This is a genomic window from Haloleucobacter ellipsoideus, from assembly GCF_052491725.1.
On the sequence record NZ_JBQWAR010000021.1, the window covers coordinates 286,417 to 343,461 of the forward strand.

General features: G+C 62.7%; 50 protein-coding genes (2 of these 50 cut by a window edge). 29 read left to right on the forward strand and 21 right to left on the reverse strand.

The genetic code is table 11. The features are described 5' to 3' along the window. Positions 1-1,409 carry the 5' portion of a DUF3141 domain-containing protein gene (locus ACT6QG_RS15745; protein ID WP_444978534.1) on the reverse strand. It extends 820 nt beyond the left edge of the window, so 1,409 of the gene's 2,229 nt are visible here — the first part of the coding sequence; the start codon lies at positions 1,407-1,409; its stop codon lies beyond the left edge, outside the window. Between the two features lie 218 nt (positions 1,410-1,627). Here ACT6QG_RS15745 and ACT6QG_RS15750 point away from each other — a divergent pair, with 218 nt between their 5' ends. From ACT6QG_RS15750 to ACT6QG_RS15765, 4 genes are all read left to right on the forward strand, one after another. After that, a complete protein-coding gene (locus ACT6QG_RS15750) occupies positions 1,628-1,954 on the forward strand; it encodes a metal-sensing transcriptional repressor (RefSeq protein ID WP_444978535.1) in 327 nt (108 codons plus the stop codon). A 26-nt stretch (positions 1,955-1,980) separates the two neighbouring features. Then, entirely contained in the window at positions 1,981-3,093 is a 1,113-nt protein-coding gene (locus ACT6QG_RS15755) for an S-(hydroxymethyl)glutathione dehydrogenase/class III alcohol dehydrogenase (RefSeq protein ID WP_444978536.1), read from the forward strand. An 8-nt stretch (positions 3,094-3,101) separates the two neighbouring features. Then, positions 3,102-3,959: an S-formylglutathione hydrolase gene (gene fghA, locus ACT6QG_RS15760; protein ID WP_444978537.1), complete on the forward strand. Its 858-nt coding sequence runs from the start codon at positions 3,102-3,104 to the stop codon at positions 3,957-3,959. A gap of 208 nt (positions 3,960-4,167) precedes the next feature. Next, on the forward strand, positions 4,168-5,166 hold the full coding sequence (locus ACT6QG_RS15765; protein WP_444978538.1) for an Lnb N-terminal periplasmic domain-containing protein: 999 nt from the start codon (positions 4,168-4,170) through the stop codon (positions 5,164-5,166). On the opposite strand, the gene ACT6QG_RS15770 is transcribed toward ACT6QG_RS15765, so the two are convergent. Continuing rightward, the gene (locus ACT6QG_RS15770; protein WP_444978539.1) at positions 5,167-6,201 is read right to left on the reverse strand and encodes an AI-2E family transporter; all 1,035 of its coding nucleotides are present in this window, start codon (positions 6,199-6,201) and stop codon (positions 5,167-5,169) included. It lies immediately after the preceding gene. Between the two features lie 164 nt (positions 6,202-6,365). Between ACT6QG_RS15770 and ACT6QG_RS15775 the strand changes: the two genes are divergently transcribed. Then, positions 6,366-7,502 carry an alpha/beta hydrolase gene (locus ACT6QG_RS15775; RefSeq protein WP_444978540.1) on the forward strand — a complete coding sequence of 379 codons (1,137 nt, stop codon included), beginning with the start codon at positions 6,366-6,368 and terminating at the stop codon, positions 7,500-7,502. 54 nt (positions 7,503-7,556) lie between these two features. Here the strand turns inward: ACT6QG_RS15775 and ACT6QG_RS15780 are convergent, their stop codons facing one another. Then, the gene (locus ACT6QG_RS15780) at positions 7,557-8,480 is read right to left on the reverse strand and encodes a LysR family transcriptional regulator (protein WP_444978541.1); all 924 of its coding nucleotides are present in this window, start codon (positions 8,478-8,480) and stop codon (positions 7,557-7,559) included. Between the two features lie 118 nt (positions 8,481-8,598). Here ACT6QG_RS15780 and ACT6QG_RS15785 point away from each other — a divergent pair, with 118 nt between their 5' ends. The 5 genes from ACT6QG_RS15785 to ACT6QG_RS15805 all read left to right on the forward strand — a co-directional run bounded on the left by ACT6QG_RS15785 (position 8,599) and on the right by ACT6QG_RS15805 (position 14,396). Next, positions 8,599-9,945, forward strand: a complete 1,347-nt coding sequence (locus ACT6QG_RS15785) for an NAD(P)H-dependent oxidoreductase (RefSeq protein WP_444978542.1) — start codon at positions 8,599-8,601, stop codon at positions 9,943-9,945. 79 nt (positions 9,946-10,024) lie between these two features. Next, entirely contained in the window at positions 10,025-10,657 is a 633-nt protein-coding gene (locus ACT6QG_RS15790) for a cupin domain-containing protein (RefSeq protein ID WP_444978543.1), read from the forward strand. Between the two features lie 154 nt (positions 10,658-10,811). Beyond that, the gene (locus ACT6QG_RS15795; RefSeq protein WP_444978544.1) at positions 10,812-11,894 is read left to right on the forward strand and encodes a 2-keto-3-deoxygluconate permease; all 1,083 of its coding nucleotides are present in this window, start codon (positions 10,812-10,814) and stop codon (positions 11,892-11,894) included. An 88-nt stretch (positions 11,895-11,982) separates the two neighbouring features. Beyond that, positions 11,983-13,443 (forward strand): aldehyde dehydrogenase, encoded by a 1,461-nt coding sequence (aldA, locus tag ACT6QG_RS15800; protein WP_444978545.1) that lies wholly within the window; start codon positions 11,983-11,985, stop codon positions 13,441-13,443. 191 nt (positions 13,444-13,634) lie between these two features. Next, the gene (locus ACT6QG_RS15805; protein WP_444978546.1) at positions 13,635-14,396 is read left to right on the forward strand and encodes a hydroxypyruvate isomerase family protein; all 762 of its coding nucleotides are present in this window, start codon (positions 13,635-13,637) and stop codon (positions 14,394-14,396) included. 65 nt (positions 14,397-14,461) lie between these two features. On the opposite strand, the gene ACT6QG_RS15810 is transcribed toward ACT6QG_RS15805, so the two are convergent. Both ACT6QG_RS15810 and ACT6QG_RS15815 read right to left on the reverse strand, forming a co-directional pair. Further along, positions 14,462-15,355, reverse strand: coding sequence for a hydroxymethylglutaryl-CoA lyase (locus tag ACT6QG_RS15810; protein ID WP_444978547.1), 894 nt, complete (start codon positions 15,353-15,355; stop codon positions 14,462-14,464). Next, positions 15,356-16,741, reverse strand: coding sequence for an aminotransferase-like domain-containing protein (locus ACT6QG_RS15815; RefSeq protein WP_444978548.1), 1,386 nt, complete (start codon positions 16,739-16,741; stop codon positions 15,356-15,358). Between the two features lie 96 nt (positions 16,742-16,837). Between ACT6QG_RS15815 and ACT6QG_RS15820 the strand changes: the two genes are divergently transcribed. The 3 genes from ACT6QG_RS15820 to ACT6QG_RS15830 all read left to right on the forward strand — a co-directional run bounded on the left by ACT6QG_RS15820 (position 16,838) and on the right by ACT6QG_RS15830 (position 20,183). After that, positions 16,838-18,166: a hydroxymethylglutaryl-CoA reductase, degradative gene (locus ACT6QG_RS15820; RefSeq protein ID WP_444978596.1), complete on the forward strand. Its 1,329-nt coding sequence runs from the start codon at positions 16,838-16,840 to the stop codon at positions 18,164-18,166. Positions 18,167-18,349: 183 nt separating this feature from the next. Continuing rightward, positions 18,350-18,799 carry a hypothetical protein gene (locus tag ACT6QG_RS15825; RefSeq protein WP_444978549.1) on the forward strand — a complete coding sequence of 150 codons (450 nt, stop codon included), beginning with the start codon at positions 18,350-18,352 and terminating at the stop codon, positions 18,797-18,799. Position 18,800: 1 nt separating this feature from the next. Then, complete coding sequence (locus ACT6QG_RS15830; RefSeq protein ID WP_444978550.1) at positions 18,801-20,183, forward strand: tripartite tricarboxylate transporter permease; 1,383 nt, start codon at positions 18,801-18,803, stop codon at positions 20,181-20,183. 123 nt (positions 20,184-20,306) lie between these two features. Here the strand turns inward: ACT6QG_RS15830 and ACT6QG_RS15835 are convergent, their stop codons facing one another. The 4 genes from ACT6QG_RS15835 to ACT6QG_RS15850 all read right to left on the reverse strand — a co-directional run bounded on the left by ACT6QG_RS15835 (position 20,307) and on the right by ACT6QG_RS15850 (position 24,535). Continuing rightward, complete coding sequence (locus tag ACT6QG_RS15835) at positions 20,307-22,394, reverse strand: c-type cytochrome (RefSeq protein WP_444978551.1); 2,088 nt, start codon at positions 22,392-22,394, stop codon at positions 20,307-20,309. 207 nt (positions 22,395-22,601) lie between these two features. Continuing rightward, entirely contained in the window at positions 22,602-23,099 is a 498-nt protein-coding gene (locus ACT6QG_RS15840) for a thioredoxin family protein (protein ID WP_444978552.1), read from the reverse strand. Continuing rightward, positions 23,096-23,821: a L,D-transpeptidase gene (locus tag ACT6QG_RS15845; RefSeq protein WP_444978553.1), complete on the reverse strand. Its 726-nt coding sequence runs from the start codon at positions 23,819-23,821 to the stop codon at positions 23,096-23,098. Before ACT6QG_RS15845 ends, ACT6QG_RS15840 begins: the two co-directional genes overlap by 4 nt. Positions 23,822-23,917: 96 nt before the next feature. Then, positions 23,918-24,535, reverse strand: a complete 618-nt coding sequence (locus ACT6QG_RS15850; protein WP_444978554.1) for a DsbA family protein — start codon at positions 24,533-24,535, stop codon at positions 23,918-23,920. A gap of 143 nt (positions 24,536-24,678) precedes the next feature. Here ACT6QG_RS15850 and ACT6QG_RS15855 point away from each other — a divergent pair, with 143 nt between their 5' ends. Next, on the forward strand, positions 24,679-25,344 hold the full coding sequence (locus ACT6QG_RS15855; protein ID WP_444978555.1) for a response regulator: 666 nt from the start codon (positions 24,679-24,681) through the stop codon (positions 25,342-25,344). Then, entirely contained in the window at positions 25,341-26,687 is a 1,347-nt protein-coding gene (locus ACT6QG_RS15860) for an ATP-binding protein (RefSeq protein WP_444978556.1), read from the forward strand. The genes ACT6QG_RS15855 and ACT6QG_RS15860 overlap by 4 nt, the downstream gene beginning before the upstream one ends. 75 nt (positions 26,688-26,762) lie before the next feature. Here ACT6QG_RS15860 and ACT6QG_RS15865 read toward each other — a convergent pair whose 3' ends face one another. From ACT6QG_RS15865 to qhpG, 3 genes are all read right to left on the reverse strand, one after another. Further along, positions 26,763-27,404 carry a CatB-related O-acetyltransferase gene (locus ACT6QG_RS15865; RefSeq protein ID WP_444978557.1) on the reverse strand — a complete coding sequence of 214 codons (642 nt, stop codon included), beginning with the start codon at positions 27,402-27,404 and terminating at the stop codon, positions 26,763-26,765. A 329-nt stretch (positions 27,405-27,733) separates the two neighbouring features. Beyond that, positions 27,734-28,576, reverse strand: coding sequence for a TorF family putative porin (locus ACT6QG_RS15870; protein ID WP_444978558.1), 843 nt, complete (start codon positions 28,574-28,576; stop codon positions 27,734-27,736). Positions 28,577-28,651: 75 nt separating this feature from the next. Continuing rightward, a complete protein-coding gene (qhpG, locus tag ACT6QG_RS15875; RefSeq protein ID WP_444978559.1) occupies positions 28,652-29,950 on the reverse strand; it encodes a flavin-dependent monooxygenase QhpG in 1,299 nt (432 codons plus the stop codon). 236 nt (positions 29,951-30,186) lie between these two features. On the opposite strand from qhpG, the gene peaA reads away from it, so the two are divergent. The 6 genes from peaA (at position 30,187) to ACT6QG_RS15905 (ending at position 37,150) form a co-directional block, all read left to right on the forward strand. Beyond that, on the forward strand, positions 30,187-31,731 hold the full coding sequence (peaA, locus tag ACT6QG_RS15880; RefSeq protein ID WP_444978560.1) for a quinohemoprotein amine dehydrogenase subunit alpha: 1,545 nt from the start codon (positions 30,187-30,189) through the stop codon (positions 31,729-31,731). An 8-nt stretch (positions 31,732-31,739) separates the two neighbouring features. Next, positions 31,740-33,173, forward strand: coding sequence for a quinohemoprotein amine dehydrogenase maturation protein (gene peaB / locus ACT6QG_RS15885; RefSeq protein ID WP_444978561.1), 1,434 nt, complete (start codon positions 31,740-31,742; stop codon positions 33,171-33,173). Continuing rightward, positions 33,170-33,496, forward strand: a complete 327-nt coding sequence (qhpC, locus tag ACT6QG_RS15890) for a quinohemoprotein amine dehydrogenase subunit gamma (protein ID WP_444978562.1) — start codon at positions 33,170-33,172, stop codon at positions 33,494-33,496. The genes peaB and qhpC overlap by 4 nt, the downstream gene beginning before the upstream one ends. 5 nt (positions 33,497-33,501) lie before the next feature. Next, complete coding sequence (gene peaD, locus ACT6QG_RS15895) at positions 33,502-34,596, forward strand: quinohemoprotein amine dehydrogenase subunit beta (protein WP_444978563.1); 1,095 nt, start codon at positions 33,502-33,504, stop codon at positions 34,594-34,596. 31 nt (positions 34,597-34,627) lie between these two features. Next, the gene (qhpE, locus tag ACT6QG_RS15900; protein WP_444978564.1) at positions 34,628-35,317 is read left to right on the forward strand and encodes a subtilisin-like serine protease QhpE; all 690 of its coding nucleotides are present in this window, start codon (positions 34,628-34,630) and stop codon (positions 35,315-35,317) included. Positions 35,318-35,380: 63 nt separating this feature from the next. After that, entirely contained in the window at positions 35,381-37,150 is a 1,770-nt protein-coding gene (locus tag ACT6QG_RS15905) for an ABC transporter ATP-binding protein (RefSeq protein WP_444978565.1), read from the forward strand. On the opposite strand, the gene qhpR is transcribed toward ACT6QG_RS15905, so the two are convergent. Together qhpR and ACT6QG_RS15915 are read right to left on the reverse strand one after the other, a co-directional pair. Continuing rightward, positions 37,045-38,043, reverse strand: coding sequence for an AraC-like transcriptional regulator QhpR (qhpR, locus tag ACT6QG_RS15910; RefSeq protein WP_444978566.1), 999 nt, complete (start codon positions 38,041-38,043; stop codon positions 37,045-37,047). The genes ACT6QG_RS15905 and qhpR overlap by 106 nt on opposite strands. A gap of 59 nt (positions 38,044-38,102) precedes the next feature. After that, the gene (locus ACT6QG_RS15915; protein ID WP_444978567.1) at positions 38,103-38,579 is read right to left on the reverse strand and encodes a hypothetical protein; all 477 of its coding nucleotides are present in this window, start codon (positions 38,577-38,579) and stop codon (positions 38,103-38,105) included. Between the two features lie 27 nt (positions 38,580-38,606). On the opposite strand from ACT6QG_RS15915, the gene ACT6QG_RS15920 reads away from it, so the two are divergent. The 7 genes from ACT6QG_RS15920 to ACT6QG_RS15950 all read left to right on the forward strand — a co-directional run bounded on the left by ACT6QG_RS15920 (position 38,607) and on the right by ACT6QG_RS15950 (position 47,208). After that, positions 38,607-40,010, forward strand: a complete 1,404-nt coding sequence (locus tag ACT6QG_RS15920) for an aldehyde dehydrogenase family protein (RefSeq protein WP_444978568.1) — start codon at positions 38,607-38,609, stop codon at positions 40,008-40,010. Positions 40,011-40,481: 471 nt separating this feature from the next. Further along, a complete protein-coding gene (locus tag ACT6QG_RS15925) occupies positions 40,482-41,228 on the forward strand; it encodes an IclR family transcriptional regulator (RefSeq protein WP_444978569.1) in 747 nt (248 codons plus the stop codon). A 125-nt stretch (positions 41,229-41,353) separates the two neighbouring features. Beyond that, positions 41,354-42,184, forward strand: a complete 831-nt coding sequence (locus tag ACT6QG_RS15930) for a VOC family protein (RefSeq protein ID WP_444978570.1) — start codon at positions 41,354-41,356, stop codon at positions 42,182-42,184. Positions 42,185-42,312: 128 nt separating this feature from the next. Then, positions 42,313-43,179: a fumarylacetoacetate hydrolase family protein gene (locus ACT6QG_RS15935; protein WP_444978571.1), complete on the forward strand. Its 867-nt coding sequence runs from the start codon at positions 42,313-42,315 to the stop codon at positions 43,177-43,179. 53 nt (positions 43,180-43,232) lie between these two features. Beyond that, on the forward strand, positions 43,233-44,912 hold the full coding sequence (locus tag ACT6QG_RS15940) for a bifunctional 3-(3-hydroxy-phenyl)propionate/3-hydroxycinnamic acid hydroxylase (protein ID WP_444978572.1): 1,680 nt from the start codon (positions 43,233-43,235) through the stop codon (positions 44,910-44,912). Positions 44,913-44,937: 25 nt separating this feature from the next. Then, a complete protein-coding gene (locus tag ACT6QG_RS15945; RefSeq protein WP_444978573.1) occupies positions 44,938-46,311 on the forward strand; it encodes an MFS transporter in 1,374 nt (457 codons plus the stop codon). A 138-nt stretch (positions 46,312-46,449) separates the two neighbouring features. Next, a complete protein-coding gene (locus tag ACT6QG_RS15950; RefSeq protein ID WP_444978574.1) occupies positions 46,450-47,208 on the forward strand; it encodes a class II aldolase/adducin family protein in 759 nt (252 codons plus the stop codon). 85 nt (positions 47,209-47,293) lie between these two features. Here the strand turns inward: ACT6QG_RS15950 and ACT6QG_RS15955 are convergent, their stop codons facing one another. Then, a complete protein-coding gene (locus ACT6QG_RS15955) occupies positions 47,294-47,845 on the reverse strand; it encodes a TetR/AcrR family transcriptional regulator (RefSeq protein ID WP_444978575.1) in 552 nt (183 codons plus the stop codon). 102 nt (positions 47,846-47,947) lie between these two features. Here ACT6QG_RS15955 and ACT6QG_RS15960 point away from each other — a divergent pair, with 102 nt between their 5' ends. After that, positions 47,948-49,465 carry an MFS transporter gene (locus ACT6QG_RS15960; protein ID WP_444978576.1) on the forward strand — a complete coding sequence of 506 codons (1,518 nt, stop codon included), beginning with the start codon at positions 47,948-47,950 and terminating at the stop codon, positions 49,463-49,465. 405 nt (positions 49,466-49,870) lie between these two features. Here ACT6QG_RS15960 and ACT6QG_RS15965 read toward each other — a convergent pair whose 3' ends face one another. The 6 genes in view from ACT6QG_RS15965 to ACT6QG_RS15990 are tightly spaced (at most 13 nt apart) and all read right to left on the reverse strand, a layout consistent with a single transcriptional unit that may run on beyond the window. After that, positions 49,871-53,011 (reverse strand): type I restriction endonuclease subunit R, encoded by a 3,141-nt coding sequence (locus tag ACT6QG_RS15965; protein ID WP_444978577.1) that lies wholly within the window; start codon positions 53,009-53,011, stop codon positions 49,871-49,873. Further along, a complete protein-coding gene (locus tag ACT6QG_RS15970; RefSeq protein WP_444978578.1) occupies positions 53,011-53,748 on the reverse strand; it encodes an abortive infection family protein in 738 nt (245 codons plus the stop codon). Before ACT6QG_RS15970 ends, ACT6QG_RS15965 begins: the two co-directional genes overlap by 1 nt. 13 nt (positions 53,749-53,761) lie before the next feature. Beyond that, positions 53,762-54,523, reverse strand: coding sequence for a DUF1829 domain-containing protein (locus tag ACT6QG_RS15975; protein ID WP_444978579.1), 762 nt, complete (start codon positions 54,521-54,523; stop codon positions 53,762-53,764). Further along, positions 54,520-54,966 (reverse strand): DUF6978 family protein, encoded by a 447-nt coding sequence (locus ACT6QG_RS15980; RefSeq protein WP_444978580.1) that lies wholly within the window; start codon positions 54,964-54,966, stop codon positions 54,520-54,522. The genes ACT6QG_RS15975 and ACT6QG_RS15980 overlap by 4 nt, the downstream gene beginning before the upstream one ends. Continuing rightward, complete coding sequence (locus ACT6QG_RS15985; RefSeq protein ID WP_444978581.1) at positions 54,963-56,237, reverse strand: restriction endonuclease subunit S; 1,275 nt, start codon at positions 56,235-56,237, stop codon at positions 54,963-54,965. The genes ACT6QG_RS15980 and ACT6QG_RS15985 overlap by 4 nt, the downstream gene beginning before the upstream one ends. Beyond that, positions 56,237-57,045 carry the 3' end of a class I SAM-dependent DNA methyltransferase gene (locus tag ACT6QG_RS15990; protein WP_444978582.1) on the reverse strand. It continues 1,009 nt past the right edge of the window, so the window shows 809 of its 1,818 coding nt (coding positions 1,010-1,818); the start codon falls outside the window, past its right edge; its stop codon occupies positions 56,237-56,239. The genes ACT6QG_RS15985 and ACT6QG_RS15990 overlap by 1 nt, the downstream gene beginning before the upstream one ends.

The window sequence follows — 57,045 nt, forward strand, 5'->3', positions numbered from 1 at the left end:
TAGAGACCCAGATTGATGTCCGAGATGCGGGCGAGGGTGGCGAACCGTCGGTCGCTTTCCTCGTCGGGCTGGACGATCTTGCGGACATCATCAAGGTCGCGCCGCTCGATGGCCATGGTGTAGTCCTGCCCGCCGGCCGTGCAGTCATCCCCTTCCGGCTCGCTGATCACGGCCTGGTAGAGCCCGGCCGGCATCAGGTTGATGAGCTCGATATTGCTGGCGAACTTGCGGTGCTCCTTGCGCCCGACAGAGCCGGAAACAAAGATGCCCAGATGGCCGATGCTCTCATGCATCGCATAGACGATGGTCTGGTTGTGGCCCAGCACATCGTCATCGTTCTCATACAGGTCGGTGATCCAGCCCAGGGCCTGCGGGGGCGGGGTGATATTGTCACCCATGGAGCAGAACACCACGATGGGCGAACGGATATTGCGCAGGTCCAGACGAATGCCGTCGGATGTGACCAGCTCGGCCGAAGAGAGCTTGTTGCCGACAAACAGGTTGTCGACAATATACTGCATCTCCACATCATTTAGCAGCACATGGCCGCCCCAGTATTTCTCGAATCCGAGATAGCGCTCCGCCTCCGTGTCGATATTGGAATAGAGGTGGTAGTTCTTCTTCCAGAAGGTGTTGGCCGGGTCGAGATTCTCGAAGTTCTGCACGAGGGATGCGCCATCGAAATGGCCGTGGCCCAGATCCCCGGCCAGCGCGGTCATCCAGCTTCCGCCGAGCATGCCGCCGCTGTAGCGCATGGGGTTCTTGCCCTTCCAGCCCGCCCAGTAGGAAAGCGGCGCACCGGCGACAATGATGGGGCCGAACAGTTCCGGACGCATGGCCGCCGTCATCAGGATCTGCCAGCCGGCCTGGCAGTTTCCGATCACCGCCGGCTTGCCGCAGTCCGGGTGCAGGGAGATCACCTTTTCCAGAAAGGCGGCTTCCGCCCGCATCACGTCCTCAACCGTCTGCCCGGGTACGGGATAGGGGCCAAAACCGATGAAATAGCAGGGGTGCCCGGCCTGCAGCGCCGCGCCAATCTCGCTGTCCGGCTTGAAGCCGCCAATGCCGGGGCCATGCCCGGCGCGCGGATCGACAATCACGAAGGGGCGCTTTGTCGGGTCGGTGGGAATGTCATCGGGGGCGGGAATGCGCACCAGCCCGTAATTCACCGGCCGCGGCAGGTCCAGGCCCAGCATGATGGGGGTGGCGGGAAAGTTCAGCACATTGGGTACGGTCTCGGCCATATGGGCGCGATACTGGTCCCCCCGCTGGCGCCGGACATCGGCATAGAGAATGCCACGCTGCCAGGCATCCGTGAGATAGGCGGATGCGGCGGTGGTCATCCCGCCGAAGTCCTGCAAGGATTTCTCGATCAGTCTGGAAGTTGGCGCGGGCGTGATCTGTGGCATGGTGAGGGAACTCCCTGTCTCTTCCGCAGTCCGTTCCGGCCCATGATAGCAGAAGGGCCGGCACAAGCGGAGCCATGATGAGAACTATAGAATAGCTCTGCTTTGTGCCGTGAGGATGGCAGGATTTGACGACGGTTCCGCAAAATATCCTTGCCATACTCCCGTGCAGTATATAGTCACAGGGCAGGCAAGATACTCTCCCCCAGTATGGTTGAAGGATGCCCCACAGTCCTGAGGAAAAGAAGAAGGTGCTCACCCGCCTCAAGCGCATTCGCGGGCAGGCGGAGGCGCTGGAGCGCGCTGTTGATGCGGGGACGGAATGCGGGGCGCTGCTTCAGCAGATCGCGGCATTGCGCGGGGCAGCCAACGGGCTGATGGCGGATGTGCTGGAAAGCCATCTGCGGGAGACATTCATCCAGACCGGAGCCGCACCCCAGGCCGCATCTCAGGCCGGGCCCGCCGCACCGGAACAGGGGATAGCCCCATTCGATGCGCATGAGGAGATCGAGCAGATCATGCGCATCATCCGCACCTATCTGAAATAATCGTTCCGTACAGAAGGACACAGGCCATGAAGTCGCGCGCAGCCGTTGCATGGGAGGCCAACAAGCCGCTCACCATCGAAACCGTGGAAATCGGCGGCCCCAAGGCTGGCGAAGTGCTGGTGGAAATCATGGCCACCGGCGTGTGCCATACCGATGCTTACACTCTTTCCGGCCTTGATTCCGAAGGCAAGTTCCCCGCCATTCTCGGCCATGAGGGCGCGGGCATCGTGCGTGAGGTGGGCGCGGGCGTCACCACCTTGAGGCCCGGCGACCATGTGATTCCGCTCTATACGCCCGAGTGCCGCCAGTGCAAGACCTGCCTGTCGCAGCGCTCCAATCTGTGTACCTCCATCCGCGCCACGCAGGGGCAGGGCCTGATGCCGGATGGCACCTCGCGCTTCTCCTGTGATGGTGGCGAGGTCTTCCATTATATGGGCTGCTCCACCTTCTCCAACTTCACCGTGCTGCCGGAGATCGCGCTCGCCAAGGTGCGCGAGGACGCCCCCTTCGACAAGATCTGCTATATCGGCTGCGGCGTCACCACCGGCGTTGGCGCGGTGATCTACACCGCCAAGGTGTGGCCGGGCGCGAATGTGGTGGTGTTCGGCCTCGGTGGCATCGGCCTCAATGTCATTCAGGCCGCCCGCATGGTGGGTGCGGACAAGATCATCGGCGTGGACATCAACCCGTCCAAGGTCGAGATCGCCAGGAAGTTCGGCATGACCCACTTCATCAATCCGCGCGAAGTGGGTGCGGACAAGGTGGTGGCGGCGGTGGTGGATGCCACAGATGGCGGCGCGGACTTCACCTTCGACTGCACCGGCAATGTGGATGTGATGCGGCAGGCGCTGGAATCCTGCCATCGCGGCTGGGGCACCTCTGTGGTCATCGGCGTTGCGCCGGCCGGTGCGGAGATTGCCACCCGGCCGTTCCAGCTCGTCACCGGGCGCGTGTGGAAGGGCTCGGCTTTCGGCGGCGCGCGCGGGCGCACCGATGTGCCGAAGATTGTCGACTGGTACATGGAGGGCAAGATCAACATTGATGATCTCATCACCCACATCATGCCGCTGGAAGAGATCAACACCGCGTTTGACCTGATGCACGAAGGTTCGTCCATCCGCTCCGTCGTGAAGTTCTGAGGCAGGACATGAGCATTGCTTCTTCCGAACTGGAAACGGTCTCCACCTCACTGGCCCATGGCGGCATTCAGGGCGTGTATCGTCACCTCTCGCGCGAGACCGGCACGCCGATGACGTTCGCCGTATTCGTGCCCCCGCACGATACCGGCGATCAGCTGCCCGTGCTGTGGTATCTCTCCGGCCTCACCTGCACCCATGCCAATTGCATGGACAAGGGCGAGTATCGCCGCATGGCGACCGAGCTTGGCCTCATCATCGTGCTGCCCGATACCTCCCCGCGCGGCGAGCATGTGCCGGATGAGAAGGAGAACTGGCAGTTCGGTTCCGGCGCCGGCTTCTATCTGGATGCCACGCAGGAGCCATTCGCCGCGCACTACCGCATGTACAGCTATGTGACGGAGGAGCTGCCGGAGATCATCGCCGCGCATTTCCCGGCGGATATGGAGCGGCAGGGCATTTTCGGCCATTCCATGGGCGGGCACGGGGCGCTCACCATCGCGCTGAAGAACCCGGAGCGCTTCCGCTCCGTCTCGGCCTTCGCGCCCATCGTGAAGCCTTCGGTGGCGGACTGGTCGCGCCCGGCGCTGGAGAAGTTTCTTGGGCGCGATGAGGCGGCATGGCGGGACTATGATGCCTGCCTGCTGATCGAGGATGGCGCGCGCGTGCCGGCCATTCTCATCGATCAGGGCAATGCCGATCCTTTCCTCAAGACCGGCCTGATGCCGCAGCATCTGGTGGAGGCGTGCGCGGGAACGGACATCGCGCTGGAGCTGCGCATGCGCCCCGGCTATGACCATTCCTACAATTTCATCTCCACCTTCATGGATGACCATCTGCTCTGGCATGCGGCCAAACTGGCCGGCTGAGGGGCATGACATGTGAACAGATGAAGCGCCGGCCCCCTGTGGCCGGCGTTTTCATGTGAATGGAGAGGCTTTGCCGCGCCCTGTTCTGTGCTGCCGCCATATTGTGAACGGACCGGTCTGCTCCTGAGAGGTTCAGGAGATCCGGCATGGCCCGTGCGGCCTGCGCCGGCTTGCCTCCTGAACGGCGGAACCGGAAGTGAGGCGCACCATGATGGATTCCAGGCAGGTCTCGGGTCGTTCTGCGCGGTTCCGGCGCCGGGCCGGGCTCTGCCTGCTGGTGCTGGTTGTGGTGGCCGGCACGGGCTGGACCATGGCGGCGCTGTGGTTTCAGGCCCCGCAGGCGCTGCGCATGGTGCTGATGGCCTGTGCGGTGGTGACCGGGGCGGGTCTCATCTGGCTCGCCAGCCGCCGGCCGGCGCGGGCATGGGCCGGGGTGCTGGTGGCCGGCGTGGCGGTGGGGCTGTGGTGGAGTTCGATCCTGCCCCGGAATGATCGCGACTGGGCGCCGGATGTGGCGCATATCGTGACCGGGCGCGTGGAGGGGAACGCGCTCACGCTCTACAATGTGCGTGACTTCGAGTGGCGCGGCGAGAATGATTTCACCCCGCGCTGGCAGACACGGCGCTATGATCTGGACCAGCTCAATTCGGTGGATCTGTTCAGCTCGGTCTGGGCCAGCCCGGCCATTGCCCATACGCTGATCGGCTTTGGTTTCGCCAATGGCGAGCGCATCGTCTTCTCCATCGAGATCCGCAAGGAAAAGGGCGAGGCATTTTCGGAAATTGGCGGCTTCTTTAAGGAGTTCGAGCTCGCGCTCATCGCCTCGGATGAGAATGACATCATCCGCCTGCGCACCGATGCGCGGGGGGAAACCGTCTCGCTCTTTCCCCTGAAGGTGACGCCGGAACAGGCGCGCCATCTGTTGCTGAGCTATGTGGCGCTGGGCAACCGGCTGGCGGAACAGCCGGAATTCTACCAGACTCTGACCTCGAACTGCACCACCATCATCTATCAGCTCGCCCGTCTGGCTCATCCTGGAATACCGTTTGACTGGCGCATTCTCCTCTCCGGCTATCTGCCGGATTATCTGCATGAGCATGGCATGCTGAAGGATGGCGGCCCGCTGGACGAGATCCGGCGGCAGGCTGTCATCGCCCCGCAGAATGGCCGCGCGGAACCCTATTCCGCGGCCATTCGCGCGCCCTGATCACTCTTTCCCCTCCCGCGCCATTTTGCCGGAGAAGATGTCCGCGATGAAGCGGGAGGAGGGGTGGTGCGCGCAGAAGGTGAGGGCGGCAATCAGGATCGGCACGCCGATGAAGGCGCCGGCAATGCCCCACAGAAAGGCGAAGAAGAACACCGCGAACAACACCAGAAACGGCGAGGTGGAGAGCGCCGCCCCGGCAATGCGCGGCTCCACATAACTGCCGGTGAGGAACTGGATGACATTGAGGCTGATGAAGATGAACAGCGCCATCTGCCATGAGCCGAGCTGGGCCAGGGCGAACAGGGTGGGCAGCAAGGTGGCCATGAATGGCCCGATAAAGGGAATATAGTTCAGCGCAAAGGCCAGCGCCCCCCAGGCCAGCGCCAGTTCCAGCCCGGCGGCAAGGGTGAAAAGCCAGACGATGAACCCGGTGGCGATGCTCATCAAAGTGCGCACCACCATGTATTTCTGGAACTTGCGGGCAATATCGGCGATCGCGGCCAGGAGGAAGGCGCCAAGGCCGGCCCGCTTGTCCGTGCTCCGGCTCAGGCGCTGCAACTGGCTCTCCACCGTGGGCACTTCCAGCAGGCCCAGCAGCACATAGACGAAGGTGAAGATGAGGAAGCTGGTGAGGCCCTGAAGGCGGCTGGTGATATCCTGAAACACCCGCAGCATGGAGCGCACATTCACATGCTCGGCAACCACGGCGCCCAGCACGAAGCCATGCCCTTCCAGCCAGATGCCAGCCTGCTCATACATGTCCTGAAAGCGGCTGGCATTGGCGAACACCCACTGGCCCACCCGACCCAGCCCCCAGATGATGAGATAGGTGAGCGCACTCACCACCACCAGCGTGATGACGAGGGTGGAGAGCGTGGCCAGCATGGGGGAGATGCGCCGTTCCAGCCGGCTCTGGAGCGGCCAGACGACGGCGATGATGAACAGGGCGAAAGCCACCGGCGCAAAGATGTTCTGCGCCAGCGCCAGCGCAAGGCCGAGCGCGACGGCTGCTATCAGGCCCACAAGCACCTTCATGATGATCTCCGCCCGAATGTGTCCGCGTGCCGGTTTTGCCATTCAATCCATGGCAAAAATGCTCTAGAACCTTCTTCAGGTCCACGGGGATGATGCGGCAGGTGGCCATGGCGTGGGGGCATAACCTTTTTGCATGGCGCGGGCCGGCTTTCCGGCGCACGCGCATGGTGTTGGCCGGGCCTGTTCCCTTCAGGGCGTGGATGGGTGTGCTGCTGGGGCTGGCGCTGGCCGCCTGCGCGCAGCGCGAGGGTGTGCTGCTCCCGGTTGATATCGATGCGCCCGCCGGCTCCAGGGTGGACATGCTGGTGGCCACCCCCCGTGCGCCCAGTGATGCGCCGGGCGTGGTCTTTTCCGGGGAGCGCAGCACCTCGCTCTCCCTCGCCAATGTCGTGGTGTCCGTGCCGCCCAACCGGCAGGTGGGCACCATTCAGTGGCCGCGCCACATCCCTCCGGACCCGACGCGCGAATTCGCCGTGACCCGGGTGGACCCGCTGACCAAGGCCGGGGCCGCGAAATGGTACAACACCCAGCCGGCGAACCGTCGGCGTGTGCTGGTTTTCGTGCATGGCTTCAACACCCGCTTCGATGCCTCCGTCTTCCGCTTTGCCCAGTTCATTCATGATACGGATGCGAATCTGGTGCCGGTCCTGTTCTCCTGGCCTTCGCGCGGGCGGGTGAGCGAATATATCTATGACCGCGAAAGCACGAATTTCTCCCGCGCCGATCTTGCCACCGTGCTCGAAGAGGCCGCGCGCAGCCGCCATGTGGATGAGGTTGTGGTGCTGGCCCACTCCATGGGGGCATGGCTGACCATGGAGGCGCTGCGCGATCTGGCGTTGCGCAACGGGCGCGTTCCGGCCAAGATTTCCAGCGTCATCCTGGCCTCCCCCGATCTGGATGTGGATGTGTTCGAGCGGCAGATGGAAGAGCTGGGGCCCAAGCGCCCGTATGTCGCGATTTTCGTGGATCGCCATGACAAGGCGCTGGGGCTCTCCAGCCGGCTTGCCGGGCGCGTCACCCGCGTCGGGGCGATGGACATGAGCGATCCGGCCTATCAGGAGCGTCTCGGGCAGGGGTCGAATATCGTGGTGCTGGACCTGACCGCCCTGAAAGGGGGCGATGCCCTGCAGCACAGCCATTTTGCCACCACGCCCCAAGTGGTGCAGCTGTTCGGGCAGAAGATGATGGATGGCCAGCGCATGGATGAAAACACCGAAGGGCTGGACCGGGCGACCCATACCATGCGCCTCGTGGCCAGCACCCCGATCGAGCTGTTCGTGGGCGGCGTGACCGGGCAGTGACGAGATGCGTGAAGGGCGCCCTCAGGCCCGTGTGGCAGCTGGGCCCTTCCGCCACTAGGGCGATGAGGGGCGGAACACCTTCCGGTGGGCTTCGGCCTGCGCGATGATGAAGTCCTTCATCCGCTCCGTGCGCTGGCGATAGCGCGGATTTTCATGGGTCACCAGCCAGTAGGAGCGCAGGAAGCTGATCTCCTGCGGCAGCATGCGCACCAGATGCGGGTGCTGTGCCGTTATGAAACAGGGCAGCAGGGCGATGCCCACCTGATGGCAGATCGCATCGACCTGGGTCAGAATGTTCGAGATCTGGAGATCCGCATCGCGGTGCGGCAGATAGTGGCGCAGATAGTCATGCGCCGGTGTGGGCAGCATGTCGGGAATATAGCCGACGACGAAATGCTGGTCGATTTCGGAAACCGTGCGCACTTCATCATGGTTTTCCAGATAGGCGCGGCTGCAATAGAGCCCATATTCATATTCGCACAGCTTGCGCGAGATCAGCGGGCCCTGTCTGGGCCGCTCCATCATGATGGCAATATCGGCCTCCCGCTTGGTGAGGCTCAGTATGGAAGGGTTGGCGACCAGCTCGACCTTCACATCCATCATGTCTTCCGGCAGCAGATGGAGGCGCCGGACAAAGAAGCTGGAAGAAAATCCCTCCGGCATGGTCAGGCGGATGGGGCCGGAAAGACTGTTTACTTCCTCTGATGCTTCGGACTGGATGCGGATGACCGCGCTTTCCATCATCTGGACTTCACGCGCCAGCCGTTCTCCCGCCTCGGTGATCTTGTATCCGGAAGGGGAGCGATAGAACAGGGGCATCTGCAATGTGGCTTCCAGCGCCGTGATGCGGCGGCTGAGGGTGGAGTGATCCAGCCCCAGACGTCGCGCGGCCACGGTCAGCCGACCGATCCGGGCCACGGCCAGAAAGGCTTTCAGGTCATCCCAGTCGAGTTCGGGTATATGGGAATTTGCGCACATGCGCTTTGTGTGCATGCGAATTTACAACAAGGCAAGGGGGTTTGTAGCGTGAGCTCCAGCCTGATGACCCGTTGAGAAGTCAGTCGGGCCAAGGGAACGGAAACTCCTGGAGCAGCCAATGTCCATGTTTGAGAAACTCCGCGCGCGTGAAGCGGATGGTAACCCGGTGCGTGTCGGCATCATCGGCGCCGGCAAGTTCGGGTCGATGTATCTGTCCCAGGCCAATCGCACTCCGGGTGTGCATCTCGTCGGCGTATCGGACCTCAATCCGGCGGGTGCCAGAGAGTCCCTGCGGCGCGTGGGCTGGGCGGATGAAAAATTTGCCGCAACCTCCTTCGAGGAGGCGCACAGGAGCGGCGGCACATGCATCACCGACAATGCCGCCGACATGATCGCCAGCCCCTTCATCGATATCGTGATCGACGCCACGGGCCATCCCGCGGCGGGTGTGCGCCATGTGCTTCTGGCCTGCGCGCACAAGAAGCACATCATCATGGTGAATGTGGAGGCGGATGTTCTGGCCGGCCCCCTGCTGGCCCGCAAGGCGGCGGAAGCCGGGATCATCTATTCCATGGCGGCGGGCGACCAGCCCTCGCTCATCGCGGAACTGTGCGACTGGGCGCGCTGCAGCGGCTTCAATGTGGTGTGCGCCGGAAAGGGCACGAAATATCTGCCGATCTACCACAAGTCCACGCCCGATACCGTATGGGGCCATTATGGCTTCACGCCGGAGCAGGTTGCCGGGGGCGATTTCAACCCGAAGATGTTCAACTCCTTCCTAGATGGCACGAAGTCCGCGCTGGAGATGGCGGCTGTGGCCAATGGCTGTGACCTGCTGCCCCCCGATGATGGCCTGCTGTTCCCGGCCTGCGGGGTGGATGACCTGCAGACCATTCTGCGCCCGGAGGAATATGGCGGCATTCTCAAGCGCCGCGGCACCGTCGAGGTGGTTTCCTCGATCGAGCGCGATGGTCGCCCGGTCTTCCGGGACCTGCGCTGGGGTGTCTATGTGGTGATCGAGGGCGAGACCCAGTATGTGCGCGACTGCTTCAAGCAGTATGGCCTTCTCACCGATTCCACCGGCCGCTTCGCCGCCACCTACAAGCCCTATCACCTCATCGGCCTTGAGCTTGGCGTTTCGGTCGCCTCCATCGCCACCCGCCAGGAGCCGACAGGCCGCACCCGGGGCTGGAGCGCGGATGTGGTGGCCGTGGCCAAGCGCGCCCTTTCTGCCGGGGAAATGCTGGATGGCGAAGGCGGTTACACCGTCTATGGCAAGGTCATTCCGGCCGCCACCTCCTCGCGTCTCGATGCCGTTCCGATCGGCCTTGCCCATGGCATGAAGCTCAAGCGCGCCATCCCGGACGGGCAGGTCGTGTGCTGGTCCGATGTCGAATATGACGCCGGCGACGAGACCATCAAGCTGCGCAAGGAGATGGAAAGGCAGTTCCTCATCTCCGCCTGAGCCGTGCGGCCCCGGCAGCGGGCGCACCCGTCGAATGCAAGAGATATGACCCAAAGCGGTCTGACCCGAGAGAACTGACATGGCACATGACAACGCATCCAAGATCCTTGGTGTGAAACTCGACAATGGAACGCGCGTGACGCATGGAGCCGGCGCAAACGTGAAGCAGCCGCTGGAAGGCTTCCCGGTCACCATGCATGAACTCTATACAGGCCATGATGATGGCGACACCCTCTCCTTCGAGGGACAGTTCGGCTTCATCGAGTTTCATCCCGATTGTCGCCTTCCCCGGCATGTTCACATGATCCGGGATGAACAGAGCGCTGAACTGCGCATGCTGCCGGAGCGTATTCTTGTGCTCAACGGTGTGGGCATCACCGAGCTGTGCGGCGAATATTTCGTGGTGCCGGCAGGAAGCCTCGTGGATATTCCGCCCGGCGTGCCGCACACCTGGAATGCCTGCCCGGCGGGCATCAGGCTCCCCGATGGCACGGTTTCGGATGGCCATTTCACGATGGTCTACAACTATTCCGAAGAAACAAGCTTCTTCGCGACAGAGCAGACCGAGCTTCTGACCGGCCCGGAGCAGTATATTCCCTACAAGGGAGACCTGCAGAACATCCGCTTTCCGGTGATGACCCGCGAGGAGGTGGTCTCCCGCGCGCGCTATGTCTGGAACAAGGACCTGCGCAACGATCTCGAACTGGCGTGATAGGGGCGGATAGCCGCCTGTATTGAAGGAAGAACATGGCCCGGCAGGCTGCATGCACGGGCCAGTCAAGGGCATGCGCCAGACAAGGGCGCATGCCCCACAAAAGGACCGGAAACAGGTCCGCGGCAGCACCAATCCATATCGGGAGGCAAAGGTGACGGAAACACCAAAGGAGAACCGCGGCATCATCGCGGGTATTGGCCGCATACTGGGCAAGATTCCCGGTGCGCTCATGATTGTTCCGCTTTTTCTTGGCGCCACAATCAATACATTCTGCCCTGAAGTGCTGAATGTCGGCAGCTTCAGCTCCGCGCTGTTCCGGGATGGAACCGGCGCTTTGCTTGGCCTGTTCTTTTTCTGCATGGGTGCGCAGATCGATTTCAGGCAGACATCGGCAACCGTGCAGAAGGGTGTCGCCATTCTGCTTGGAAAAGCCTTTATCGGTGGCGCCATCGGCCTGATGGTGGCCTTCTACATGCCGGGCGGCACATTGTGGGGCCTGACGCCGCTGGCGATCATCGCGGGCATGACGAACTCGAACTCAGCGCTTTATGTGGCCCTGACAAAGCAGTTCGGCAATGCATCGGACCGGGGCGCGGTTTCGGTCATCTCGCTCAATGACGGGCCGTTCATCACCCTGCTCATTCTGGGCACGGCGGGCCTTGCCGCCTTCCCCATGGAGATGCTGATCGGCTGCCTGATGCCGCTCATCATCGGCTTCCTCGTCGGCAACAGCTCTCCCGAGGCGCGCAGGTTCCTGGCTCCAGGTGAGGCGCTCCTCATTCCGTTCCTGGGCTTCGTCGTCGGTCGCGGCATTGATTTCTCCATGCTGCTCCAGGCCGGCATGCAGGGGGTTCTGCTGGGGGTGGCCACGGTCATCTGCTCGGGCGTGTTCGCCATGCTGTTCCTGCATGCCATGCATGTCATCACCCGCCGCCCGAAGGCCACGCGCAACCTGATCTCCGGGGCTGCCGAGTCCACCGTCGCCGGTAATGCCGTCGCCACACCCGCCGCCGTTGCCCTGCTGGATCCCAGCTACCGGGCCATCGAGGCGATCTCGACATCACAGGTGGCGGCTGCGACCATCACCACGGCTCTTCTGGTCCCGTTTCTGGTGATGGCCGTTTCGCGCTGGCAGTATTCGCGCGGCATTTCGCCGGAGGCGGAAGAACACTGGATCAATACAGGCAGTGTCGAGGGCGCACCCGAGCCGCGCCTGAACGAGCAGCCCGCCTGATTGCGCGTTGCGGGAGCGCGGTGCCGAGACACACGCTCCCGCACATCCATATTCTCTGGCCGCATCATGGCCATGGAAGGAATGAGACATGACGACAAACCCCTTCATCAGCCTCGACCGCAGCTATCGCAATTATATTGATGGCAGTTTTGCCGAAGGATCATCGGGCCGGATCGATGTGATCAACCCCGCCACGGGTGATGTCATCGCCCGCGTGCCCGAGACTGACGCCAGCGAGGTGGACCGGGCCGTTGCGGCGGCCCGCCGGGCGCAGGATGGATGGGAGCGTCTGCCCGCCATCACGCGCGCCGGCTATCTGCGCCAGATCTCGGCGAAAGTGCGCGAGCACCGTCTCGCCCTGGCGGATGTCATCGTCAAGGAACAGGGCAAGGTGCCCGCCCTTGCGCAGGTGGAGGTCGATTTCACCGCCGACTATATCGACTATATGGCCGAATGGGCCCGCCGGATCGAGGGCGAGGTGCTGACCTCGGACCGGCCCAACGAGACCATGCTGCTGCTGCGCAAGCCGGTGGGTGTGGTGGCGGGCATCCTGCCGTGGAACTTCCCCTTCTTCCTCATCGCCCGCAAGATGGCGCCGGCGCTGGTGACAGGCAACAGCATCGTCATCAAGCCCAGCGAGGAAACGCCGATCAACGCCTATATCTTCGCCGAACTGGTGGCGCAGACGGACCTTCCCAAGGGTGTGTTCAACCTCATCGGCGGATATGGACGCACGGCGGGCGAGGCGCTGGTGGCGCATCCCGGCGTTGATCTCATCACCTTCACCGGCTCGGTCGGCACCGGCTCCCACATCATGCAGGTGGCGGGGCGCAACCTCACCCGCGTCAATCTGGAGCTGGGCGGCAAGGCCCCGGCCATCGTGCTGAAGGATGCGGATCTGGATCTGGCCGCCACAGCCATCTTCAATTCGCGGGTCATCAATACCGGGCAGGTGTGCAACTGCGCCGAGCGTGTTTATGTGGCGCGCGAGGTGCATGACGAGCTCGTGGGCAAGCTGAAGGTGCTCTTCGAATCCACCCGCTATGGCGACCCGTCGGTGGACGAGGATCTGGACATGGGCCCGCTCGTCAATGCGGCCGGGCTCCAGAAGGTGGCCGAGGCGGTGGATCTGGCCCGCAAGCAGGGGGCAACTGTTGTCACCGGCGGCAAGGTCGCCGACCGGGGAACCGGGTTCCATTATGAGCCGACCCTGATCTGCGGCGCCACGGCGGACATGGACATCATGCGCCGCGAGACCTTCGGCCCGGTTCTGCCGGTGCAGAAGGTGGAGAGCCTGGAAGAGGCCATCGCCCTGGCCAATGATTCAGACTATGGCCTCACCTCTTCCATCTATACGCGGGACCTGAACTCGGCACTGAAGGCCGCCCGCGAACTGAAATTCGGCGAAACCTATATCAATCGCGAGAATTTCGAGGCGATGCAGGGCTTCCATGCCGGCCGCCGCAAGTCCGGCATCGGCGGGGCGGATGGCAAGCACGGCCTGTATGAGTTTACCGAAACCCACGTCGTCTACATCAAGGGTGAATGAAGCATTCGCCCCTGGCCGGGCACAGGTCTCCCTCCCTCCCCCTCCTGTGCCCGGCTCCTTTCCTGATGTCCTGCATGACGCATGAGGGCAGAGGCCGCGTGTTCGGCACCGCGTGTCCGCCCGCGCTTTCGCCCTTCCGGGGCAGTTGCCCGGCGTCATATGCTGCGAGCGATCGAATGTGAGGATGCCTCATGCAGTTTTCCGCCAATCTCGGCTTCTTGTGGAATGACCTGCCCTTGCCGGATGCGATCCGCGCCGCACGCAAGGCCGGGTTCGATGCGGTGGAATGCCATTGGCCCTATGCGGTTCCGGCAGCGGAAACCGCGGCGGCGCTGGCTGAAACGGGCCTGAGAATGCTGGGCCTGAACACCCGGCGCGGCGGCCCGGAAGACAATGGCCTGCTGGCGGTGCCCGGCCGGGAGGCGGAGGCCCGCGCGGCGATTGATGAGGCGATAGCCTATGCCGTGGCCACCGCTACGTCCTCTGTCCACGCCATGGCGGGGGTGGCGGAAGGTGCGCGGGCGCATGAGACCTATCTGGAAAACCTGCGCCATGCCTGCGCGCAGGCTCGTCCCCATGGCATCACCATTCTGATCGAGCCGCTCAACCCCTATGATGCACCGGGCTATTTCCTGAAGAATGCGGATCAGGCGGCGGCGATCATCGCCGAACTGAACCTGCCGGAGCTGCGGCTGATGTTCGATGTCTATCACCAGCAGATCACGGCGGGTGACATTTGCCGCAGCTTTGAAAGGCTGCTGCCGGTCATCGGCCATGTGCAGATGGCATCCGTCCCCGCCCGCGCCCACCCGGATGAAGGCGAGGTGAACTACCATACCGTGCTTTCGCACATGCGCCGGCTTGGCTGGACACGACCTGTCGGCGCGGAATACCGCACCCATGGCCCGACCGAGGAGACGCTCGGCTGGATGCAGGCCTATAGCCGCATTTAGAGCCATGCTCCGCATGTCCGGGGTGGATGGAGCGGCTGTTCACGGGCCGCTCCATGCTGACAGACCTAGCGTGAGAGCAGGGCCCGGGCCAGTCCGGATGAGGGTGTCTTGCCGAGCAGGGCGTAGGTTTCCAGACCCACGGCGGCGAGCGCTTTCAGGTCTATGCCCGTGTTCACGCCCAGCCCCTCCAGAAGGAACACCACCTCCTCGGTGGCGACATTGCCGGTTGCGCCCTTGGCATAGGGGCAGCCGCCCAGCCCGCCGACGGATGCATCGAAGCTGCGCACGCCCAGTTCATAGGCGGTGAGAATGCAGGCCAGCGCCTGCCCATAGGTGTTGTGCTCATGCAGGGCCAGCGCCTCCAGCGGCACGATGCCCGAGAGCGCGTCAAACACGCGGCGCACCTTGCGCACTGTCCCCGTGCCGATGGTGTCGGAAATGGCGATCTCATAACAGCCGCGTTCATGCAGGGCGCGCGAGACGGAGACGACAGCCTCGGCGGCAATATCGCCCTCATAGGGGCAGCCGAAGGCGCAGGAGACATAGCCGCGCAGCTTCACCCCATCCTGCGGCGCACGCTCGAAAATGGGGGTGAAACGCTCCAGGCTCTCGGCGATGGAGCAGTTGATGTTCTTCTGCGAGAAGCTTTCCGAGGCGGAGGCAAAGACCGCGATTTCCCGCGCCCCGGCAGCCACGGCCGCCTCATAGCCCTTCAGGTTGGGCGCCAGAACGGGGAAGTCGATTCCCGCATGTCCGGATACCGCCTTCAGAACCTCATCGGAGCCGGCCATTTGCGGCACCCATTTGGGCGAGACGAAGCTGCCCACCTCGATGATCCTCACCCCGGCCCGGATCAGCCCCTCGATCATGTGGACACGCTGCCCCACGGACAGGGGGCTGGCCTCGTTCTGGAGGCCGTCGCGCGGTCCGACCTCGATGATGCGCACTGCGTCAGACATTCATGCTCCTGTTTGGCAAAGCGGCACGGTCTGCCGCAGGAAATCGATCAGCACCGGGTCTGCACCATAGGCGATATTGATGCGCAGTCCCTGTGGCTTGTGCTCGGCCTTCTCGGGATAGAAAACGCTGGATGGCGCAAGGAAGATACCCTGCTTGAGCGCGGCGGCATTCAGCGCCGCCTCATCGGTCGTATCCGGCAGGGGCAGCCAGACATAAAACCCCCGCCCGCCCGGAACACCGGGGCTGAAGCCGGCCTGGGTCAGCGCCTCAAGCGAGGCCTTGTGGCCGGCCCGCACGCGGGCGATGAGCCTGTTGAGATGGCGCGCATACTGGCCGCGCAACACGCAGTCCAGCACCATCTGTTCCACCTGCCCGGATGACGAGACCATTGTCACCATCTTCAGGTTCACCAGATCATGCACCTGCCGGGGATCGCCGCAGATATAGCCGCAGCGCAGGCTGGCGGAGAGGGTCTTGGAGAAGGAGCCCAGATACAGCACCCGGTCCCTCAGACCGAGGGCGGCAAGGCGGGGCAGGTTGCCGGGCAGGATATCGGCAAAGACATCATCCTCCACCAGAATGAAGTCATGGGCTTCCGCCGCGCGCATCAGCAGGAAGGCATTGGCGGCGCTGAGCCCACCGCCCGAGGGATTGTGCGCCTGGGACTGCATGAAGAACAGGCGCGGGCTGACGCGGGCGAGCGCTGCCTCCAGCTCGGCCATGTCCGGCCCATGGGGCTTGCGGGAGATTGGCACCACATGAACCTGCGCCAGGGCCAGCTTGGCGAACAGGGGGTAATAGCCGGGGCTTTCCACAAGGACCGTGTCGCCGGGCTTGAGATGGTGGCGGATGATGAGATCGAAGCTGTGATTGATGCCATGGGTCAGCATCACCCCGTCCGGGCTGGTCTGGATGCCGCGCTCGGCAAGGCTGCGCACCAGCCATTCGCGCAGGGGGCGCAGGCCCCAGGGGGAGCCATAGCCATGCTCATCCACCGCCCGGCCGGGGCGGCTGCGCGTGTTGGAGCGGCGCAGCTCCATTTCCTCCATCCAGTCCGGTGGCGGGCGGCCATCCCCCGGGCGCAGGACATAGTGCTGGTCGAGCTGAGCGCGCAGGAGCGAGACGATGCTGATGGCCTCATCCACATGCGGGGCCTCGACCCGCTCCGGGGGCATGCGGTTGCCTGTGACATAAACGCCCGAGCCGCGCCGCGACTCCACCAGCCCGCGCGCGGCAAGCTGCTCGTAAACCTCCGATATGGTGTTTTTTGAAACGCCATAAAGTTGCGCGGCCTCGCGGATGGACGGCAGGCGTGTGCCGGCATTGTAGCGGCCGGCCAGAATCTGCGCCTTTACTTCATCCGCAATGGTTTTTGCCCGGCTCACAGGCACTCCCGCGCAAGGATATGGGACAGTTCGCGCCCTTTATTGGACCAAACTGTCCCTTGTTTGACGGTCAAATTTTAGGACAATTTGATGGCGATGCAAGGGCATTCAGAAGAAACCCAGTGGAGGGAAAAAGTGCAGGTCGTCAATTCGCGCCTTGAGAACATGCGTAATCTTTCGCCGGCCGAGCGGCTGGAAAAGCTCGCCGAGGCCACCGGGATCGATGCCCAGGCCGCGACCCGCCTTGCCGGGAATGCCCTGCCGCTGGATCTTGCCAATGGCATGATCGAGAATGTCATCGGCACGTTCGAGCTGCCGCTGGGGGTTGCCACCAATTTCCAGATCAATGGCCGTGATTATCTGGTGCCGATGGCGGTGGAGGAGCCCTCTGTCGTGGCCGCCGCCTCCTTCATGGCCAAGCTGGTGCGTGAGTGCGGCGGCTTCCAGACCTCGACCACCGCCCCCATCATGCGGGCGCAGATCCAGATTCTCGGCCTGAGCGATCCTTATGGCGCGCGCCTGAAGATCCTTGCCGGCAAGGATGAGCTGATCGCGGCCGCCAATGCGAAGGACACCGTGCTGGTGGGCTTTGGCGGCGGGTGCAAGGATGTCGAGGTCCATGTGTTCCCCACCTCCTCGCGCGGGCCGATGGTTGTGGCCCATCTGCTGGTGGATGTGCGCGACGCGATGGGCGCCAACACCGTCAACACCATGGCCGAGACTGTCGCGCCGATGATCGAGGCGCTCACCGGCGGCACGGTGCGCCTGCGCATTCTGTCCAATCTGGCGGATCTGCGCATCGCCCGCGCCCGCGTGGAGCTGACCGAGGAGGTTCTCACCACCAAGGCCTATGAGGGCCGTCGCGTCATTGACGGTATCGTCGATGCCTATGAGTTTGCTGCGATCGACCCCTATCGTGCGGCGACCCACAACAAGGGCATCATGAACGGCATCGACCCGGTGGTTGTCGCCACCGGCAATGACTGGCGCGCGATCGAGGCCGGCGCCCATGCCTATGCGGCCCGAAATGGCCGCTATACCAGCCTCACCACCTGGGAAGTGAACACCGCCGGCAACCTTGTCGGCACCATCGAGATGCCGATGGCGCTGGGCCTTGTGGGCGGGGCGACCAAAACCCATCCGGCGGCGCAGGCGGCGCTGAAGGTTCTGGGCGTCACATCCGCCACCGAGCTGGCCGAGATCACCGTCGCTGTCGGCCTGGCCCAGAACATGGCAGCGCTGCGCGCGCTGGCGACAGAGGGAATCCAGCGTGGCCACATGGCCCTGCATGCCCGCAACATCGCCATCGGCGCCGGAGCGAGCGGGGCCGAGATCGACGCTGTCGCGCGCGAACTTGCCGCCAATCATGATGTGCGCGCCGCACGGGCGCAGGAGATCCTCGCCCGCCTGCGCGGCGAGGGCTGAGCCTGAAGTCTCTCCCGGCGGCCATGTCCTGCAATCGGCAGGGCATGGTCTCCGGCAGGACCGGTCAGGGTTGGCGGCCCATCCGGCGCTTCGGCGCATGGGCCGCTGCCGCCGGTCATCCGCGATCGCAAAGGGGAGGACCCAACGCCCCCCAGGACAATGAACATTCCAGGGAGAACGCTTATGTCTCTTGCCGAGAAACCACCGGCAGCGGAAACGGACCTTGCCGAAGTCTGGGGCGATATCGTCTCGCGCCGGCAGCTGGCCATCAGTCTCGTCATTGGCGGTGCCGTCAGCATCGCATTCTATTTCACCGCCCTGCGGCTGCTCACCGGGATCGGCTCCACCCCGGCCATTGACCGGGCGCTGGCCATGCTGGTTGGCATTGTCGGCTGCCTTGTGGGCGGCTTCATCTGTGCGCAGATCTTCAAGCCCAAGCGCCACCTGAGCGAGGATGCCGATGGCTCCGACGCCTGGCGCATGGAAATCCTCCAGCAGATCGAAAGCGAGGAAGGCGAGATCGGCGATGCCCGCGCACTGCCCGCGGTGGTGCAGCAGGAAATGAAGGAAGTGGGGCTGTTCGACCTGTTCGACCAGTATCACCAGAACCAGCTGAAGCAGAAGGCGCACTGAGATGGACGGATTGATGTATGAGATCCTGATCGCAGTGGCCATGGGCCTTCTGGGATCGGTTCTGTTCTCGCTGATCGGGCTTGTGTCCGGCACCGATGAAACCACCACCATCGCGCCCATCACCCTGCTGGTGGTGTTGCTGGGCACGCCGCCCGCCGGTGTCTTCACCTTCTGGATGGCGGCTGCCATTTCCAAGCACATGACCCATGCGGTGCCGACCGCATTGCTGGGCATTCCCGGAGATACGCTGGCCACGCCCCTGCTGCAGCAGGCCACCGCCCTGCGCAATCTGGGCGCACCGCATATCGCGCTGCGCAAGATGCTGGCCGGCGCTGTCATCTCCGCCTTCATTGCGGTGCCGATGGCGGTGCTGTTCGCGGTGATCCTTGCCCCGTTCGGCAGCTATATCACGGCCGCCGCGCCATGGATCTTCCTGGTCGCCGCGATCTTCATCGCCTATTCCTCCGCCGGGCGCTGGGCCTCCGTGGTGGCGCTGGTCCCCTTCGTCTTCATGATCCTCGCCATGCAGAGCTATACGGGGACATATGACCTGAAGCTGGCCGTCTGCTACTTCCTTGGCATTGCGGTGGGGCCGCTGGTGGCGGAGCTGGTGTCCAGCCTGTCGCCGGTGGAAGCCCGGCGCATGGACCGCGACAGCTATCGCGAGACCACCATCGCCCCGGACGTGAAGGGCTGGGTCGGATATTTCCCCAACCCGTTCAAGGTGCTCGATCGCAGCCAGGCCGCCAGGGTGGCGGCCGCCTCCGCCGTGACATCGGCAACCTTCGTGTTCTCGCCCGTGGCCATGACGGTGCTGGCGGGTGAGGTTGTGGGTGCACGGGTGAAGCATGCCTATCATCGCCTCACCTCCGTGCTGTCGGTGAAGAATGGCGTGACGGAATCTACCTATATCGCCGAGGCGCTGATCCCGCTCATTGCCTTCGGCCTGCCGCTCAGCCCGGTTGCCGCCGGCCCGGCCGCCCCGCTCTTCAATGCCCCGCCGCGTTTCACGGTGGATGCAGGCTCGGGTGCGGTCAACAATCTGCACAATCTGCTGAGCGTGCCGGAGTTCCTGCTCTATGGGCTGCTGTCCGTGGTGATCGCGGCGGCGGTGGCCTATCCCTTCGCCATGAACTATGCGCGCACGGCTGCCGCATTCGTGGCCCGCAAGATCAGCCATGAGGCGATCATCGGCACCTTTTTCGGTCTGGTGCTGGTCATCGGCCTGTGGGAGGGCGGCATCATGGGGCTGGCGGTCATCATGACGCTGGGGCTGTTCGGCGGCCTGATGTATCGCATCATCGGCTTCAATACCGGTGTGCAGTTCATGGGCTATTATGCGGCCGTGCTGTCCATGCCGGCCATACTGAAGCTGCTGGGCTGAAGCGCGCCGGCAGGTGAACAGGAGAAAGGGGGCGGTTCCATGCGGAGCCGCCCCCTTTCTTGTGTGGAGTCTAGATGATCCGGGCGGGCCTTGTGTCCATCCGTCCGGATCATTCCGGCGGCCTCAGTAGCGTGCGTCGGAGGGCTTCTTGTCCCGTGGCCAGTCATTCACCTTGGGGGCAAAGTCGGGCCGGGGCTTGTGGCTGAAATATTCGGCCACATCAACGGCCTCCTGATCGCTCAGGCCCCCCTGTCCCAGCGGGAAGCGCTCGTGAAAGCCGATGGGCATGTTGCGCTTCACAAAGGCCGCGGCCGTATAGGTGCGGGCCATGCCGGCGCCGATATTGAAGGACTCATCCCCCCACAGGGGCGGATAGATGAACCGGCCATTGGCATTCTTCAGTCCCTCGCCATCCTGTCCGTGGCAGACGGCGCACTGGGCGACATAGACACGCGCGCCATTTTCAGGATCGGGAACGATGGAGCGGTCGATCTTGCCGATGCCGCGCCCCTCCACCCGGTCCTCCGGCCTGGTCTCCCGTTTCATCCAGTCGAAATAGGCGACCATGGCTTTCATGTCGTCGCCCTCCTTTGGCAGGGCCTTGCCGTTCATGGAACGCAGGAAGCAGCCATTGATGCGGTCCTCCAGCGTGATCTCGCGGCCCGCGCGCGGGGCATAGCTGGGGAAGAAGGCGGAGACGCCGACATAGGGTGAGCCATCCGCCACCGTTCCGGCATTGAGGTGACAGCTCGCGCAGTTCAGCACATTGCCCACATTGTCCGGCAGAAGCTCATGGGTTTCCGTGTTGAGACGCATGCCGCGGATGAGCTGTTCCGCATTGGGCTCATCGAGAATATCGGCGATGCGCGGGGTCTCGAAACGGGAGTTGTCGATCCTTGGGTCCAGCACCGCGCGCGCGGCCTTCACGGCATCGGCGGTCACCGCCGGTGCGCCATTGCCCCAGTTCGCCCGCACGAAGGAGAGCAGCTCCGCCACCTCGCGGTCATCCAGCCGGGCGAAGCCGGGCATGGTGAAGACACGCGGATAGGCGTTGGTTTTCGCCGTCTTCCAGCCTGTGAGGGTGATATGGATGAGGGTGGAGGGGTCTTTCGAGGCAATCGAGGGATTGCCGGCGAGCGGCGGGAAGACTTTGGGCACGCCTGTGCCATCCAGCCGGTGGCAATCGGCGCAGAACTGGGCATAGGCCAGGCCCCCGCGCGTGGTGAACATGTCCGCCGGCACATCCGCAATATCTTCGGAGGGTTCGACATAGGGATGATCTGTGGGCAGGGATTTCAGATAGGTCGCGATGGCGACGAGATCCCCATCGGTGAAATGCTGGGTGGAATTATGGATGACCTCGGTCATCGCGCCGGTCACCGTCGAGAAGCGGTTCTGCCCGGTGCGCAGCAGCTCCGCCATGTCCGCGACAGACCACAGATCCCTCAGATTGAACGCGTTCCACTCCTCCACCCTGGAGCCGGAGAGGAACCTGTCGCCATTCGGGCCCTTGTCCGACATGGCAACTTCCTGAAAGCCGATGCCGCGCGGGGTGTGGCAGGCCCCGCAATGGCCAAGCCCCTGCACCAGATAGGCGCCACGGTTCCAGGTTTCATCCCTGCCGGCATCGGCGACGAACAGGCTGTCATCCAGAAAGAGAAGATTCCAGAAGGCCAGAGACCAGCGCTGGTTGAAGGGAAAGCCGATCTCCATCGCCTTGTTCGGCGCCGCCACCGGCTTCACACCCTGCATCAGATAGACATAGAGGGCATACATGTCATCCGGCAGCACTTTGGCATAGGAGGGGTAGGGCATGGCCGGATACATGTGCCGGCCATCCGCTGTCACGCCCTTGCGCATGGCGCGGTCGAACGCGCCGAAGCTGTAGCCGCCAATGCCGGTTTCCCGGTCCGGTGTGATATTGGTGGAATAGAGCACGCCAAAGGGCGTTTCCAGTGGCAGGCCGCCGGCCATGGGCGCGCCGCCGGGCGCGGTGTGGCAGGCGACGCAATCCCCAAGCTGGGCCACATATTCGCCGCGGGCGATGAGAGCATGGTCGGCCCGCTCCGGCAGGCCCAATCCGCTCTCCTCCACCGGCGGGGGCGTGACCACCCACCAGAATATGCCGCCACCGACAATGATGGCGGCCAGCGCCACACGTCCCAGCCTCTTCCATACTGAACCACGCGCTTTTGAAGCGACGTCAGACATTTCCAGCCCCTCACCCTCGGACCGGAGATGCCGGCGTGATGCCTTCTCGTCTGGTCCGCACACAATGCTGCAGGCAGGGCCGGCCATGGCCGGATTGCATCATCACCCGGACGCAGGACAGGGCCGGAACCTGTTTACAGCGGTTCCAGTCTGGTGAGCTCCGCCAAGCTTAAGGCAAGCTTAAGGGGGGCGGTGGTGGGCGGTGGATCAGCCGGCGAAGGGGCGCAGGCGCTGGATCAGATCCTGCGGAGGAACCCGCCCCGCCAGCCGCGTATGGGCATGCTCACGGCCCGATCGCGTCTCCACCAGAAACAGGGTTGGCGGCCCTTCAACCCCGAAGCGGTGCAGCAGCGCCTTGCTGTCCCCATCCATGCGGGTGACATCGATCTTCACCAGCGCGATGGATTGCAGAAGGCTGCTCACCCCGTGATGACGCAGGGTGGTGCGCTCCAGTGTCCGGCAGATGGGGCACCACGCGGCGCCCACATAGACGAGGGCGGACCGCGTGAGGCGGGCGGCATAGGAGAGGGCCCGCTCATATGTGGCTTCATCCTCAACCACATAGGAAACCGGCGCGAGGCTGGAGACATCCGCGCGGCCCGGCCCGGAGACAAGGCCCATGGCGAGGCCGCCGGACATGAGGGAGAGCAGGCCCCGGCGCGAAAGGCGCGCCACAGGCCATGCACAGGGCGGCGCGCGGTTCATTTCACCACCACCTTCGAGCCGGTGGGCACGCGGCCATAGAGGTCTATGATGTCCTGGTTCAGCATGCGGATGCAGCCGGAAGAGACTGCATGGCCGATGCTTTCCGGCTCATTGGTGCCGTGAATGCGGAACAGCGTGTCCTGACCGTTCTTGAACAGATAGAGGGCGCGCGCGCCCAGCGGGTTCTCAAGCCCGCCCTTCATGCCGCCGGCCCATGGGCGGTATTTCTCCGGTTCGCGGGCAATCATGTTGGGGGTCGGGGTCCAGCCCGGCCATTCCCGCTTGCGGCCGACATTGGCGCTGCCGGTGAATTCCAGCCCCTCGCGCCCCACGCCCACCCCATAGCGCATGGCCTTGCCGCCTTCCTGCACGAGATAGACGAACCTGTCCTGCGTATCGACGATCAGCGTGCCGGGCTGTTCGCGGGTCGGATAATCGACAAGCTGGCGGACATTGCGGTCCTCGATACGTTCGGGCTCGACTGCCGGCACGGGAAACTTCTCGTGCGGCTGCGGGCCATAGGCGGTTGCAACGAAGCTGTCCTGCCATGGCCGGGTCTTGCGGGCATCAGGCGAGGAGCCGGCCGTGACACATCCCGCCGCCAGTGTGGACAGAAGAAGGAGAGCGGCCATGTTGCGCGGGGCGGAGGAGGTCATGAAGGGCCTTCGTGCTGGGGAATGGGAGAGCCGCGCGTTCCGGGCCGGAAAGGGTGCGCCGGCCATGATCGGACAGGGCTGCAAGACGGGGCACGGGACAGGGCGGCAGGGCAGGCCACGGGGGCTGCCCCTGTGGAGCGGGATGAGAGAGGGAAAGGCTGCCTACCGCTCTGCGGCCTGCCGGGCGCGGGCATCGGCAATGGCTTCCCTGAAGCCGTCATAATCGAGCGCGGGCGTGCGGAACGGGCCGATGAGGAAGGTCGGCGTGCCTGTCAGCTCAAGCGCATCGCCCTGGGCCATGTTGCGCTTGATGAGATCCAGGATCTCGTCCTCATGCGTGGCCAGATCCTTGTCGAGCCGGGGCATGTTGACGCCGGCTTTCTGGATGGCGGTGCGCATCTGCTCCCGGGTCAGGTTGCTGCCGGGCAGTTTCATCAGCGCATCATGCGCAACCTTGTATTTGCCCTGATATTTCGCCGCCAGCACCAGCACCGCCCCTTCGATGGAGGTGGGGCGAATGACCGGCCAGTCCTTGTAGACAAGGCGGATCTTGCCATCCTCGCGCACCACCCGGTCCAGAACGGGCGCGATCTTCTTGCAGTAGGGGCAGTTGTAGTCCGTAAAGTAGACGATGGTGACATCCCCCTTCGGATTGCCGGCCACGGGGGCCTGCGGATCGTTCAGGATCATTTCCGTCGTCACCTGCTGCGCCCGGGCGGGCGGGGCGAGGGGGAAAAGGCATGCGGCCGCGATGGTGGCGGGCATAATGGCGGCGGCCATGGCCCTCATGATATGGCGACGTGTCAGCACGAACATCCCTCTTCTCCCGTGGCGGTTGAAGGTGGCTTTGCGCGATACTGACCTTAAGGCTGGCTTAAGGCTGCCGTTATGTAAGCAGGCCGGATGCAGGCGGGCAGTGTGACATGCGGGTTCTGGTGGTCGAGGATGACGAGCTTCTGCTGAACGGGCTTCAGGTCGGGCTGGGGCTTTCGGGCTTCCGGGTGGAAACCGTCACCTGTTGCGCGGATGCGGCCGCCGCCCTGCGCGCCTCCGCCTTCGAGGCGGTGGTGCTGGACCTGATGCTGCCGGACGGGTCGGGCCTTGATCTTCTGCTCCAGTTGCGGGCAGGGGGCTTGCAGACCCCCGTTCTGCTGCTGACCGCAAGGGACAGTGTGACGGACCGCATTGCCGGGCTGGATGCCGGCGCGGATGATTATCTGGGCAAGCCGTTCGATCTGGATGAGGTCGCCGCCCGCCTGCGTGCGCTCACCCGCCGGGCGGCCGGGCATGCCAGCGCCACTCTGGTGTGGCAGGATGTGGTGGTCGATCCGGCAAGCATGAGCGTGGTGCGGGCGGGAACACCCATCCGCCTCTCCCGCCGGGAGTTCTCCATTCTCCATGCGCTGATGGAGCGGCCCGGGCACATTCTCTCCAAGGCCCAGCTTGAGGAGCGCCTCTATGGCTGGCAGGAGGATGTGGAGAGCAACACCATCGAGGTGCATGTGCACAATGTGCGCGCGAAGCTCGGGCCGGGGGTGATCGAAACCGTGCGCGGCGTTGGCTACCGCCTGACAGGAAGCGGGACATGACCTCCATCCGCACACGCCTTCTGCGCATTTTGCTCATCACCACCGGCATTGTGTGGATGTCGGCCTTCGCGTGGATCTACATGAACACCCGCGCCGAGGTGGAACGGGTTCTCGATGCCCGTCTCATCGAGGCGGCCCGCATGGTCAACTCGCTGATCGACAGCCAGGAGATCGATCCCGCCAGAGCCGCCGCCCTTCCCGCTGAAATGGCCCGTCCGCACTCCTCCTATGACCGGCAGCTGTCCTGCCAGATCTGGGCTCTGGATGGCACGCTTGTCGGCCGTTCGGAGAGCGCGCCCGGCCAGCCGCTGAGCCGAAGCAAGGGCGGCTTTTCCGAAACGGTGGTGGATGGGGAGACCTGGCGTGTCTACACGGTGGAGAATGAGGCGCTGGGCGTGCGGGTCATGGTCGGCGACAATCTGCGTGTCCGGGACCGGCTGGTGCGGGATGTGATCCGCGGTCTCGTTCTGCCCGGTCTTCTCACCCTGGCGCTTCTGGCGGTGCTGATCTGGTTCAGCGTGCGCAAGGGGTTGAGCCCGCTCAATGCCATGGCGCGAACACTGGAGATGCGCCCGGCCTCCGATCTCAGCCCCCTGCCGGATGATGACAGCCCCACCGAGATCAAGCCGATGATCCGCTCCCTCAACGGCCTGTTTGAAAGGGTCAGTGCCGCGCGGGCGCATGAGCGGGACTTCACGGCTTTTGCCGCCCACGAGCTGCGCACGCCCATTGCAGGGCTGAAAACACAGGCGCAGATTGCATTGGGAAGCGATGCCGAACCGGTGCGCAACGCTGCCCTGCGGCAGATCATTGTCGGCGTGGACCGGACATCACGTCTGGTGCGCCAGCTCACCGACCTGACCAATGCCGAAAGCAGCCACATGCAGCATGACAGGCACGGCCTGAATGCCGGCCTTGCCATGGCAAGGATTGCGGAGGACATCGCCCGTCTCTATCCGCACGCCGCGCGGATCGTGATCGCGGATGCGCTCGGGGAGCTGACGCTTCAGGCGAATGACACCCTGTTCATGCTCGCCACGCGCAATCTGCTGGAAAATGCCGTCCAGCATTCTCCCGCGGATCAGGTGGTGACATGCAGCCTGAGGCGCGGTGCCAATACCCTATCCATTCTGATCGAGGATTGCGGCCCCGGCATTCCGGAGGATGAATTGCCGAAAGCCTGCAGCCGCTTTTTCCGTGGCCGCCACAAGACCGCGATGGGCAGCGGGCTCGGGCTGGCCATCGCGGATATGGCGCTGGGGCGGATGGGGGCGCAGCTCCTTCTGTCCAATGGCGTACAAAAGGGCCTGCGCGCGGAAATGCGTTTTCCAGCGGCAGGCTGAGAGCGGGAAGGGCCTCTTTGCGCGCTGTCCGCCCAATGGATCTGGCCCCCCGAGGGATCAGGGCCCTCCAGGGGATCAGGGCCTGTTCGCCCTGTCCCATGCCGCGCTTGCCGCCATTAGGGTCTCGATATCGCTGGCGCAGATCTGGGCCCTGAGGGCCGCGAACTTGTGTTCCGGCCACTGATAGATGCCAAGGGCGAGGAGCCTTTCTGTCGTCTCCCCATCAAAACGCCGGCGCATTTCCACCGCGGGATTGCCGCCGACAATCGTGTAGGGCGGCACATCGCGGGTGACGATCGCGCCGGAGGCGACGACCGCCCCTTCGCCGATGGTGATGCCGGGCATGATCATGGCGCGCATCCCGATCCATGCGCCATCATGAATATGGGTATCGCCCTTGCCGACATAGGCATCGGTGATCACTTCCGCGAAGGGATACAGGCTGAACCAGTCCACCCGGTGGGTGTGGTTGCCGCCCATGAGGATGACCGCTTCAGCGCCGATGCACACATAGTCCCCGATATGGAGCTGATCCACCGGCCATTGTGATGTCCATGTCCTGCGGCTGTATTCGTCGCCATAGAGATAGCGCACGACACTGTCCTCGAAATGGCCTGTCCATGCCCCGCTGTAATAGCTGTGGGTTCCGCGCAGATGGATATTCGGGTTGGTGACAGTCTCATGCAGATATTCAACCTGCGACCAGTGCTTGTTCATTATGCTTCTCCCAGCCGGGCATGCGAAGAGCTGTCATCACATCGATTCGAGCGTGCGGGCGCATATATAGGCCGCCGGGGTGCCTTTTTCCTCCTTTTCAGGCCGTGGGAGGCAGAGGGAATGCCGGGCCGGGTGTCCGGCCTGTGGCGCATCTGTGCCGCGACAGGCGCGAAGGGGAAGGGCGGCAGGAAATGCCGCACGCTTCCGGCAGGAGGGCCCACATGGGGCACGGGAAGGTGTGACAACCGGAAAGGTCCGGCTGGCACATGGTGTTTCCCTTACAGGTCTGGTGCTGAACCTTCCCGGCTGGGTCGGGACAGGCTTTCGCCCTATTTCAGGTCGCTGAAGGAGGTGGCGAAGGTGAGCGAGCCGAGGAAGCGGTCACCGCATGTGGTCTGGCTGCCGCTCAGCAGGAAGCACTGCTCGTCTTTCAGGTCCGAGCCATGATAGCGCAGGTCCAGCGTCGCTGCCTTGTATGTGAAGCCGACGCCAACATTCCAGTAATTATAGCCGGAGACTTCCACATAATGGGTCGTCTGGGTCAGTGTATTGAGAAACACATCGTTCCATGTGTCGGAATCCACCCACTGGTGTCCGAATTCACCGGAAACAAACCAGCCGAACATGCCGCCCGGTCCGAAATCTGGCAATGTCACCGTCGCAAGGCCGGCCAGATAGGTGCCGCTTGTCTTGGTGGCAATATAGTCGCTTGTATAGTAGAGATGAACGGCAAGGTTCAGCCAGTCTGTCACTTCATAGCTGGGCTTGAAATAGACTTCCCAGAAGTTGAGGCTCGTGTCCGCATCGCTTCCGGGATAGACATATCCGACAAAGCCGGCATCCAGTGTCAGCTTGTCCCAGCTGTGACGCACGCCGGCATACAGATCCACCTCGGCGGAACCTGATCCGAGAAAGCTGACGCTGGAGGCCCATGCGCCGGCATAGAACCAGTCAAAGAGCGAGAGTTCCGCATAGCCCTGAATGGCCGCATGGCCGTTGGTCTGGCTCATGCCGCGGAAGATATAGTCGCTCGTGCCCGTCACCCCGAAGGAGATGTCCCAGTTGGGCGCAGGCTCCGGTGCGGTGGCCTTGACCGGGCTGGTCATGTCTGCCGCCAGCGCCGGCGTGGTCACGAGCAATGCCGTGGAGACGGCCAGGATCATGGACTTCATCGTGTTCCTCCCACTTTTTAATCTGTCCGCCACTGCGGCGGGAAACCGGTTTTCAGGTGCGTATCGGCCCGGGCTTCAGGCGCTCCGGGTTTCATGGGCGAAGATCTGGGGCAGCCGGGCGGCGGCCGCGCCCCAGCGCGCGGCAAGGGCCTGCGCGTTCTCTCCGGCGCGGAAGGCGCGCCATGCCTCGACCGCGGGAATCTGCCCGAACCAGGCAATGCCGGTGGGCGTGCGCGGTGTCCGCAGAATGTCCATCTCCTCCAGCATCCCGTTGCGGACGACCGGCATGGAATCCACCGTGATGGCGTCCAGCTGCTCATGGGCCGGCAGGTCATCGGGAAAGGCGCGGCGCGCGGCCCAGAAGGGGCTGTCCTGAAAGCGGGTTTCGAGCCGCATGAAATCCCGCCCGATGCGGGCATTGCGCAGGCTCACATCCACGGCCCGCATCGCCAGATACTGGCGGCACAGACGCTCGCTTTCAGGGCCGGGCCGGGCGGTGAGCGTATGGCGCACGGCTGTGGCGGCCAGCGCGGAGGAAACCGCCCAGAACTGGCCATGGCCGGCCAGCGGGTCCATGGCCGCAAAGGCATCGCCCACAGGCAGCATGTGCAGGTTCTCGACAGAGGCGGGACGGGTGGGCGCTGCCTCCCGCGCAATGGGGGCGCCAGCCAGACGGTGCCCCCTCAAATGGGGGGCGCTCTCCCGGAAGGCGCGGAGCAGGCGGGCCTCAAGGCTGCCGTCCTCCCCGGCGTCCCCGCTATATTGCAGCCAGATGCGTCCGTCAGGCAGGCTGGCACGCCAGACCCAGCCGCTGGCGATGGCGGTGATGTCCAGCCCCGCGGCCACATCCTGCCCGCTCTCCACCTGGGCCCAGCCGCAGATGGACAGGGTTGCCGGCGCACGCTGGCCCGCCTCCACATCCGGCCGGCTGCGGCGGGCGGCGCGGCCGCGCGCATCCACCACCCATCTGGCCTCAAGACGGGTGCCGTCTTCCAGCTCCACGCCATCCGCACCGGGGCGGGCATTGGCCATGATGATCCGCGCCCCGGCAGAGCGGGCGACAGCGCACAGATGCGCATCCAGAGCCGGGCGCTCAATGATGAATTCGCTGTTCTCGCTGCTGGTGATGCCGGACCAGTCCACCCGCCGGGGCAGGGGGCCCAGCAGCCAGTCCGCCCGGGGCAGAATGTTCTGCCCCTGCAGCCACTGGCGCAGGCGCGGGCTCAGCCCCTCAAGCCGCGGGGCCATGCCGGAGGCGCAATCCCGGCCGCCTGAAATGAGGCAGACCCGCAGCCCTTCGCGGGCCGCCAGCAGGGCAGAGATGCATCCTGCGGGCCCTGCACCCATCACCACCAGATCGGCCCGCCTGTCCATGCTCTCGCTGGCCCCACACATCACGTCACGTCATGGATGGTCTGTGTCCTGATCGGCGGCGGGTGATCTTGACAATTCCGGCCATTCCCGGGGCCCCGCGACATAGCGACGCGATTTTGGCCGGAAATGCCAAGAATTAACGCCCCCTCTCTCGTTCCATCAGGGTCGAACGGTGCTGGCCCTGCCTGTTGCGCCACCCCAGCCACGCTGTGCATCAGCCAGAGGGATGTTGAGAGATGTCATTGCTGTCCCGCTTTTTCCTTGCCTCGACAGTTTCGATCGCGACCCTTGGTTTCAGCGCGCCGGTCAGCGCGACTGATGGCGCGCAGGTGCTCAAGAACAGCTGCGCTTCCTGTCATGCTGAAGACGCAAACGGGAAGCTGGAGCGCATCGATTCGGTGCGCAAGACCCCCGAGGCATGGGACATGACCGTGGTGCGCATGATGCGCAATAACGGCCTTCAGCTCACCGATGAGGAGCGTGTGGAGGTGGTGCGCCACCTGGCCAACACGCGCGGCCTCTCGGTGGAGGAAACCGCGCCCTGGCGCTACATTCTGGAAAAGGAGCCGGTCGCCCAGGACCAGGGCCCCAGCCAGCTCATGACCGAGACCTGCGGGCGCTGCCATTCCTATGCCCGCGTCGCCCTCCAGCGCCGCACGCCGGAAGACTGGAAGCATCTCATCAACTTCCATCTCGGCCAGTTCCCCACCATCGAATATCAGGCCATGGCGCGTGACCGCGACTGGAAGGGCATTGCCGAGACCCAGATCGCCGATTTCCTGGCCAAGACCTATCCGCTGGGAGAAACCCCGGCTGCCGCAGGTGACCTCTCCGGGGAATGGGTTGTGTCCGGCCGCCAGCCGGGTGTGGGCGATTATGACGGCACGCTCACCATCAGCAAGGATGGTGAGGACTATGACGCGGTGATGGTGCTGGATTATCCCGATGGCCGGCGGACCTTCAAGGGGAATGCGCGCGCCTTTGGTGCTGGTGAATGGCGCGGTGCGCTCTCCGATGGCAAGACGGAAATCCGTCAGGTGCTTGGCCTGAAGAAGGATGGCACGCTGGAAGGGCGCTGGTTCCATGCCGATGAGGATGTGGTGGGCGGACGCATGGCGGCCGTGCGGGCCAATGAGTCCCCGCGCATTCTCTCCGTCTCGCCCTCCTATCTGAAGGCGGGTGAAACCCGGCAGGTGACGCTGACCGGCATCGGCCTTTCCGGCAAGCCGGTTCTGCCGAAGGGCATCACCGGAAAGGTTGTCAGCGCCACGGACAAGAAGGTGGTGCTGGAGCTGACGGCGGGCAAGGTGCTCGGCCCGGTGGAGCTGGGCATCGGCAAGCTGGAGGCGCCGCAGCCGCTCATTGTCTATGACAAGCTGGACCGCATCACCGTGGTGCCGGAAGTGGCAATGGCGCGCATTGGTGGTGCCGGAGGCCCCATTCCCAAGGTGCCCGCCCAGTTCGAGGCCGTGGGCTGGATGAAGGCGCCCGACGGGAAGGGTGAGGACATTCTCGTCGGCACCTTCCCGGCAAGCTGGACCATCGACAATTTCAATGAAGAGGCGGAGCGGATGGAGGACGCGAAATATGCGGGTTCCATCAATGATACCGGCCTGTTCACCCCGGGCGATGCCGGCCCCAATCCGGCCCGTCGGATGATGGCCAACAATATCGGCAACCTGAAGGTGATCGCCACCGTCAAGGAAGGCGGCAAGGACCTGCAGGCCGATGCGCACCTCTATGCCACGGTGCAGCGCTTCGTCGACACCCCGATCCGCTGAGGTTTGTCATGGGAGCACTCACCCTTATCAGGCACAATGCCCATCGGATGGATGTGGATGGCCGGGCCATGCTGATGCATGTGCCCACCACCAGCCTGTTCGAGCTCGATCGCACCAGCCGCGATGTCTATGACCTGTTCCGCAGCCATGAGGCGGTGGACAGCGCGCTGATGCAGCAGCAGCTGGGCGCGCACCACACCAGCGAAACCCTGGTGGACTGTCTCCAGAGCTTCCTCGATCTCGACATCGTGCGCGATGCCGGGGAAGCCGAGCTGCCGCGCCCCATCACGAAGGTGGAGGAGATTCCGCTCTCCACCATCATTCTCAACGTCAATACCGGCTGCAACCTCGCCTGTACCTATTGCTACAAGGAAGATCTGACCACCCCGGCCAAGGGTGAGAAGATGCAGTTCGATACGGCTGTGGCCTCCTTCGAGCTGCTGCTGAAACAGGCGAAGGACCGGGACCGGGTGAATGTGGTGTTCTTCGGCGGCGAGCCGCTGTCGAACTATGCGCTCATCAAGCAGGTGGTGGCCTATGCCGAGCCGCGCGGGCGGGAAGAGGGCAAGGTGGTGGATTTTTCCCTCACCACCAATGCCACCCTGCTCACCGAGGAGATGGTGGACTGGTTCAATGCGCACCGCTTCGCCCTCACCGTTTCCATGGATGGGCCAAAAGCCCTGCATGATGCCAACCGGCGCACGGTGGGTGGCAAGGGCACATATGATCTGGTGGCCCGCAATGTGAAGATGCTGCTGGAGCGCTACACCGCCCGCCCCGTGGGGGTGCGCGTGACGCTGACGCGCGGTGTCACCGATGTCATCGCCATCCACGATCACCTCAAGCATGATCTGGGCTTTGCCGAAGTGGGCTTCGGCCCGGCCACCTCCGGTCCCATCGCGGTGTTCAATCTGGATGACGGCGCGCTGAAGAAGGTGTTCGAGGACATGAAGACCCTCGGCCGCCATTATGTCGAGGCGGCCTGCAGGGGGGAGAATATCGGCTTCTCCAACATGCACCAGCTGCTCACCGATATTGCGCAAGGCACCAAGAAGGCCGTGCCCTGTGGCGCCGGACTGGGCATGCTGGCGGTGGACAAGAGCGGGGAACTGCATCTGTGTCACCGCTTCGTGGGCTCGAACGAACCCACTTATGGCAATGTCGAGACCGGCATCAATGTGCCCAAGCTCGCCGCCTTCATCGAGGGCGCGCAGGACCGCAGTGAATATGGCTGCCGCACCTGCCACATCCGCTCCATCTGTGCGGGCGGCTGCTATCACGAATCCTACGCGCGGCAGGGCGATCCATTCGCCCCTGTCTACCACTATTGCGACCTGATGCGGGACTGGGTGGATTTCGGCATCGAATCCTATGTCCGCATCATGCGCGCCAACCCCTCCTTTTTCAGTCGTCACATCGAGCCCAGGAGAGCCAAGGCATGAAACATCTCATCCCTGCGAATGCAAAGGCCAGGGCCTTCGTGGAGGCCCATGCGGAAGGCCGCGAGGAAGAAGTGCGGGCCATGAACTCCCTGGTGGGCTGCACCACATCCTTCGATCCCGGCTGGGAAGTGGACGCCTTCGGCGCGCTCTCCAACCTGTGCCAACCCATGGAGGCGGACCTGTATGGCTGCGCTGATCCGTGCTGGTGGCCAGCCCAGGTGGCCGACACGCTCAACACCTATCCCGACTGGTCCGACGGCGCCGCCAATGTGATGGATGACTGGCGCAATCTCCAGTCCGTGTTCCCGCGCTCGAAAGGTTGAACGAGATGCGCAGAAAGCTGCTTCCCCTCGCCAGCGCCGGGCTGTGTGTGGCCCTTGCGGCCCCGGTCTCAGCGCCCGCCTTTGCGGATGAATATATTCTGGCCCCCGCCCGTCCCAACCGGCTGGTGCTGGTCAATACCGACAAGAAGAAGGTGGAGAAGGTCATTGAAATAGAGGGCGCCGGCCCGGCACCCATCGTGCCTGTGGTCGCCCCGGACAAGAGGACCGCCTATGCTCTCGCCAATGGCACGGAGAGCGTGTTCAAGATCGATCTCGACAGCGGCAAAACCGTGGGCCGGGCCGATATGAGCCATGACAATGAACGGGTCAAGGGCCTGTTCGGCATGGATATTTCGCCTGATGGCAAGACGCTGGTGGTGTATCAGTCGCCGGTGAAGAAGGAGCTGTCCCACTTCGAGCCCCAGCCCACGCGCCTCGCCTTCTATGATACCGAGACGATGAAGCTGAAGCACACGCAGGAGGCTCCGCGCCAGATCACCCTGCTGATGTATTCCGAGGACGGCAAGAAGATCTTCGGTGCCGGCCGCGAGATGCATGTGTTCGATGGTGAAACCGGCAAGAAGATCGACGAGATGCCGATCCAGAGCTGGGATGTGGATGCCCGCAACAAGCCGGACGTGCTTGCCATCTGGAGCCAGCATGAAAATTCCGGGATGATGACCATTCCCTTCTACTCCAACCTGAAGGGCAAGGCGGAGGATGACCCCGAGGCGTGGAAGACCGGCCTGCTGACGCTCGACCGCAAGACCGGCAAGATGAAGATGCGCGATGTGGAGAACATGGATGTGTTCTACTTCTCCACCGCATCCAGCCCGGACCACAAGCGCGCTTTTGGCGCCTATAATGTCCTCCAGTCGTTCGATCTGGAAACCGGCAAGCCCATCAAGCGGGTGCCTTTGCCGCACAGCTATTATTCGGTCAATGTCAGCAAGGATGGCAAGACCGTGTGGCTCGGCGGGGCATTGAGCGATCTTGCCGCCTATGACACCGAGACGCTGGAGCGCAAGGGGCAGGTGGATCTTCCGGACGGGACGTCGATGTCCCTGGGGTCGGTCCGGATGTTCTCGCGGGATAACTGAGGGCGACGCATTGCAGACTGTCACAGTCGGAGTGATCGATAGTGGAGGGCCGGCGGCCGGGATGGAAGGCGCGCTCGCCTTTCTCCCAGATGGCGGCACCAGCCCTGCCTTGCCGGATCGCCTTGGCCATGGCACTGCGGTTGCACGCACAATCATGCGGGCCTGTGCGCAGGCCCGCATCATTCATGCGCAGGTGTTCGAGGACCGGCCGGTGACCACCACCCTGCAGGTGGCCGCGGCCCTGCGCTGGTTTGCCCGTGCCGAGCAGGGGGAGCGGGTGGATCTCGTCTGCCTCAGTCTCGGTCTGGCGGCGGACCGCGCGCCGCTCCGGGCAGCCTGCGAGGCCGTGCGCGAGGCCGGCATCATCATGGTGGCGGCGCATCCGGCACGCGGCGCGCCCTGCTATCCCGCGGCCTATGAGGGGGTGATTGCCGGCACGGGCGATGCCCGCTGCGGGTGGGATGACCTCTCCCAGCTTGGCCCGCGCCTGTTCGGCGCCTGGTGCAATTCCCCCGAGCAGCGCGAGGCGGGCACGCGGGGATCGGTTCTGGGCGGGGCCAGCCTCGGCTCGGCGCGTGTGGCCGGGCATATTGCACAGGATATCAGCCTGAATGGCCATCCGCACACGCCGGAGATGGCCATCGCCCGCCTTTCCGCCCTTGCCCGCCATTTCGGAGCGGAACGGAAGAAGGCCGGCTCCACCGCGATGGAGGGGGAATAGAATGGCCTTCATCCCCTGACCTGACGGGTGCTTCTCCCTCGCTCTTCGATCGCAGGATGCCACATGACAGCACAGGCTCCCATTGTCCCCACCGGCACATTCGCCCTGCGCTGCGCCAGCCTTGTCTCGGGCGTGCTCTTCGGGCGCGAGACGGCGGAGTGGATGAAGCCGGTTCTGGCGCGGGCCATGCCCGGGGTCGGACTGGTGCTGGCAACCTCCCTGCTGGCCGCTGCTCTCGGGCTGGCCGTTCCCATGCTCACCATGGCGCTGATCGATCAGGGGATCATGGCGCGGGACCTGTCCGCCCTGTTCTTCTGGGCCGCAATGAGCTTCCTTGCCGGGCTGGGATCGGTGGGGCTGGGCATGGTGAATTCCATGCTTCATCTGCGGGCATCGGTGCATATGCTGGCCGAGTTGCGGGCCAGCGTCCTTTCGGCTGCCCTGCATCAGGATCCGGCCCAGCCACCCATGCCGCTCGGCGAGGCGGCCGCGCGTATCGATGGCGATACATCGGAAATCCAGCGCTTTGCGTTTGACTCGGTTCTGGTGGCGGTGGGGGCCATGTTCCGCCTTGTGGGTGGCGTGATCATGATGGCCTCTCTGGACTGGAGGCTGGTTCTGCTGCCGGTTCTCACCGCGCCGCTCGAACTGGTGTTTCTCGCCTGGGCCCGGCGCACCACCACCCATCATGCCGAGGTGACGCGGGAGATCCGCGGGGGGCTTTCATCGCACATGATGGAAAGCCTTGCGGCCACCTCCATGCTGCGCAGCCTCAATGCGACACCCTTGAGGGTGAACGATTTCAGGCACCGCCAGAACGGACAGGTCACAGCCCTGATGAAACAGCGGCTGTGGAACGATACCGTCTCATCCATCAGCCAGATCATCACCGCCGTGACCCGAACGGGCGTTCTGCTTTATGGCGGCTATCTCGTATATCTGGGGCAGTGGCAGATCGGGGCGCTGGTCGCCTTTCTTGCCTATACCGGCATGATGACAGGCCCGTTGCGCAACATGCTGGGGCTTTATCATGCGCAGGCCCGCGCACAGGTGGCGATGCGCCGCCTTTCCGGCGTGGTCGGCATGGCGCGCGCCCCGCAGCCCGGCGCGCCGGCGCCGGAGGTCGGGCAGATCGTGTTTCAGGAGGCGCGCGCCCGTCATGGCCAGCATCTGCCGGTGAGCTTCACCCTGCGCAAGGGCGAGCGGGTTCTGCTGGATGGTCCTTCGGGCATCGGCAAGTCACGCCTCATGTCGCTGCTCACCCGTGCGGCACCGCTGGAATGCGGGCATGTGAAGCTGGGCGGGCAGGATGTGGGCCGCCTGCGCCCGGAGGGGCTGGCCGAATGCATCACCCATATCGAGCAGCGCCCTGTCATCCTGCATGGCACGCTGGCGATGAATCTGCGCATCGCCGCCCCGCTGGCGGAGGCGGCGGCCCTCTGGCATGTCCTGAAACTGACAGATCTGGAGGACTGGGCCCGCCAGCGTCAGGGGCTGGAAACCCGGCTGGGGGAGGCGGGGCACGATCTTTCCGGCGGCCTGCGCCAGCGCATCGCCCTGGCTCGCGCCCTTCTGCGCCCGGCTCAGGTGATGATCCTCGATGAAAGCTTCTCGGAAATCGATCCGGCTTCCTGCCGTCTCATTCTCTCCCGGCTGGAAGAGGCGTTTCCTGAACGGACGATGATTTTCATCGCCCATTCAGGTCCGGTCCGGGAGAGGGCCTTCACTCAGCGGATCACCCTTTCCTCTTCCGCCCCGGTCTTGCGCAGATCACGCGGCGAGACGCCGATGAGACGGGACAGGGCGCGCGAAAAGGCGGTCTGGTCGGAATAGCCGAGCAGCAGGGCAATCTCGCTCATCGGCTTCTTGGAGCGCACCAGCAGCGCGAAGCCCTGAATGCGGCGGCACTCATCCAGCAGTTCCTGGAAGGACTGCCCCTCCGCCGCCAGACTGCGCCGCAAGGTGCGCTCGGACATGCCGAGCAGGCGCGCCACCTTTTCCTGGCCGATGCTCTCGCGCCCGATCAGGCGCATGATCTGCTCCCGCACCCGGTTCGCCACCGGCGCATGACGACGCTGCGTGGCGAGGGCCTGATCGATCAGGCGCATCATCGCCGGCTCAGGCTGGAGCGGCGGCTCCACCCGTTCTGCCGAAAGGGCGCGCCGGGAGATGACGATGGCGTTTTCATCCTGCATGAAGCGGGGTTGCAGGCCCAGCCGGGTGGCCATGCCGCGCGGGTCGAGATCCGGCTGATGCTCGAAATCGACAGAGCGGATCGCTTCCTGCGGAATGGCATATTGGCGGGCAATGCCATTGACGAGGCCGAGCGTCAGTTCCGCATCACAGCGGCGCGGCCAGATGCGCGCATCCAGAAGGCGATAGGAAAAACGGGCGAAGTCCTCCTCAACGGAAAAGGACACATCCGTATGCGACTGCAACAGGGGAAAGCCATGCACGAAAGTGCGCAATGCCTCACCAAATGTCTGGCAACTGCTGATGGCCTTGCCCAGCTCTCCCAGCCAGTTGAGGTTGATGGCCTCGCCCTTGTTCCAGAAATACATCGCGTTTCCGCATTCTGGACGCAGATATTCCAAGGACTTCACGAAGGCCGTGAGTGGTACCATTTCCCTTTTACTGGTCTGGGCGACAGACGTGCTTACAGGACTGCCCGGCAGGTCGCCGCACAGCTCAACAAACACGTCTCTGGAAATCAGCGACGTATCCATATCTTCATCTCGAATGCTGAGCCGGGAAACCATCAGTTTATAGTTATGGGCGTCCCAACTCAAATTCCTCCAATGAAAGGAAAGCCCAAACGGCGCTGTGGTTCAAGCTCGAAACTCAGGCAGGAGATGACGTTTTTCTCCGCAGAATGCTGGAATGGCGCCGCTCTCCCGCATTTCCCCAGATTTTTCATGTATTGAAATACCATCCGGTGCCGGGTCGGGGGGCACGGCGTCGCGCCATTGCTGCGATGCACCATGGCGCTGCCGACTATTTCATCATGAGAAACAGGGCGTGCAGAGAACGGCTGGTCAAAACCACGTGCAATGCAGCAGCGGGCGGGGCAGGTCGGCAGAAAGAAGATTGCACATCCGGCCAAATTTTTTCCTTTCCCCGGAAAAAAACGCTTTTGGCCGGATTCATCAAGAATCGCGCATGGGAATGCAGGAAGATCGAACTCCCTGTGCGCCGGCCCTGGCCATTGCGCGGGGCCATTCACCGGGAAGGCCGGGGGCATGCCTTCCGCCTCTTCCGGCAACAGCAATTGCTTTTGGGGAGTTTACGCATGCCGGATTTCAAGCTTCTGATCGGGGGTCAGCTGTGTGAGGGTGCAGGCACGATGGAGGTGCTGAACCCGGCCACGGAGGAGGTTCTGGCCGTTGCGCCCCGTGCCTCCGGGGAACAGCTTGATGCGGCTGTGGCGGCCGCGAAAGCAGCCTTTCCCGCATGGGCGGCGCTGCCGATCGAGACCCGGCGCGAGAAGATCATCGCCCTTGCTGACAGGCTGGAGGAGCGGGCCGACGAATTTGCCCGCCTGCTGACCCAGGAGCAGGGCAAGCCTCTGGCCGAGGCGGCGGGGGAGATCGCCTATAGCTGTGCCTTCATCCGCCATCTGGCCACCTATGATCTGCCGGAAAAGATCATCGAGGATAATGACAAGCGCATCGTGCGCCAGTTCCGCCGCCCGCTGGGCGTGGTGGGGGCCATCATCCCGTGGAACTTCCCCATTCTCATCATCGCCTTCAAGGCGCCCTTCGCATTGCTGGCCGGCAATACGCTGGTGATCAAGCCTTCGCCGACCACACCGCTCACCACCCTGCTGCTGGGCGAGATCATTGCGGACATCTTTCCCGCCGGTGTCGTCAATATCATCACCGACCTGAACGATCTCGGCGCGCGCCTCACGAGCCATCCGGATGTCGCCAAGATTTCCTTCACCGGCTCCACCGCCACCGGGCAGAAGGTGATGGCGGGCGCGGCCGGCACCATCAAGCGCATCACGCTGGAACTGGGTGGCAATGATGCCGCCATCGTGCTGCCGGATGCAAACCCGGAAAAGGTGGCCTCGGGCCTGTATTCCGGCGCATTTCTCAATGCCGGGCAGGTGTGCCTCGCCATCAAGCGCGCCTATGTGCATGACTCGATCTATGAGGAGGTCTGCGCCCATCTCGTGCGGCTGGCGGAAGATGCCGTGGTGGATGACGGGATGAAGCAGGGCACCACCATGGGCCCGCTGCAGAACCGCATGCAATATGAGAAGCTCCAGGAGTTTCTGGCGGATGCCCGGAAGGAAGGGCGCATCATCGCCGGCGGGCAGGTGGAGGACAGGCCCGGCTATTTCATCCGCCCCACCATCGTTGCCGATGTGGATGACAGCGCGCGCATCGTTTCCGAGGAGCAGTTCGGCCCCATCCTGCCGGTGGTGCGCTTTGATGATGTGGACGAGGTGCTTGCAAACGTGAATGCCGGCCCCTACGGCCTCGGCGGCTCGGTCTGGGGTGAGGATCGCGAGCAGCTCCGCCATGTGGCCCGGCGCATGGAGAGTGGCACGGTCTGGATCAACAAGCATCTCGATTTTGGCCCCAACATGCCGTTTGGCGGGGCCAAGCAGTCCGGCATCGGCGTTGAGTTCGCCGAAGAGGGGCTGGCGGAATTCACCCAGATTCAGGTGATCAACGAAGCTCGCTGATCATCTGGATATGACCCGCGCCGGCGCGGGTCATTCATATGGAAACATCCTGTTTCCCTTATTGTCCCCAAGAGCAGTTCACTCCGGGCCTTCCTGCCCCTGAAGAGTTTCATGCATTGTTTCAGACCCTTGCGGAAATGTTCCGGTTCATCCTTCCGGACACGATGAGGGGGCGGGAAGGTCCATTTTTGAGGATGTGCCGGGCAAGAACCAGAGGGCGGAGCATTCCGCCCTTTTTGCCGTTCGCGCCTGCAGGCCGATGCGTCATCCATGCCCGGCGCAAACGCCGCATGTCTTCGACAAGATCTCACAAGGGCAAAAGGCGCAAACACATGCAGCTCCTCATCCCGGTGGTGAAGAGGGGCATGCCTGTGCTGTGTGAACGCCGGATGGTGAAGATGACGAACAGGATGGCATTCGTTTCAGCGCGCCCTATAAGCAGGGAACCCACATCGGCGAGATGAGTGATCCATGGCAGGGCGAGACCGTACGATCAATGTTCTGAAACTGTTCACGCTGGAGCATCCAGCCTGGACTGTCGAACAGGTGGCCGAAGCGATGGAGGTCTCGGTCAGCAGTGCATATCGCTATATAGCCTCCCTGATGGAAGCTGGCCTTCTCACCACCGGCCGTGACGGGGCTTATGTGCTTGGCCCAGCCATTATCCAGTATGACCGGCAGATCCAGCTGACCGACCCTCTTCTGGCTGCGGCCGAGCCGGTGATGACCGACATATTGCACTACGCCCCGCCGGATTCCGTCGTGCTGTTGTGCCGGCTTTTCAAGGATACCGTGCTGTGTATCCATCAGGTGGCCCATGCCTCGCCGGCCATGGTGGAAGTGAGTTATGCGCGCGGCCGGCCCATGCCGCTGTTTCGTGGCGCGACATCCAAAATCATGCTGCCCTATCTGCCGCTGCGCGATCTCAAGCGCCTGTTCGCGACCTATGCAGATGAAATCCGTCTGGCAGGTCTTGGAGGGAGCTGGGAAGAGTTCCGCAAGAGCCTTTCCGAGATGCGCAAACAGGGCCACGCCATCACCCATTGGGAAATCGACCCTGAGCGCATCGGTATCGGGGCCCCTGTTCTTGATGAAAACAGGAGGCTTCTGGGCAGCCTCAGCTATGTCATTCCGCGCTCCGGAATGGACGCTGCGGCACGGCTCGCCCCCTTGCTTGCCGCCGCGGCCCGCGAAATTGAGGAACGCATTGGAAAATGACTGATTTCCCATATGTCGAGATATTGAAATATCATTTTCTATAAATTTTCGCATATTTTGCGAAAATTGTTGACTTTGAGCGAAATCAAAATCATCCTTCCTCAACAAAACAGGGAGGACGTTCGATGACCGCTGCCATCAAGGCTGGCGCCTATCTGCACCATATGGCTTTGCTCAGCGCTGATCCTGAAGGGCTGGCCCGCTTCTATGCCGATGCGATGGACATGGAGATGCGGCAGGAGGGGGATGCCTATATTTGTGAGGGCCCGCTTCGGCGCATGCTCTTCCTGAAGGGCGAAAGCCGCACGCTCGGCTATGCCGGGTTTGGCTGTCGTGATGCGGAAGGGCTGGCCGGTATTCGTGAGCATGCCCTGCGCGCGGGTGTTGAGCTGTTGCCTTCGCCCTCTCCCTTCTTTGGGAAAGAGGCTTTCGCCGTGCGGGACAGCGACGCCAATCTCATCATTTTCGGACTGGCCGCACAGGATCCCCGGCGTGAGGGCATTCGTGGCCCCATCCAGCACCTGACCCTGGCATCGCAGGACCCGGATGCGATCGAGCGCTTTTATGTCGAGAAGCTCGGCTTCCGCACCAGCGACTATGCGCGCGCGGAAGACGGGCGCACCCTCGCCGTATGGACCCGCTCCAATCACGAGCACCATACCCTGGCCTGTTTCCGGCGGGGGCGGCAGGGCATCGACCATTTCAGCTTCGAGGCCGGGGACTGGAGCGTCATCAAGGACTGGTGCGACCATATGGGCGATCGCCGCATCCCGATCGTCTGGGGGCCCGGCCGTCATGGCCCCGGGAACAACCTGTTCATTTTTATTGAGGACCCGGACAGGAACTGGATCGAAATCAGCGCTGAGCTTGAGGTTGTCTATGATCGCCCGAGCCAGACCTGGCCTGCTGAAGACTACACGCTGAACAAGTGGGGCAAGGCCATCTATCGCGACTGACGGGCCGCGCCAAAAGCTTGAACCTCAAATGATGAACCACCCGCGTGGCTGGAGCCGCGTCAGGCCCGGCCCTGGCGCGTGTCCGCGCACGGCTGTTGCCCGGCCACGCCCGGTTTCCGGAGAAAACCATGAAACTTGCAACCGTTCGCATCAAGGCCGCGTCGCACGCTCAGGACAGGCCCGCAACATGGGGGCTCATTCAGGGTGAGACCTTTCATGATCTTGGCGCGGTATATGGTGCGCGCCTACCGGACCTGAAAAGCGTCATCACCCATGATGCCTTTTCTGAACTGGCCTCGCGTCTTCCGGATGCGCCGACCTGCCCGCTTGATGCTCTGGAGTGGCTGCCGGTTATTCCCAACCCGGACAAGATCATCTGTGTCGGTCTCAATTATGAGAACCATCGCAGGGAAACCGGGCGCGCGGAAGTGGAGCATCCCACCATCTTTGCCCGCTATGCCAACAGCCAGACCGGGCACCTCAAGCCCATTCTCCGGCCAAAAGTTTCAACGGCGCTGGATTATGAGGGGGAGCTGGCCGTCATCATCGGCAAGCCCGGCCGCTACATTTCCCGTAGCTCCGCCTTCAGCCATGTGGCCGGCTATGCCTGTTACAATGATGGCAGCGTGCGGGACTGGCAATGGCACACGCATCAGTTCACGCCGGGCAAGAACTTCCCCGAGACGGGCGCGTTCGGCCCCTGGATGGTGACGGCGGATGAAGTCGGCGACCTTTCGAACCTGCGTCTCCAGACCCGTCTGAACGGGGCGGTTGTTCAGGATGCCCGCTTCTCGGACATGATCTTCGATATTCCCCGGCAGATCGAGTACTGCTCGTCCTTCACCCGGCTGGAGGCCGGGGATGTGATCGCCAGCGGTACGCCGGGCGGTGTTGGCGCCAAGCGCCAGCCGCCGGTGTGGATGAAGCCGGGTGACACGGTGGAGGTGGAGATCGACCGGGTCGGTCTTCTGGTCAACACCATCCGCGACGAGTGAGCCGCGCCAGAAGCCTGAACAACAAGAACACATGGCCCAAGGGAGGAACGCTCATGGAAACGCCCCTTCATTATCCCGTCGTGGTCATTGGCAGTGGCCCGATCGGTCTCACCTTGACCAATCTGCTCGGCGTCCATGGTGTGCGCACCGCTATTGTCGAGCGCAATCTCACGACCGTGCAGGAGCCCCGTGCGGTTTCCATCGATGATGAGGCCCTGCGCATCCTGCAAAATGCCGGATGCGTGGAAGAGGCGCTGAAGCATGTGGTGGCCGGGTATGGTTCCATCTATTACGGGCCGAACCGGAAGCCATTCGCGAAGGTGGAGCCCACCGGCCAGCCTTATGGCTATCCCCGCCGCAACGCCTTCCGCCAGCCCATTCTGGAACAGCAGCTGCGCGAGGCGCTGGAGCGTTTCGCCCATGTCACCCCCCTTTATGGCTGGCAGTTTCTGGGCCACAGGCAGGATGAGGACCGCGTGATCCTTTCCGTGCGGGACCGGTCCGGCGCGGAAAAGACCATAAGCTGCGATTATCTGGTGGGCTGTGACGGGGCCTCAAGCCGGGTGCGGGAAGAGCTGGGGATCGAGCTTGCCGGCACCACCTTCGACGAGCGCTGGCTCATCATCGACCTTGAGAACAACCGCAACATCACCAAGCATACCGAGGTCTTCTGCGACCAGCACCGCCCCTGCATCACCCTGCCGGGACCGGACAATACAAGACGCTATGAGTTCAAGCTTCTGCGCGGGGAAACGGATGCCGACCTGCTGGCGCCGGAGATGATCCGCCGGCTGCTGGCAAGCCATGGCGCGGACCCGCAGGCCACCTTGCGCCGCAAGGTGGTCTATCGCTTCCATGCCCGCTCGGCTCCGGTCTGGTCCGTCGGGCGTGTGTTTCTGGCCGGAGATGCCGCCCATCTCACCCCGCCCTTTGCCGGGCAGGGGATGAATAGCGGCCTGCGGGATGCGCAGAATCTGGCGTGGAAACTCTCGGTGGTTCTCGGCGGTCTTCTGGGGCCGAAGCTTCTTGAAACCTATCAGGAGGAGCGCAAGGACCATCTGTGGCAGATGATCCAGCTCGCCCTGCGCATGGGCCGGGTGATGGCGCCGCGCAATGCCCTGCATGGGCTGGCCACGCGCGGCTTCTTCCATGCGCTGAACATCTGGCCGCGTGCGCGCGATTATGTGGCGCAGATGCGTTACAAGCCTTCGCCTTTTTTCGCCAGGGGGTTCCTTGTGGGGGGCGGCGCGCGTGGTCTGGTGGGGCGGCTTCTGCCACAGCCCCGGGTGGCAACGGCCGATGGCAGGCAGGTGCTGCTCGATGATCTGCTGGGGCCGGGCTTTTCGCTCATCGTGCGCACGCAGGACCCGGCAGGCGCATTCGGCAGGCTCGACCAGCCCATCTGGGATCGCCTGAAGGCCAGAAGGATCGCTGTGCTTCCGGCGCAAACCGGGGCCTTGCCCTCCACGCCATGCGATGACGTGATCACCGTGCGCGAATGCACATCACAACTCGCCGAGGCTCTGGCCCGTTTCCCCGATGTGGCGGTGCTCTTGAGGCCGGACCGTTATGTGGCGGCCCTCATTCCCATCGCCGATGCCGCTTCCGAAGTCCGCTGGATCGAGGCTCTCGCCGCTTCAAGCTGGTCTTCTCCTCCCCCGGGCAAATCCCTCCCGGAGGCAAACGCCGCAGGCAGGCCGCACGCACAAAGACAAGAAAGCCGTGTCGCCTGAGTCCAATCATGATGGAGGAAACGCCATGACCGCCAAAATGCGGGAAACGACAGTTGGTGACCTTGTTGATGACAGTCCGCTCAGCCGCTTCCAGGTCGGTGTCATCATCCTGTGCGGTTGCGTCGCCGTTCTGGATGGCTTCGACACGCAGTCGATCGGGTTTCTGGCCCCGGCCATTTCAGAGTCACTGAACCATCCGCTGCCAGGCTTCGCGCCGGTTTTCGTGGCCGGGCTGCTGGGGCTGATGACCGGCGCGGCCATTCTTGGCCCGCTGGCAGACAGGGTGGGGCGCAAATGGGTGGTCATCTGCGCCACATTCGGCTTTGGCGCCATGTCTTTTCTTTCTGCCTATGTCACCGGCTTTGAACAGCTCGTGTTCCTGCGCTTTCTCACCGGTATAGGTCTTGGGGGCGCATTGACCAATGTCGTGGCCCTGACGGCGGAATATGCGCCGCGCCGGCTTCAGGCCATTTTCGTTTCCCTGCTGTTTACGGGCATGCCGCTGGGGGCAGGGCTGGGCGGCCTTGTCGCGGCCGCGATGCTGCCCGTGTGGGGGTGGCAGTCCGTTTTTATCGTCGGTGGTATCCTGCCCATGGTTCTGGCCTGCATTCTGGTCTTCCGCCTGCCGGAATCCGCGCGCTTTCTTGTGGCCCGAAATGCGGACCAGACACAGGTCAAGGCCCTCGTCAGGCGCATGGTTCCGCATCTGAAGGGCCTTGAGGGCATACGCCTGATACCGGGCGCGCCAGCCCCCAGGGGCATGCCGCTGCGCCATCTGTTCACCGAAGGCCGGGCGGCGGGGACACTCCTGCTGTGGGTCTCCTATTTCATGAACCTGCTCATCATCTATTTCATTGTGAGCTGGCTGCCGGCTGTTCTCAGGCATGCGGGCATGGATATGTCCGCTGGCATTACGGCCATCTCGCTGTTCAGTGCCGGTGGTGTGGTTGGTTCCCTGCTGCAGGGCCTTGTGATGCGTGCCGTGGGTGCACGGCGTTGCCTGACCATTGAGTTCACCCTCGCCATGTTGCTCATCGGCTCCCTTGGGCTGCTGCCGCCCTCTCCAGAGCTGCTGTTCACCGTGTCTGTTCTGCTGGGCATTGTGGTGCAGGGCGCGCAGGCGGGCCTGAATGCACTCGTGGCCGAGTTCTATCCCACCGCCATCCGCTCCACCGGCGTGGGCTGGGCGCTGGCCGTCGGGCGTATCGGCTCGATCATCGGGCCGGTACTTGGCGGGCTGGTGCTTACCCTCGGCTGGTCTCTCCAGCAGATCTTCCTTGCGGGGGCGGTGCCGGCGCTGTGTGCGGGACTGGCGGTTGTTCTGGGTGGATTGCTGAAGCCTGCCAAGGTCTCCGAGGCTTCCGCCCCGACCAAGGCCTGCGAAACCGTGGCGCGATAAAACGCACCGCCGGGGCGACTGACACCCCGGCGGTCTTTCGCAAGATGCCGACCCATTGCCCATTCCAATCATGAACCGCGGCAACCGAAGCTGGACATGACCATGCGCACGCCTTTTCTTCTTGCAGCACTGGCCATCATGGCCCTGAACCTGCTGCAGTCCGGAACCGCCAATGCTGCCCCTGATGACAATCAAACGGTTGCCGATCTTGTGACCGCCAACCGCATACTGTTCGATCAGGGTGTTGTTGACGGCTTCGGCCATGTCAGTGTCCGCGATGTCGCTCGGCCGGGACACATGCTGATCTCACGCAGCATGGCGCCGGGCCTGGTGACCGGCGCCGACATTCTGCGGGTTGATATTGCGACCTGTGAACCCGTTGAAACCGGAAACAAAACCTATCTCGAACGGTTCATTCACTGCGAAATCTACAAAATGCGCGATGATGTGAATGCAGTCGTTCACAGTCATTCCCCGTCCGTCATTCCTTTCGGGCTGATCAATACACCTCTCAAGCCCGTGTATCACATGAGTGGTTTTCTGGGGGAGGGCGCGCCTGTATTCGAAATCCGCCAGTCAGCCGGACCGGAAACGGATATGCTGGTGCGAAACCCCGCTCTGGGGGCAGCTCTGGCCGGACAGCTTGGCGATAGGAGCGTTGTGCTCATGCGCGGGCATGGGTCGACAGTTGTTGGAAATTCGCTGCGGCAGGCGGTGTTTCATGCCGTCTATGCCGAGGTGAATGCGCGCCTGCAGGCCGATGCCATGAAACTTGGCGAGGTCATCTATCTGAATCCGGCAGAAGCGGCCAATGCGGCCAGAACCAATGACGGGCAGGCCGGCAGGGCGTGGGAGCTCTGGAAGCTCAGGGCCATGGGTTCGGGAGCCGGCAACTGAGAATGAAATGGCGCCATCCGACAGATGGCGCTGTTTCCGCCTTCTGTCGGGAAGGGCTGGCCAGGGCATGAGATGGTGCCCGGTTCTATCCCTCTGGTGCAGCCTGCGGCAGGTCGAGCAGGGTCTCGATATCGTGCAGCATGCTCTCCCAGTCGCCATGCTCGGATAATCCGAGCGCACGCATCTGGAAAGCGCCTTCAATGGCCAGAAAGGCCAGACGTGCACGGCGGCCTTCGGCGCTGCCCAGATCGAAACCGTTCAGAAATTCCCGATACCATTCCCGCGTTTCGATGAGGTTCTCCGGCTCCAGCGACAGGGTGATCATGACGCCGGCAATCTTGGCATCAATATCCTCTCCCGAGGCCCGCATGGCATCGAGATAGCGCCGGATCATGCCTGTGGCCGAGGGGGCTGCATCATCGCTGCCGATCATCGCGTCAAACCGGCTGGTCCAGCGCATGACCAGAGCCCGGATGAGCGCATCCTTGGAGGGGAAATTATATTGCACGCCGCCCTTGGAGATGCTTGCGGCTTTGGCCAGCGCATCAATGGTCAGCGCCTTTGTCCCCTTCTCCCGAACGATCCTTTCGGCAAGGTCCAGAAGTTTTTCCCGGTCGATCGTCGCCTTCTTGCCCATGATGCCTTCCCCCTGCGGGACGATCAGTAAATCAGCCGCCGCCCCCTTTCAATCCATACGTATGTATTTATATCTGGTGCGCTTCACTGCGAAGGTGCATCCATGCCCGCCCTGTCCCAACCCAATCGCTGGGTTCTGCTGGTCCTCGTCATGCTGGCCTATCTGCCGGTGGTGGTCGACATGACCATCCTGCATATCGCCATTCCGCCGCTGACCGTGGCGCTTGGGGCTTCGGGCAATGCGGTGTTGTGGATCATCGACATCTATCCCCTGCTGATGGCGGGGCTGCTGGTGCCGATGGGCACGCTGGCTGACCGGATCGGCAACCGCCGGCTTCTGCTCACCGGGCTCTGTATCTTTGGTGCGGCCTCGCTGATGGCCGCCTTTGCGCCAGATACGGCCTTTCTCATCTTCGGGCGGGCGATGCTGGCGCTTGGTGCCGCGATGATGATGCCCTGCACGCTGGGGCTCATCCGCCGGAATTTCATGGATCCGAAGGAACGCGCCATCGCTCTCGGGCTGTGGGGCGGGGTCAGTGCTGTCGGAGCAGCGGCAGGCCCCCTGGTCGGGGGTGTGTTGCTTGAACATTTCTGGTGGGGTTCGGTATTCCTGATCAATGTGCCGATCATACTGGTGGTGCTGCCACTGGCCTGGCGCATCCTTCCCAAGAGCGAGGAAAGAACGCCCGGGACATGGAGCATCGGTCAGGCGCTGATGCTGCTCGGCGGGATCATCGGCATTGTCTTCTCGATCAAATCGGGCTTTGGCGGAAAGCAGCCGGGCTGGCTCGTGGTGCTGACGCTTGCCGCCGGGCTGGCGATGCTCGGGGCCTTCATTCATGTGCAAAGAACCTCCAGCCGGCCGATGCTCGATTTGTCCCTTTTTTCGCACCCCGCAATCGTGGCAGGTCTGGCAATGGCGCTGGTGGCCTCGGGCGCTCTGGCCGGGGTTGAGCTGACACTGGCGCAGGAGCTGCAGTTCGTGCTCGGCAAATCCCCGCTGGAGGCTGGCCTCTTCATGCTGCCGCTCATGATCGCTGCAGCCGTGGGAGGGCCAATTGCGGGATATCTTGTCAATGCCTTCGGGCTGCGCACGGTCGCCAGCCTGGCCATGCTGGTGACCGCCTCAAGCCTCGCCTTTGTGGGGCAGAGTGATTTCCACGCCCCCGGCCTGTGGGTGCCAGCCTGTCTCGCGCTTCTGGGGCTCGCGCTCAGCATCGGCCTGACGGCTTCATCCATCGCCATCATGAACTCGGTCGAACCCGGGAAGGGTGGGGCGGCCGGGTCTCTGGAAGCGGTCGGCTATGAGCTGGGTGCCGGTCTTGGCATCACCAGTTTCGGCGTGTTCCTCTCATCGATCTATCGCGGTGCGATGGTTGTTCCACCCCAGCTTGATCCGGCACAAGCCGAACGTGCCGCACATTCGATTGGCGACACCTTCATCATTGCCCAGGACCTGCCCTCGGCGAGCGCAACGGCCTTGATCGAGGCGGGCAGGCATGCCTTCTCCTCGGCCCACGCTTCGCTTCTCTCGATTGCGGCGGCGATGATCGCCCTGCTCGCATTCGCCATCTTCCTTGCCCTGCGCGAACATCAGGGCCGCAGGGCACGCAGAGACTGAGACCTTCCGGGCAGAACTGTAGTTCCCCATCTTTTCCGCCTGCAGACGGATGAGAGGGGCGGATGGCTGTTCACTGAATGCGATGAAACGCGCAAGGCGAAATGGTGAGGACGGCGCGGATGAGTGCTTCACACCGTCGCCGCATCTGCGGCCCTGTCTCGCAAACTTGCGCGATCACCTGTGCCGTGGAGGGGTGGCTGTAATACCCGCAATATGCTCCTTCTGGTGGGGCGGCGGGTATGGATGCAAATGGCCAAGGCATCCCCGTAAAGCCGAATATTTTGGAATTCAAGGGCTTGGGAGGGAAGGTTCAGGCTGAGAAACCCTTCTGGCGGGCCGCGACCGATAGTGATGATCACTACGTTTACGCCATAGCCCTCTAGTAAGCCCCATTCTGCGTTCCGGTCAGACGGCCCAAGTGGCCGACAAAGCCTCCGCCTGACGGAGAACCGTCTGCACCGCGGCGTCTTGCAGGTCGGGCGGGTAGCCATGCTTCCGCAGGATTCGTTTCACTAATACTCGCATTCGTGCGCGAGCACTCTCGCGGTGCGACCAATCCACAGTGACGTTACCTTTGAGGCTTACGAGGAGTTCATGCGCAATTACTTTGAGAGAAGCATCGCCCATCAGTTCGGTGGCACTCTCGTTTTCAGCCAACGCGTCGTAGAAAGCGATCTCGTCTTGGGAGAGTCCTTGCTCATCGCCGCGCTGACGGGCAGCACGGACCTCTTTGGCTAACTCGATGAGCTCCTGTAATACCTCGACGGTGCTGATGGCGTTCGTATGATATCGGGCGATGGCTGCATCCAGCCGCTCAGAGAAGCGCTTGGTCTCGACGACGTTCGTCTTGCTCCGCGAGCGAATTTCGTCGTTCAGTAGTTTGCGTAGCGCCTCCAAGGCGAGATTCTTTTTTTCGAGTTGCTGAACTTCGGCCAGGAACTCGTCGGACAGGATCGATATATCAGGCGTCGTGATCCCGGCTGCGGCAAGAATATCGACAATCTCTGTCGAGACGACAGCGCGATCCAGAATCTGTTGGATTGCAAACTCCCGGTTGGTGGCGCTTGCTCCGGTGCCGTCGGCCGATTTGACGAGTGCGATACGTACCGCTTGGAAGAAGCCGACTTCGTCCCGGATATCCCGCGCCTCGTCGCTGGCGGAGGCTAAAGCAAACGCCTTGGACAGAGCAAGGACAGCGTCTTGGTAGCGCCGGTTCTCGCGCCGCTTTCCATCTTCGTTGGCTTCCCTAGCGGCAGCCTCATGCTGGCGATCGAGTACCCATTCGATAGCTTCGGCCAGAACAACCAAGCGCTCATGCGGCGAACCGTAAAAGCCACGTGCGTAGTCGAAGCCGTGGAACATTGCCTTCACGACTTCGTACTTTTCAATCAGAAGCGCGACCGCTTCCGCCTCGTCGATCCCAGCCTGACGCTGATCCGCCCCGGAGTACTGACTCAGGGCATTTTTAAGGTTTTGCGCGATTCCGATATAGTCGACCACCAAGCCCGCCGGCTTGTCCCGGAACACGCGATTCACTCGGGCAATGGCCTGCATCAGCCCGTGCCCCTTCATCGGCTTGTCGATGTACATGGTGTGCATCGAGGGCGCGTCGAAGCCTGTAAGCCACATATCCCGCACTATCACCAACTTGAGCGAGTCTTTGGGGTCCTTCGTGCGCTTTGCGAGAAGATCACGACGCGACTTGGTCCCAATGTGCGGCTGCCAAGCGTGAGGATCGGCGGCCGAGCCGGTCATTACCACCTTGACCGTGCCTAATGCGTCATCGTCGCTGTGCCAGTCGGGGCGGAGAGCAACGATTTGATCGTACAGCGCCACACAGATGCGGCGGCTCATGCAGACCACCATGGCCTTGCCCTCCATGGCCGCAACGCGTTCCTCGAAGTGCCTCACCAGATCGGCGGCGACCATTGCTAGCCGCTTCTCCGAACCAACCAGTGCCTCAACGGTCGCCCACTTTCGTTTGATGCGTTCCTGGTCGGTAGTGGCTTCGCCTTCGGTTAGCTCCTCAAGTTCAGCATCGATTTTCGGCTTCTCGTCGTCGGGTATCTCGATGCGAGCAAGTCGGCTCTCATAATAGATGGGTACCGTAGCGCCGTCTTCTACCGCTCGACTGATGTCGTAAACGTCGATGTATTCGCCGAACACCGCTGGTGTATTAACATCATCCTTTTCGATTGGAGTTCCGGTGAAGCCGATGAAGGACGCATTTGGCAGAGCGTCGCGCAGATACTTCGCGAAGCCATAGGCGATTTCGCCCGTCTTCTGCTCGATCCTTGCGCGGAAGCCATATTGACTTCGATGCGCTTCGTCCGCGATCACGACGATGTTCCGGCGATCCGACAACATCGGATAGATCGTCTCGCCGGTTGCTGGCGAGAACTTCTGAATGGTTGTGAAGATCACACCGCCCGAGGCACGGCTGAGCGCCGCTTGCAGATCATCCCGGCTGTCGGCCTGGATAGGGGTTTGCCTGATCAGATCGCGACACATAGAAAACGTGCCGAAAAGTTGGTCATCCAGATCGTTGCGGTCGGTGATGACAACGATAGTCGGGTTCTCAAGCTCAGGCCGCCGCACGAGTTGCCCGGCATAGAACGCCATCAAAAGGCTCTTGCCCGAACCCTGCGTGTGCCAGATCACCCCGACCTTTCGGTCGCCCTGTGGCGCCGATGCTTCAACGGTCTTGTCAATGGCGTGCCGCACGGCGTGGAACTGGTGATAGCCGGCAATGATCTTCGCAAGACCTGAACCAGTCTCGCCGAATACCGTGAAATCGTGCAGCAGATCGAGTAGACGGCGGCGATCAAAAATTCCTTCGATCAGAACATTGAGTTCCGGCTGGCCTTTCGCGGCAATGACTTTCCCGTCCGTGGTGCGCCAAGGCATGAAGCGTTCTTGATCGGCGGTCAGCGACCCAACGCGCGCGGTGAGGCCATCCGAGGTGACAAGGACGGCGTTCGTCCGGAAGAGTGACGGGATTTGCGTCTTGTACGTCTGAAGCTGGTTGTGCGCGCCCGCAAGCGTGGCATTTTCGCCACCGGGCGCCTTGAGTTCAATTACGCCAAGCGGCAGGCCATTGATGAAGACGACTATATCTGGGCGCCGATTGATGCTGCCCTCAATCACAGTGAACTGCCCCGTCGCCAGCCAGTCGTTCGCGCCGGGATCGTCGAAATCGATCAGGCGAACCTTGTCGCCGCGGATCGTGCCGTCCTCGGTATAAAATTCGACATCCACACCCTCGATCATCAGCTTGTGCAAGCGGCGGTTCTCTTCGACGAGCGACGGCTTCTCGGTTGCCAAAATCTTGCGCAGGGCATCACCGCGCGCCTCTGCCGGGATCGCAGGGTTGAGCTTTTCAATGGCCGCCGTCAGGCGCTGGACGAGCATGACATCGGCATAGGCTTCCCGCTCGGGCGCCTTTCCGTCCGGGCCAATCTCGGCGTCAGTGGTAACCGCGTAGCCAAGGTTGGTGAGTTGGTCGAGTACCACCTGTTCAATCGCGGCTTCGGAAAGATAGGCCATTAGACAACCTCCGCGTCTCGAAGCGCAGCCGCCTTGGCTTCACGACACGCATTAAGCACAAGTTTGTAAGCTTCGCGGTCCACGCCAAAGAGCAGGCGAGACGTTTCTATCGACAATGGCACTTCATCGCCGCCGGGAAGAAGCACGACGACAGCAAGGAGACCATCGTCTTCCCCTTCGCTGCGAATTGCAGCGTACTCATCAATCAAAGAGTTCGCTGTCTGAAATCGCTCGTAAGGCTCAAGCGTACGGATGGGGTCGGGTTCACGTTCGAGGTAGGCCTCGTGAAGGAACGTGATGATCGCATCGGCAGCCAGCATCGCTGAGCGGCGGTGATGCACAGAAAGCTTTGCAATAAAGCCATCCTTACCATGGCTCACAGTTCCGGCCTCGTTGCGCAGAACTCGGAGAGTTTCGGTCAGCTTATTGTGCTGTTTGATGAGATCAGAAAAGGCGCGGTGCCGAACAGTTCCAAGATCAAGCAGCCGCGTGGCAAGACCGACAAGGTGCCCGAGGGGCGTATCGGTCGCCTCCGGCTTCTGCGGGCTAAGCGGATTGTCGAGTTCATCGATCAGCACCCGGCAAGCGCATTCGACCAGTCCTTTCGCCGCATCAATGCAGGCGTCGTTCTCGTCGGCGAACTCCCGCTCAAGCGTCTCGAACGTCTGTTGCAGCATCGGCGCATGACGCCAGTGAGCGCAGAACGCTTTGATCCCGGGATACCAGTCGGCTGACATCGCGGCCGCCTCCCTACGCTACAAGCCGTTCGCGGAACTGATCGCGCTGGCTCCAGGCAACGGGTGTAATCCCATAATTTCGAAGCGCGTCGGTCACGTTGCCCGCGATGGTCTTTTCATTGTCGTTGAGGAAGGCGAAGGGTTCGGAGCTTTCTGGCCGGCTGTCCTTTGTGTCAATCCACGCCATAATCAGATTCTGCGCCGTGCTACGGCTCGGATTGTTGATCGCGCGGATGATCCGCTCAGAGGCGATCTTCGACTTCGGGATCACGAAGTCGAACATGTGATCGAAGCCGCTCTTGCCCGAGAACTTCACTCGCGGTGTGTATCGGATATCGACATTTTCGAGCCATGCCGCCACATCCTCGAAGAACAGGGCTTCGATAGTCGAAGAGGCCAGAAAGAACATGTCGTGCACCGACAGGATCGCCTGGATCAGGTTGTGTTTGCGCAGTGCGAAATTGTCGCTAGTCGCCGTGACCTGCAACTCGGTAGCTTGCTGTTCGATACCGAAGCCATTGAGGATCGTTCGGAGAATCGCTTGCCGCTTCGGGCTGTCCATCAGGCATCCCGACTGCTCAAGATCGAGCAATGTCTCGCCGCCATCGGTCAACACGAAGCCCTTGTCGGTCTTACGGGCATAAATCTGGAGGTAGTCGTTGTGTCGGTCCAGATATGGCGTCGTGATCTCGGTCCAGTCCTTCAATTGCTTGATTGCGGTCTTGTCTCGCAGCCAGCGCCAATACCCATCGATCAGAAGGTCGATTTCGCTCATGTGAACAGCCCCCGATCAAATTCGGGCGGGCGGGTGACGTTGCAGAACCGCATGAAATCGACGAGCGTCTGCCAGTGGTCCGTCGGCTGCGTGAAAACTTCGGGCGAGATCGGGAATGCCCAGCGATCTCCATACCCCTCGCGATAGAGGTGAACATGCGGACAGGCGATCTCTTCATCGTCAGGGTTACGATGTGGCGGGCCGCCAAAATCTATCCGCGCCAGCACCATCGTTGTTCGTGCGCGATTCTGAACCTTACCCTTCGCGAGATTGATCCGTCCCCGGCTGATATCGAGGTGGAAGGATTCGTCGCCACCGGCCGAGACAAGTGGCACGACGATGCCGCCCCCCGTGTCAGGCAAGCTCCAGCGCCGCTCATCGGCGCGGTGCTTTTCCATCGCGAAAAGGGCGTCGGCTTCCGCCTGGTTGAGCCAAACCGTCATGTGGCCTCCCCGACGAGTTTCTCGGCATCCCTGACGCGAACCTCGCCCGACATAAGTTTGGGTAAGAGGAAATCACGGGTTGCTGCGAGGGTGCGAGCCTCCAAGTCGTTGGCGATCTGCCGTTCGAATAGAGGGCCTATGATCTCGTCGGCAGCCTTCATGACGGCCGGTGTACCGATGAACGTAACGGCTTGGGTGAGGTGGTGCCGCTGAATATGGCCCATCGTCGTTGCCTTGGACGCAGCCGTGGCTTGGAACGATGGCATATGTTCCGCGATCCAGTGGAAGAAGAACCACTTCGGGAAATGCTTGGAAGTCACCTTGAAAAGGTGCTGGTTCAACGCACCCTGGCCAGCGGTCCAAATCCGCTGAAGCAAACTTCCGGACCACGAGAAAAGAACGTCGCCATTCTCGACAATATAATCAATGGGAATTTCGGTCGAGGCAAGGTCTGCCGATGCCACATTACCCGAACGAAGCTGAGCAATCTTGACCACTGGTAGGGAGGCGCCGCCATTTGCCGGGTATTTTTGAAGGGCGAGCCCATTGAGGAAATCGGCGACTTGATCGAGCGGCTTCATACTCCACCCCTCCGGCTTGCCTTCGTCGTCGAGGCATTCGGGGAAGAGCGACCACATCTCCCCCGCGAGGTAGGGCGCGCGGCCTTCCATCTTGGCGCGGGTCGGGCCGAAATCGACGAACCAGTCCTTGAAAATCGCCCGCGCCATCGCCTCCAGCGTCTCGTTCATCCGTCGATTCAACTCGATCTTCTCAACAAGCGCCATGTGAACGCTGCCGATAAATTCCTGGATGGGGCGGTCGGGAACAGGAACTAGAAGCTTGTTGAAGTCACCCTTTTTGAAATGAGGGATCATGGTTCCAACGTGCATACGATCGATTGAATCTTGAATCAGCGGGGATCGTAGTGCTGCGAACAGGTACTGTGGATCAATCTTCTCGCGGTCTGCGCGAACAGCGACCATGTCTTGTGCAATACAAAAATCGACAGGATTAGGGACCAAAGCACAGCGACCGGGCGCACCTTTTAGGACAAATATGATGTCGCCCGGTTTTGGATGTGCCCTAAACCAATTGGCGTAAGTGTCCTGATCAACATAACGAACATTCTCCCTGGTCGGATATAAATGCTCATTGGATATGCAATTTGTAGCTATTAAAGGGAGACCGGTACTCGCGGTTGGACAAGTCCGACCCCGGTTGTCTACAACGAATGACAAGAGTTCATCAAATGGACGGGCGGCGGTTACCATCAAAGCCTCGCAAGAAGTGCGCGAAGCGCCTTCGATGACTCGTCGCTGGCCCGAAAGTGATCATCAAGCTTCTGTTTGAGTGCTCCGAAACGCTCCTCAAACGGCGTATCGTCAGCCTCAATATCCTCAGAGCCAACGTAGCGACCGGGGTTCAGGACGTAGCCGTGTCCTTTGATCTCGTCCAAGCTCGCTGACTTACAGAAACCGGGCACGTCCGCGTAGGCACCTGCTTCGCCCTCTCCGCGCCAAGCGTGATAGGCACGGGTGATCCTTTCGATATCGGCGTCGGAGAACTCCTTACGCGTGCGATCTACCATGTGGCCGAGCTTACGCGCGTCGATGAACAGAATTTCTTTGCGCCGGTCGCGCAGCTTTTCACTCTTGACCAGACCGTTGGATCGATCCCTGGCGAGGAACCAAAGGCAGACCGGGATCTGCGTCGAATAGAAAAGCTGGCCTGGCAACGCGACCATGCAATCAACCACGCCCGGCGCACCGTTGACTCCCTCGATCAGCGCCTGCCGGATCGCACCCTCGCTGTTCTGCGTGGATGACATCGAGCCGTTCGCCAGCACAACGCCCGCCACGCCCGAAGGAGAAAGATGGTGCACGATATGCTGCACCCAGGCGAAGTTGGCGTTGCCGGCAGGCGGTATGCCGTATTTCCAGCGCACATCCTCGCGTAGACGATCGCCGCCCCAATCGGAAATGTTGAAAGGCGGATTGGCAAGGATGAAATCGGCCTTGAGGTCGCGCAACTCATCCTTGTGGAAGCTGCCCTCACTGTTCCACTTGATGTCCGCGTCGA

Excerpts from the sequence above, each read along its gene's own strand:
- ACT6QG_RS15750 (WP_444978535.1), top strand. The coding sequence starts at position 1,628 with ATGCCCCACAGTCCTGAGGAAAAGAAGAAGGTGCTCACCCGCCTCAAG.
- ACT6QG_RS15755 (WP_444978536.1), top strand. The coding sequence starts at position 1,981 with ATGAAGTCGCGCGCAGCCGTTGCATGGGAGGCCAACAAGCCGCTCACC.
- fghA (WP_444978537.1), top strand. The coding sequence starts at position 3,102 with ATGAGCATTGCTTCTTCCGAACTGGAAACGGTCTCCACCTCACTGGCC.
- ACT6QG_RS15765 (WP_444978538.1), top strand. The coding sequence starts at position 4,168 with ATGATGGATTCCAGGCAGGTCTCGGGTCGTTCTGCGCGGTTCCGGCGC.
- ACT6QG_RS15770 (WP_444978539.1), bottom strand. The coding sequence starts at position 6,201 with ATGAAGGTGCTTGTGGGCCTGATAGCAGCCGTCGCGCTCGGCCTTGCG.
- ACT6QG_RS15775 (WP_444978540.1), top strand. The coding sequence starts at position 6,366 with ATGGTGTTGGCCGGGCCTGTTCCCTTCAGGGCGTGGATGGGTGTGCTG.
- ACT6QG_RS15780 (WP_444978541.1), bottom strand. The coding sequence starts at position 8,480 with ATGTGCGCAAATTCCCATATACCCGAACTCGACTGGGATGACCTGAAA.
- ACT6QG_RS15785 (WP_444978542.1), top strand. The coding sequence starts at position 8,599 with ATGTCCATGTTTGAGAAACTCCGCGCGCGTGAAGCGGATGGTAACCCG.
- ACT6QG_RS15790 (WP_444978543.1), top strand. The coding sequence starts at position 10,025 with ATGGCACATGACAACGCATCCAAGATCCTTGGTGTGAAACTCGACAAT.
- aldA (WP_444978545.1), top strand. The coding sequence starts at position 11,983 with ATGACGACAAACCCCTTCATCAGCCTCGACCGCAGCTATCGCAATTAT.
- ACT6QG_RS15805 (WP_444978546.1), top strand. The coding sequence starts at position 13,635 with ATGCAGTTTTCCGCCAATCTCGGCTTCTTGTGGAATGACCTGCCCTTG.
- ACT6QG_RS15810 (WP_444978547.1), bottom strand. The coding sequence starts at position 15,355 with ATGTCTGACGCAGTGCGCATCATCGAGGTCGGACCGCGCGACGGCCTC.
- ACT6QG_RS15820 (WP_444978596.1), top strand. The coding sequence starts at position 16,838 with ATGCAAGGGCATTCAGAAGAAACCCAGTGGAGGGAAAAAGTGCAGGTC.
- ACT6QG_RS15825 (WP_444978549.1), top strand. The coding sequence starts at position 18,350 with ATGTCTCTTGCCGAGAAACCACCGGCAGCGGAAACGGACCTTGCCGAA.
- ACT6QG_RS15830 (WP_444978550.1), top strand. The coding sequence starts at position 18,801 with ATGGACGGATTGATGTATGAGATCCTGATCGCAGTGGCCATGGGCCTT.
- ACT6QG_RS15835 (WP_444978551.1), bottom strand. The coding sequence starts at position 22,394 with ATGTCTGACGTCGCTTCAAAAGCGCGTGGTTCAGTATGGAAGAGGCTG.
- ACT6QG_RS15840 (WP_444978552.1), bottom strand. The coding sequence starts at position 23,099 with ATGAACCGCGCGCCGCCCTGTGCATGGCCTGTGGCGCGCCTTTCGCGC.
- ACT6QG_RS15845 (WP_444978553.1), bottom strand. The coding sequence starts at position 23,821 with ATGGCCGGCGCACCCTTTCCGGCCCGGAACGCGCGGCTCTCCCATTCC.
- ACT6QG_RS15850 (WP_444978554.1), bottom strand. The coding sequence starts at position 24,535 with ATGGCCGCCGCCATTATGCCCGCCACCATCGCGGCCGCATGCCTTTTC.
- ACT6QG_RS15855 (WP_444978555.1), top strand. The coding sequence starts at position 24,679 with ATGCGGGTTCTGGTGGTCGAGGATGACGAGCTTCTGCTGAACGGGCTT.
- ACT6QG_RS15860 (WP_444978556.1), top strand. The coding sequence starts at position 25,341 with ATGACCTCCATCCGCACACGCCTTCTGCGCATTTTGCTCATCACCACC.
- ACT6QG_RS15865 (WP_444978557.1), bottom strand. The coding sequence starts at position 27,404 with ATGAACAAGCACTGGTCGCAGGTTGAATATCTGCATGAGACTGTCACC.
- ACT6QG_RS15870 (WP_444978558.1), bottom strand. The coding sequence starts at position 28,576 with ATGAAGTCCATGATCCTGGCCGTCTCCACGGCATTGCTCGTGACCACG.
- qhpG (WP_444978559.1), bottom strand. The coding sequence starts at position 29,950 with ATGGACAGGCGGGCCGATCTGGTGGTGATGGGTGCAGGGCCCGCAGGA.
- peaA (WP_444978560.1), top strand. The coding sequence starts at position 30,187 with ATGTCATTGCTGTCCCGCTTTTTCCTTGCCTCGACAGTTTCGATCGCG.
- peaB (WP_444978561.1), top strand. The coding sequence starts at position 31,740 with ATGGGAGCACTCACCCTTATCAGGCACAATGCCCATCGGATGGATGTG.
- qhpC (WP_444978562.1), top strand. The coding sequence starts at position 33,170 with ATGAAACATCTCATCCCTGCGAATGCAAAGGCCAGGGCCTTCGTGGAG.
- peaD (WP_444978563.1), top strand. The coding sequence starts at position 33,502 with ATGCGCAGAAAGCTGCTTCCCCTCGCCAGCGCCGGGCTGTGTGTGGCC.
- ACT6QG_RS15905 (WP_444978565.1), top strand. The coding sequence starts at position 35,381 with ATGACAGCACAGGCTCCCATTGTCCCCACCGGCACATTCGCCCTGCGC.
- qhpR (WP_444978566.1), bottom strand. The coding sequence starts at position 38,043 with ATGGATACGTCGCTGATTTCCAGAGACGTGTTTGTTGAGCTGTGCGGC.
- ACT6QG_RS15920 (WP_444978568.1), top strand. The coding sequence starts at position 38,607 with ATGCCGGATTTCAAGCTTCTGATCGGGGGTCAGCTGTGTGAGGGTGCA.
- ACT6QG_RS15925 (WP_444978569.1), top strand. The coding sequence starts at position 40,482 with ATGGCAGGGCGAGACCGTACGATCAATGTTCTGAAACTGTTCACGCTG.
- ACT6QG_RS15930 (WP_444978570.1), top strand. The coding sequence starts at position 41,354 with ATGACCGCTGCCATCAAGGCTGGCGCCTATCTGCACCATATGGCTTTG.
- ACT6QG_RS15935 (WP_444978571.1), top strand. The coding sequence starts at position 42,313 with ATGAAACTTGCAACCGTTCGCATCAAGGCCGCGTCGCACGCTCAGGAC.
- ACT6QG_RS15940 (WP_444978572.1), top strand. The coding sequence starts at position 43,233 with ATGGAAACGCCCCTTCATTATCCCGTCGTGGTCATTGGCAGTGGCCCG.
- ACT6QG_RS15945 (WP_444978573.1), top strand. The coding sequence starts at position 44,938 with ATGACCGCCAAAATGCGGGAAACGACAGTTGGTGACCTTGTTGATGAC.
- ACT6QG_RS15950 (WP_444978574.1), top strand. The coding sequence starts at position 46,450 with ATGGCCCTGAACCTGCTGCAGTCCGGAACCGCCAATGCTGCCCCTGAT.
- ACT6QG_RS15955 (WP_444978575.1), bottom strand. The coding sequence starts at position 47,845 with ATGGGCAAGAAGGCGACGATCGACCGGGAAAAACTTCTGGACCTTGCC.
- ACT6QG_RS15960 (WP_444978576.1), top strand. The coding sequence starts at position 47,948 with ATGCCCGCCCTGTCCCAACCCAATCGCTGGGTTCTGCTGGTCCTCGTC.
- ACT6QG_RS15965 (WP_444978577.1), bottom strand. The coding sequence starts at position 53,011 with ATGGCCTATCTTTCCGAAGCCGCGATTGAACAGGTGGTACTCGACCAA.
- ACT6QG_RS15970 (WP_444978578.1), bottom strand. The coding sequence starts at position 53,748 with ATGTCAGCCGACTGGTATCCCGGGATCAAAGCGTTCTGCGCTCACTGG.
- ACT6QG_RS15975 (WP_444978579.1), bottom strand. The coding sequence starts at position 54,523 with ATGAGCGAAATCGACCTTCTGATCGATGGGTATTGGCGCTGGCTGCGA.
- ACT6QG_RS15980 (WP_444978580.1), bottom strand. The coding sequence starts at position 54,966 with ATGACGGTTTGGCTCAACCAGGCGGAAGCCGACGCCCTTTTCGCGATG.
- ACT6QG_RS15985 (WP_444978581.1), bottom strand. The coding sequence starts at position 56,237 with ATGGTAACCGCCGCCCGTCCATTTGATGAACTCTTGTCATTCGTTGTA.